The 56,496-nt window shown below is 62.6% G+C and carries 56 protein-coding genes and 1 tRNA gene (1 of these 57 only partly in view); 38 read left to right on the forward strand and 19 right to left on the reverse strand.

All coding sequences use genetic code 11. The features are described 5' to 3' along the window. Window positions 1-90 precede the first annotated feature (90 nt). The 3 genes from dnaA (at window position 91) to ybaK (ending at window position 2,487) form a co-directional block, all read left to right on the forward strand. A complete protein-coding gene (gene dnaA, locus Mame_RS00005) occupies window positions 91-1,551 on the forward strand; it encodes a chromosomal replication initiator protein DnaA (protein ID WP_235726795.1) in 1,461 nt (486 codons plus the stop codon). A gap of 105 nt (window positions 1,552-1,656) precedes the next feature. After that, window positions 1,657-2,010, forward strand: a complete 354-nt coding sequence (locus Mame_RS00010) for an ArsC family reductase (RefSeq protein ID WP_018063564.1) — start codon at window positions 1,657-1,659, stop codon at window positions 2,008-2,010. A gap of 3 nt (window positions 2,011-2,013) precedes the next feature. Beyond that, window positions 2,014-2,487, forward strand: coding sequence for a Cys-tRNA(Pro) deacylase (gene ybaK, locus Mame_RS00015; protein ID WP_018063563.1), 474 nt, complete (start codon window positions 2,014-2,016; stop codon window positions 2,485-2,487). A gap of 3 nt (window positions 2,488-2,490) precedes the next feature. Here ybaK and Mame_RS00020 read toward each other — a convergent pair whose 3' ends face one another. After that, window positions 2,491-3,267: a hypothetical protein gene (locus Mame_RS00020; protein WP_018063562.1), complete on the reverse strand. Its 777-nt coding sequence runs from the start codon at window positions 3,265-3,267 to the stop codon at window positions 2,491-2,493. A 76-nt stretch (window positions 3,268-3,343) separates the two neighbouring features. Between Mame_RS00020 and Mame_RS00025 the strand changes: the two genes are divergently transcribed. Beyond that, the gene (locus tag Mame_RS00025) at window positions 3,344-3,766 is read left to right on the forward strand and encodes a hypothetical protein (protein WP_018063561.1); all 423 of its coding nucleotides are present in this window, start codon (window positions 3,344-3,346) and stop codon (window positions 3,764-3,766) included. An 88-nt stretch (window positions 3,767-3,854) separates the two neighbouring features. Next, window positions 3,855-5,111, forward strand: coding sequence for an aminopeptidase (locus Mame_RS00030; RefSeq protein ID WP_018063560.1), 1,257 nt, complete (start codon window positions 3,855-3,857; stop codon window positions 5,109-5,111). Between the two features lie 313 nt (window positions 5,112-5,424). On the opposite strand, the gene xseA is transcribed toward Mame_RS00030, so the two are convergent. After that, entirely contained in the window at window positions 5,425-6,879 is a 1,455-nt protein-coding gene (gene xseA, locus Mame_RS00035; RefSeq protein WP_018063559.1) for an exodeoxyribonuclease VII large subunit, read from the reverse strand. A 124-nt stretch (window positions 6,880-7,003) separates the two neighbouring features. On the opposite strand from xseA, the gene Mame_RS00040 reads away from it, so the two are divergent. Both Mame_RS00040 and Mame_RS00045 read left to right on the forward strand, forming a co-directional pair. Beyond that, complete coding sequence (locus Mame_RS00040; RefSeq protein WP_018063558.1) at window positions 7,004-7,267, forward strand: spike base protein, RCAP_Rcc01079 family; 264 nt, start codon at window positions 7,004-7,006, stop codon at window positions 7,265-7,267. Beyond that, the gene (locus Mame_RS00045) at window positions 7,264-8,547 is read left to right on the forward strand and encodes a phage head spike fiber domain-containing protein (protein WP_018063557.1); all 1,284 of its coding nucleotides are present in this window, start codon (window positions 7,264-7,266) and stop codon (window positions 8,545-8,547) included. The genes Mame_RS00040 and Mame_RS00045 overlap by 4 nt, the downstream gene beginning before the upstream one ends. Window positions 8,548-8,686: 139 nt before the next feature. On the opposite strand, the gene Mame_RS00050 is transcribed toward Mame_RS00045, so the two are convergent. Continuing rightward, window positions 8,687-9,676, reverse strand: coding sequence for a Gfo/Idh/MocA family protein (locus Mame_RS00050; RefSeq protein WP_018063556.1), 990 nt, complete (start codon window positions 9,674-9,676; stop codon window positions 8,687-8,689). A gap of 138 nt (window positions 9,677-9,814) precedes the next feature. Here Mame_RS00050 and Mame_RS00055 point away from each other — a divergent pair, with 138 nt between their 5' ends. Next, window positions 9,815-10,765 carry an aldo/keto reductase gene (locus tag Mame_RS00055; protein WP_018063555.1) on the forward strand — a complete coding sequence of 317 codons (951 nt, stop codon included), beginning with the start codon at window positions 9,815-9,817 and terminating at the stop codon, window positions 10,763-10,765. Then, entirely contained in the window at window positions 10,762-11,214 is a 453-nt protein-coding gene (locus Mame_RS00060) for a GNAT family N-acetyltransferase (RefSeq protein ID WP_018063554.1), read from the forward strand. The genes Mame_RS00055 and Mame_RS00060 overlap by 4 nt, the downstream gene beginning before the upstream one ends. Before the next feature lie 3 nt (window positions 11,215-11,217). Here Mame_RS00060 and upp read toward each other — a convergent pair whose 3' ends face one another. The 3 genes from upp to Mame_RS00075 form a co-directional block, all read right to left on the reverse strand. Continuing rightward, complete coding sequence (gene upp, locus Mame_RS00065; protein ID WP_018063553.1) at window positions 11,218-11,847, reverse strand: uracil phosphoribosyltransferase; 630 nt, start codon at window positions 11,845-11,847, stop codon at window positions 11,218-11,220. A 98-nt stretch (window positions 11,848-11,945) separates the two neighbouring features. Next, window positions 11,946-12,908, reverse strand: coding sequence for an adenosine deaminase (locus tag Mame_RS00070; RefSeq protein WP_018063552.1), 963 nt, complete (start codon window positions 12,906-12,908; stop codon window positions 11,946-11,948). Next, window positions 12,905-14,125: a phosphopentomutase gene (locus Mame_RS00075; RefSeq protein ID WP_026173257.1), complete on the reverse strand. Its 1,221-nt coding sequence runs from the start codon at window positions 14,123-14,125 to the stop codon at window positions 12,905-12,907. Before Mame_RS00075 ends, Mame_RS00070 begins: the two co-directional genes overlap by 4 nt. Before the next feature lie 180 nt (window positions 14,126-14,305). Here Mame_RS00075 and Mame_RS26465 point away from each other — a divergent pair, with 180 nt between their 5' ends. Further along, on the forward strand, window positions 14,306-14,476 hold the full coding sequence (locus Mame_RS26465) for a hypothetical protein (protein ID WP_155121991.1): 171 nt from the start codon (window positions 14,306-14,308) through the stop codon (window positions 14,474-14,476). Here the strand turns inward: Mame_RS26465 and Mame_RS00080 are convergent. From Mame_RS00080 to Mame_RS00090, 3 genes are all read right to left on the reverse strand, one after another. Next, on the reverse strand, window positions 14,461-15,222 hold the full coding sequence (locus Mame_RS00080) for a Stf0 family sulfotransferase (RefSeq protein WP_018063549.1): 762 nt from the start codon (window positions 15,220-15,222) through the stop codon (window positions 14,461-14,463). The two genes, Mame_RS26465 and Mame_RS00080, sit on opposite strands and share 16 nt — an antisense overlap. 115 nt (window positions 15,223-15,337) lie before the next feature. Further along, complete coding sequence (locus tag Mame_RS00085) at window positions 15,338-16,570, reverse strand: Zn-dependent hydrolase (RefSeq protein ID WP_033409628.1); 1,233 nt, start codon at window positions 16,568-16,570, stop codon at window positions 15,338-15,340. A gap of 182 nt (window positions 16,571-16,752) precedes the next feature. After that, window positions 16,753-17,289 carry a DUF4142 domain-containing protein gene (locus tag Mame_RS00090; protein WP_018063547.1) on the reverse strand — a complete coding sequence of 179 codons (537 nt, stop codon included), beginning with the start codon at window positions 17,287-17,289 and terminating at the stop codon, window positions 16,753-16,755. Window positions 17,290-17,572: 283 nt separating this feature from the next. On the opposite strand from Mame_RS00090, the gene Mame_RS00095 reads away from it, so the two are divergent. The 6 genes from Mame_RS00095 to Mame_RS00120 all read left to right on the forward strand — a co-directional run bounded on the left by Mame_RS00095 (window position 17,573) and on the right by Mame_RS00120 (window position 25,543). Then, window positions 17,573-19,132: an ABC transporter substrate-binding protein gene (locus Mame_RS00095; RefSeq protein ID WP_018063546.1), complete on the forward strand. Its 1,560-nt coding sequence runs from the start codon at window positions 17,573-17,575 to the stop codon at window positions 19,130-19,132. 491 nt (window positions 19,133-19,623) lie between these two features. Beyond that, entirely contained in the window at window positions 19,624-20,568 is a 945-nt protein-coding gene (locus tag Mame_RS00100; RefSeq protein ID WP_018063545.1) for an ABC transporter permease, read from the forward strand. Next, on the forward strand, window positions 20,568-22,502 hold the full coding sequence (locus Mame_RS00105) for a dipeptide/oligopeptide/nickel ABC transporter permease/ATP-binding protein (RefSeq protein WP_018063544.1): 1,935 nt from the start codon (window positions 20,568-20,570) through the stop codon (window positions 22,500-22,502). Before Mame_RS00100 ends, Mame_RS00105 begins: the two co-directional genes overlap by 1 nt. Further along, entirely contained in the window at window positions 22,495-23,490 is a 996-nt protein-coding gene (locus Mame_RS00110) for an ABC transporter ATP-binding protein (RefSeq protein ID WP_018063543.1), read from the forward strand. Before Mame_RS00105 ends, Mame_RS00110 begins: the two co-directional genes overlap by 8 nt. Next, the gene (locus tag Mame_RS00115; RefSeq protein WP_018063542.1) at window positions 23,487-24,287 is read left to right on the forward strand and encodes a FadR/GntR family transcriptional regulator; all 801 of its coding nucleotides are present in this window, start codon (window positions 23,487-23,489) and stop codon (window positions 24,285-24,287) included. Before Mame_RS00110 ends, Mame_RS00115 begins: the two co-directional genes overlap by 4 nt. 323 nt (window positions 24,288-24,610) lie before the next feature. Continuing rightward, a complete protein-coding gene (locus Mame_RS00120) occupies window positions 24,611-25,543 on the forward strand; it encodes an acetamidase/formamidase family protein (protein ID WP_018063541.1) in 933 nt (310 codons plus the stop codon). A 17-nt stretch (window positions 25,544-25,560) separates the two neighbouring features. On the opposite strand, the gene Mame_RS00125 is transcribed toward Mame_RS00120, so the two are convergent. From Mame_RS00125 to Mame_RS00135, 3 genes are read right to left on the reverse strand one after another with little or no spacing between them, the layout of a single operon-like run. Further along, a complete protein-coding gene (locus Mame_RS00125; protein ID WP_018063540.1) occupies window positions 25,561-26,754 on the reverse strand; it encodes an osmoprotectant NAGGN system M42 family peptidase in 1,194 nt (397 codons plus the stop codon). A 3-nt stretch (window positions 26,755-26,757) separates the two neighbouring features. Continuing rightward, entirely contained in the window at window positions 26,758-28,572 is a 1,815-nt protein-coding gene (ngg, locus tag Mame_RS00130) for an N-acetylglutaminylglutamine synthetase (RefSeq protein ID WP_018063539.1), read from the reverse strand. A 10-nt stretch (window positions 28,573-28,582) separates the two neighbouring features. Then, a complete protein-coding gene (locus Mame_RS00135) occupies window positions 28,583-30,358 on the reverse strand; it encodes an N-acetylglutaminylglutamine amidotransferase (RefSeq protein ID WP_026173256.1) in 1,776 nt (591 codons plus the stop codon). Between the two features lie 192 nt (window positions 30,359-30,550). Here Mame_RS00135 and Mame_RS00140 point away from each other — a divergent pair, with 192 nt between their 5' ends. Next, window positions 30,551-31,033: a MarR family winged helix-turn-helix transcriptional regulator gene (locus Mame_RS00140; protein ID WP_018063537.1), complete on the forward strand. Its 483-nt coding sequence runs from the start codon at window positions 30,551-30,553 to the stop codon at window positions 31,031-31,033. A 7-nt stretch (window positions 31,034-31,040) separates the two neighbouring features. Here Mame_RS00140 and Mame_RS00145 read toward each other — a convergent pair whose 3' ends face one another. After that, window positions 31,041-31,307: a DUF7218 family protein gene (locus Mame_RS00145; RefSeq protein WP_018063536.1), complete on the reverse strand. Its 267-nt coding sequence runs from the start codon at window positions 31,305-31,307 to the stop codon at window positions 31,041-31,043. Between the two features lie 62 nt (window positions 31,308-31,369). Further along, window positions 31,370-31,624, reverse strand: a complete 255-nt coding sequence (locus Mame_RS00150; protein WP_018063535.1) for a hypothetical protein — start codon at window positions 31,622-31,624, stop codon at window positions 31,370-31,372. Between the two features lie 137 nt (window positions 31,625-31,761). Between Mame_RS00150 and Mame_RS00155 the strand changes: the two genes are divergently transcribed. After that, complete coding sequence (locus Mame_RS00155; protein WP_018063534.1) at window positions 31,762-32,367, forward strand: exopolysaccharide biosynthesis protein; 606 nt, start codon at window positions 31,762-31,764, stop codon at window positions 32,365-32,367. A gap of 139 nt (window positions 32,368-32,506) precedes the next feature. After that, window positions 32,507-33,847, forward strand: a complete 1,341-nt coding sequence (locus Mame_RS00160; protein WP_018063533.1) for an MATE family efflux transporter — start codon at window positions 32,507-32,509, stop codon at window positions 33,845-33,847. A 24-nt stretch (window positions 33,848-33,871) separates the two neighbouring features. Here Mame_RS00160 and Mame_RS00165 read toward each other — a convergent pair whose 3' ends face one another. From Mame_RS00165 to Mame_RS00175, 3 genes are read right to left on the reverse strand one after another with little or no spacing between them, the layout of a single operon-like run. Beyond that, the gene (locus Mame_RS00165; RefSeq protein WP_018063532.1) at window positions 33,872-34,861 is read right to left on the reverse strand and encodes a membrane dipeptidase; all 990 of its coding nucleotides are present in this window, start codon (window positions 34,859-34,861) and stop codon (window positions 33,872-33,874) included. Window positions 34,862-34,878: 17 nt separating this feature from the next. Next, window positions 34,879-36,309 (reverse strand): NAD(P)-binding domain-containing protein, encoded by a 1,431-nt coding sequence (locus Mame_RS00170; RefSeq protein ID WP_018063531.1) that lies wholly within the window; start codon window positions 36,307-36,309, stop codon window positions 34,879-34,881. A gap of 19 nt (window positions 36,310-36,328) precedes the next feature. Then, a complete protein-coding gene (locus Mame_RS00175) occupies window positions 36,329-37,294 on the reverse strand; it encodes a LysR family transcriptional regulator (RefSeq protein ID WP_033409622.1) in 966 nt (321 codons plus the stop codon). A gap of 124 nt (window positions 37,295-37,418) precedes the next feature. Here Mame_RS00175 and Mame_RS00180 point away from each other — a divergent pair, with 124 nt between their 5' ends. The 7 genes from Mame_RS00180 to Mame_RS00210 are packed head-to-tail and all read left to right on the forward strand — an operon-like array spanning window position 37,419 to window position 42,798. Next, window positions 37,419-38,429, forward strand: a complete 1,011-nt coding sequence (locus Mame_RS00180; protein WP_018063529.1) for a TRAP transporter substrate-binding protein — start codon at window positions 37,419-37,421, stop codon at window positions 38,427-38,429. A gap of 6 nt (window positions 38,430-38,435) precedes the next feature. Continuing rightward, window positions 38,436-38,957, forward strand: coding sequence for a TRAP transporter small permease (locus Mame_RS00185; RefSeq protein ID WP_018063528.1), 522 nt, complete (start codon window positions 38,436-38,438; stop codon window positions 38,955-38,957). Beyond that, window positions 38,954-40,243, forward strand: a complete 1,290-nt coding sequence (locus Mame_RS00190; RefSeq protein ID WP_018063527.1) for a TRAP transporter large permease — start codon at window positions 38,954-38,956, stop codon at window positions 40,241-40,243. Before Mame_RS00185 ends, Mame_RS00190 begins: the two co-directional genes overlap by 4 nt. Then, complete coding sequence (locus Mame_RS00195; protein WP_018063526.1) at window positions 40,240-40,728, forward strand: hypothetical protein; 489 nt, start codon at window positions 40,240-40,242, stop codon at window positions 40,726-40,728. The genes Mame_RS00190 and Mame_RS00195 overlap by 4 nt, the downstream gene beginning before the upstream one ends. After that, window positions 40,725-41,312 (forward strand): peroxidase-related enzyme, encoded by a 588-nt coding sequence (locus Mame_RS00200; protein WP_018063525.1) that lies wholly within the window; start codon window positions 40,725-40,727, stop codon window positions 41,310-41,312. Before Mame_RS00195 ends, Mame_RS00200 begins: the two co-directional genes overlap by 4 nt. Further along, window positions 41,309-41,683, forward strand: coding sequence for a RidA family protein (locus tag Mame_RS00205; RefSeq protein ID WP_018063524.1), 375 nt, complete (start codon window positions 41,309-41,311; stop codon window positions 41,681-41,683). Before Mame_RS00200 ends, Mame_RS00205 begins: the two co-directional genes overlap by 4 nt. After that, complete coding sequence (locus tag Mame_RS00210; protein WP_018063523.1) at window positions 41,680-42,798, forward strand: PLP-dependent cysteine synthase family protein; 1,119 nt, start codon at window positions 41,680-41,682, stop codon at window positions 42,796-42,798. The genes Mame_RS00205 and Mame_RS00210 overlap by 4 nt, the downstream gene beginning before the upstream one ends. Window positions 42,799-42,933: 135 nt before the next feature. Here the strand turns inward: Mame_RS00210 and Mame_RS00215 are convergent, their stop codons facing one another. Beyond that, a complete protein-coding gene (locus Mame_RS00215) occupies window positions 42,934-43,392 on the reverse strand; it encodes a pyridoxamine 5'-phosphate oxidase family protein (protein ID WP_018063522.1) in 459 nt (152 codons plus the stop codon). A gap of 176 nt (window positions 43,393-43,568) precedes the next feature. Here Mame_RS00215 and Mame_RS00220 point away from each other — a divergent pair, with 176 nt between their 5' ends. The 7 genes from Mame_RS00220 (at window position 43,569) to Mame_RS00245 (ending at window position 49,736) form a co-directional block, all read left to right on the forward strand. Further along, window positions 43,569-44,441, forward strand: a complete 873-nt coding sequence (locus Mame_RS00220) for a LysR family transcriptional regulator (protein WP_018063521.1) — start codon at window positions 43,569-43,571, stop codon at window positions 44,439-44,441. A 294-nt stretch (window positions 44,442-44,735) separates the two neighbouring features. Continuing rightward, on the forward strand, window positions 44,736-45,713 hold the full coding sequence (locus Mame_RS00225) for a DUF1852 domain-containing protein (RefSeq protein ID WP_026173253.1): 978 nt from the start codon (window positions 44,736-44,738) through the stop codon (window positions 45,711-45,713). Window positions 45,714-45,742: 29 nt separating this feature from the next. After that, entirely contained in the window at window positions 45,743-46,771 is a 1,029-nt protein-coding gene (locus Mame_RS00230; RefSeq protein ID WP_026173252.1) for a methionine synthase, read from the forward strand. Between the two features lie 335 nt (window positions 46,772-47,106). After that, window positions 47,107-47,619, forward strand: coding sequence for a transposase domain-containing protein (locus tag Mame_RS27590; protein WP_051085071.1), 513 nt, complete (start codon window positions 47,107-47,109; stop codon window positions 47,617-47,619). A 6-nt stretch (window positions 47,620-47,625) separates the two neighbouring features. Next, window positions 47,626-48,153 carry a hypothetical protein gene (locus Mame_RS26475; RefSeq protein WP_051085070.1) on the forward strand — a complete coding sequence of 176 codons (528 nt, stop codon included), beginning with the start codon at window positions 47,626-47,628 and terminating at the stop codon, window positions 48,151-48,153. Window positions 48,154-48,180: 27 nt separating this feature from the next. Then, window positions 48,181-48,582, forward strand: coding sequence for a helix-hairpin-helix domain-containing protein (locus Mame_RS00240; protein WP_018063518.1), 402 nt, complete (start codon window positions 48,181-48,183; stop codon window positions 48,580-48,582). Window positions 48,583-48,947: 365 nt separating this feature from the next. Beyond that, on the forward strand, window positions 48,948-49,736 hold the full coding sequence (locus Mame_RS00245; protein ID WP_155121993.1) for a hypothetical protein: 789 nt from the start codon (window positions 48,948-48,950) through the stop codon (window positions 49,734-49,736). Window positions 49,737-50,769: 1,033 nt separating this feature from the next. Here the strand turns inward: Mame_RS00245 and Mame_RS00255 are convergent. After that, a tRNA-Ser gene (locus Mame_RS00255) sits at window positions 50,770-50,859 on the reverse strand. Between the two features lie 254 nt (window positions 50,860-51,113). Between Mame_RS00255 and msrA the strand changes: the two genes are divergently transcribed. The 5 genes from msrA to Mame_RS00280 all read left to right on the forward strand — a co-directional run. Next, entirely contained in the window at window positions 51,114-51,764 is a 651-nt protein-coding gene (gene msrA / locus Mame_RS00260; protein WP_018063515.1) for a peptide-methionine (S)-S-oxide reductase MsrA, read from the forward strand. A gap of 234 nt (window positions 51,765-51,998) precedes the next feature. Further along, window positions 51,999-52,991, forward strand: a complete 993-nt coding sequence (locus Mame_RS00265) for a BMP family lipoprotein (RefSeq protein WP_026173251.1) — start codon at window positions 51,999-52,001, stop codon at window positions 52,989-52,991. A 135-nt stretch (window positions 52,992-53,126) separates the two neighbouring features. Then, window positions 53,127-54,632 carry an ABC transporter ATP-binding protein gene (locus tag Mame_RS00270; protein WP_018063513.1) on the forward strand — a complete coding sequence of 502 codons (1,506 nt, stop codon included), beginning with the start codon at window positions 53,127-53,129 and terminating at the stop codon, window positions 54,630-54,632. A 7-nt stretch (window positions 54,633-54,639) separates the two neighbouring features. Beyond that, a complete protein-coding gene (locus tag Mame_RS00275) occupies window positions 54,640-55,752 on the forward strand; it encodes an ABC transporter permease (protein ID WP_018063512.1) in 1,113 nt (370 codons plus the stop codon). Between the two features lie 3 nt (window positions 55,753-55,755). Then, window positions 55,756-56,496, forward strand: the 5' portion of a protein-coding gene (locus Mame_RS00280) for an ABC transporter permease (protein ID WP_018063511.1). 231 nt of this gene lie beyond the right edge of the window; the window shows 741 of its 972 coding nt (coding positions 1-741); its start codon is at window positions 55,756-55,758; the stop codon falls past the right edge of the window.

Genomic DNA, 56,496 nt, shown 5'->3' on the forward strand with positions numbered 1-56,496 from the left:
ATGAGAATGAGAATGGTAGCCTCTCGCACCGAGGACAATGCGGGCGAAACCGAGGCCGGTGAAAATGATGCGAAACCGGCGACGGCTGCCATGAATTCCAACGGGGACGATATCTTCTTCGAACGGTTCTGCACCGCCCTGAAAGCCCATGTCGGCGGCGACGTCTATGCCAGCTGGTTCGGCCGGCTGAAGCTGCATTCCTGCGACAAGAGCGTGGTCCGTTTCTCGGTGCCCACCGCCTTTCTGAAATCCTGGATCAACAATCACTATCTCGATCTGCTGACCGAGATTGCCCGCGTCGAGCGCCCGCAGGTGATGAAGATCGAGGTTCTGGTCCGTTCCGCAACCCGCGCGCCGCGTCCCGCACTTGCGAGCGAGCAGCCGAAACCGGTCCCGGCCAGCCCGGCTCCGGTCGTGCGGCCGCTGAACCGCGCGCCTGCCGGCCAGCCGCTGATGCCCGACCCGGAAACGCCGCAGGCGCGCGGCGCCAGCGCTTCGGGCCAGACCGTGTTCGGCTCGCCGCTCGACCCCTTCTTCACCTTTGACAGCTTTGTCGAGGGCGCGTCCAACCGGGTTGCCTTTGCCGCGGCCAAGACCATCGCCGAATCCGGCATGGCGGCGGTGCGCTTCAACCCGCTGTTCATTCACTCCTCGGTCGGCCTCGGCAAGACCCATCTTCTGCAGGCGATCGCCAACGCCGCGCTTGCCGCGCCGGACAAGCAGCGCGTGGTCTATCTGACCGCCGAATATTTCATGTGGAAGTTCGCCACCGCGATCCGCGACAATGACGCTCTGACGCTGAAGGATTCGCTCCGCAATATCGATCTTCTGGTGATCGACGACATGCAGTTCCTGCAGGGCAAGATGATCCAGCACGAGTTCTGCCACCTGATCAACACGCTGCTCGACAGCGCCAAACAGGTGGTGGTCGCCGCCGACCGCGCGCCATGGGAGCTGGAATCGCTCGACCCGCGTGTGCGCTCGCGCCTCACCGGCGGCGTCTCGCTGGAAATGAACGGCCCCGACTACGCGATGCGGCTTGAAATGCTGAAGCGCCGGCTTGAACTGGCGCAGCAGGAAGACCCGTCGATCGATATCGCCCCCGACGTGCTCGAACATGTCGCCAGCAAGGTGACGGCGAGCGGGCGCGAGCTTGAAGGCGCGTTCAATCAGCTCCTGTTCCGCCGCTCCTTCGAGCCCGACCTTTCGATCGAGCGCGTCGATGAGCTTCTGGTTCATCTCGTCGGCACCGGCGAGCCGAAGCGGGTGCGCATCGAGGATATCCAGCGCGTCGTCGCCCGCCACTATTGCGTCACCCGGCAGGAGCTCGTCTCCAACCGCCGCACGCGCGTGATCGTCAAGCCGCGCCAGATCGCGATGTTTCTGGCCAAGACGATGACGCCGCGCTCCTTCCCGGAAATCGGCCGCCGTTTTGGCGGACGCGACCACACCACCGTGCTGCACGCCGTGCGCAAGATCGAGGACCTTCTGGAGAAGGACAACAAGCTGTCGCAGGAGGTTGAACTCCTGAAGCGGCTGATCAACGAATAGGCCCGTCCGGACCTGACAGCGACGTTTCCCGAAAAGCCCGGCCCCGCGCCGGGCTTTTCTCATGGGTGCTGGCTTGCTAAAGCAAAGGCAAACAGGAGAGACGCCGTGCCGGTCACGCTTTACGGAATTAAGAACTGCGACACGATGAAGAAGGCCTGGACCTGGCTCGACGCGCATTCCATCGCCTATGATTTTCACGACTACAAGAAGGCCGGAATCGACCGGGCGCATCTGGAGCGCTGGTGCGACGCGGCCGGCTGGGAGAAGGTCATAAACCGCGCCGGCATGACCTTCCGCAAGCTGCCCGACGCGGAAAAGGCCGACCTGACGCGGGAAAAGGCGATCGGGCTGATGCTGGTCCAGCCCTCGATGATCAAGCGGCCGGTGCTGGAAAAGGACGGCGCGACTACGCTGGGCTTCAAGCCCGACACCTACGAAGCCGTTTTCGGCAAGGGGTAGGCGATGGCGAAGACCACGCAAGCGACACGGTTTCTGGACAAGGCCGGCGTCAGCTACACGATCCAGCAATATGATTACGACCCGAACGCCTTCAAGGTGGGGCTGCAGGCCGCCGCTGCGATCGGCGAGGCCCCCGACCGGGTGCTGAAGACGCTGATGGCCAATGTCGACGGCAAGCCGGTCTGCGCGGTGGTGCCATCCAACGCCGAAGTCTCGATGAAGAAGCTCGCCGCCGCCTTTTCCGGCAAGCATGCCGAGATGCTGGACGCCAGGACCGCCGAGCGGCTTTCCGGCTACCATGTCGGCGGCATCTCGCCCTTCGGGCAACGAAAACGCGTGCCGACCGTGTTCGAGGAGAAGGCGCTTGCCGAGCCCTATGTGGTGATGAATGGCGGCCAGCGCGGCCTGCAGGTCAAGCTTGCGCCGGCCGATGCGGTGAAGGCGCTGGACGCGGCAACGGCAAACGTGATCGCGTAAACCTCAGATCGGGTCGCCGCGCGCCGCCTCCCGCTTCGCCGCGCGCGCCTCCGGCGTGAAGGCCGAACAATCCGGACTGGTTGCGATCACGTCGGCAAGATCGTTTCGGGCCATGGCGTCTTCCACGAAAGCGAGCCGCTCCTCACCCTGAAGAACGATTACGGTATCGCGCAGGATCGGCGCCGGTTCATTGCCATAGCGGCGCTCATGCCGGGCTTCGACATAATAGCGGATATCCGGATTAAGCCGAATATCGGACCAGTCTTCAACCTCGCTTAAGGCAGGGAGGGCGAAGGAGTTGCCGGTCGCGGCATAGCTGACGAGCCTGTCGAGAAGCGCCATAATCCGATCTTCGGCCGAGTTGCGGGGCTGGCGGCCAGGCTTGCCGCAAAACAAACCTTCGGTCGGTGTTGCAAACTCGTAGGAATAGAGTTCGCGCAGTTCTTCGGTGACCTCGATAACGATACAGAACGAAGAGGCGGCGCGGTTGGTCTCAAGCACATGGCGTTTCCACAGTTCAAGTCCTTCGTTGAAATCGTGGGTGAAAGCGAATTCGGGATAGCGCCGGTTGTAGATCAGGTACTCGAACGTAATTCGGGCTGCGCAGTTTCTGAAGCCGCTCCCCACGGCCTCCAGATCGGAGAAGATAGCATCCTCCTCCGCGCTGTATTCATCGGTAAAGTCCGGGTGAGGGTGGTCGGCGAAAGACCAGGTTTCTGCTGCCTGGGCCGGCAAAAACGCCGCGAGCAGAAACAGACAAGCGGCAGACAATGAACGCATCGGTCTTCTCCCCGTAAATCCCCGCACCAGTAATAGGCTCTACGATAGGTTTTTACAACCTAACGGAGCAGTCAGCATGCGTGAACCGGAAAAAATTCCCCTCCTGTGTCGTCAACGGCGCCAAACGGAGGTGGAGATCAACGATAGAATTAAAGAGACAGCAGATGCTTACAATCTCGCTGCTCAACGCTTCGAACAAACCAAGGCCGATCGCGCCAGAATCCAGAACGAGATCTATAAACTGCAGGCAGCACAAGCGGCCGCGACGGCAGCTGGACAGGCTCCAAATCCGATCGTTCGAGGTGGGGCCGGCATCGCCGGAGTGGGCCTGGAAATCGCGCTGACGCGCGCCGAGGAGAAACTTCGGGCCATTGATGGCGACAGCATGAAGATCAAGCGTGATATGGAAGACGCCAAGGAAAAGCAGCGCTTCTGGAACGACAAGCTTGCAGAGAATGCAGCGATCATGCGCGGCCTGAACTGCGTATTTTCATACTAGAGGGGTTCGGCAAGGCCGGGGCGCTTCAATTTCGCCAGAAAACGAACTAGATAGTGTCACGACACATCAATCAGTTTGCGAGGCGCCCATGAACGCTCAACCCCGGCTTCCCCATCCCATCGATCTGGAAAAACTCGAGAAGCTTGCCGAGGTCGCCGTCAAGGTCGGGCTCAACCTTGCCGAGGGGCAGGATCTGGTCATGACCGCGCCGATCGAGGCTCAGCCGCTGACGCGGCTGATCAGCCGCTATGCCTATCAGGCCGGCGCCGGCGTGGTGACCACGCTGTTCAACGATCCCCAGGCAACGCTGGAACGCTTCGAGCACGGCCATGACGCAAGCTTCGACAAGGCCGCGAACTGGCTTTACGAAGGCATGGGCCAGGCCTTTGCCAATGGCGCGGCACGGCTTGCGATCGCCGGCGACGACCCGATGCTGCTGGCCGCTCAGGACGCCGACAAGGTGGCCCGCGCCAACCGCGCCATGTCGACCGCCTACAAGCCGGCGCTGGAAAAGATCGCCGGTTTCGACATCAACTGGAACATCGTCTCCTACCCGACGCTTGCCTGGGCGAGGACGGTGTTTCCCGGCGACCCGGACGGCATGGCCGTCGCCAAGCTGGCCAAGGCGATCTTCGCGGCATCGCGCGTCGACCAGCCCGATCCGGTGGGGGCGTGGCGCGAGCATAACGACAATCTCCATGCCCGCTCGGCATGGCTGAACGCGAAGCGGTTCTCCGCCCTGCGCTATACCGGCCCAGGCACCGATCTGACGATCGGGCTTGCCGATGAGCACGAATGGAGCGGCGGCGCGTCGATGGCCAAGAACGGCATTATCTGCAACCCGAACATTCCGACCGAGGAAGTGTTCACCACGCCGCACCGGCTGAGAGTCGAGGGCCATGTCTCCTCCACCAAGCCGCTGTCGCATCAGGGCACGCTGATCGATGACATCCGGGTGGAATTCAGCGAGGGCCGGGTCGTCAAGGCGTCGGCCGCCAAGGGCGAATCCGTGCTGAACAAGGTGCTCGACACCGACGAGGGCGCGCGCCGGCTGGGCGAGGTGGCGCTGGTGCCGCATTCCTCGCCGATTTCGGCCAGCGGCATCCTGTTCTACAACACGCTGTTCGACGAAAACGCCTCGTGCCACATCGCGCTCGGCCAGTGCTATTCGAAATGCTTCCTCAACGGCGACAAGCTTTCGCCCGACGAGATCGCCGCGCGCGGCGGCAATGCATCGCTGATCCATATCGACTGGATGATCGGCTCCGACAAGATCGACATCGACGGCATCGATGCCGCCGGCAACGCCACGCCCGTGATGCGCGGCGGCGAATGGGCTGAATAGGCGGGACGGTCTTGTTGCGGGGGTGAGGTCGCGAAGAGGCGGCTCTTGAAAAGCCCCGCGCTCCAGCAGGGCCAACCGGAATGCCTTGTTTGTTCGGCTTTGCTGAAGTTTCAGGCTATCGATGGCTCCCCGCCCTCTCAGCCACAATCTCCCCCCTTGAGGGGGAGATGTCGCGAGAGCGACAGAGAGGGGTAAAGGGCGTCAGCCCTAAAAGCCGCAGACTCCGCATTTTTGGAGAGGGTTCACCCCTCTCTGCCCCTGTCGGGGCATCTCTCCCTCAAGGGGAGAGATTAGGGTTGCGAGGCTGCGCTTGTTAAAACAGGCTGCCCTGCGTGGGTGGTTTGGCGGGGGCTTTTGGCTTTTTCTTTGGCGCAGGCGGAGCCTCCGGGGGCGTTGCCCCCTCGCCCGTCACCGCCTTGACCCTGCCATCGGAAAACTCGATCTCGATCGGCGCGCCATGCGCGAGCCCGGCGGCGCGGGAGACGGGGCGGTTGTCCTGATCGCGGATCACCGCAAAACCGCGCGCCAGCACATTGCGATAGGACAGCGAGTTCAGTACCCGCTGCTGGCCGGCGATGGCGGCGCGGTGGGTCTTCAGGCCGGCATCGATCGCGGTTGCCGCGCGGCGCGAAAGCACCGCCACCTTTTCGCGGTCGCGGGCGATCATCATTGAAAGGCGCTGGGGCGTTGCCGACAGGCCGGAGGCGCTGCGCTCGAACGTCCGGCGCTTGTTGATGGTGTTGAGTTCCAGCGCGCGGGTGTTTCTCAGCGCCGCCTCATCGAAGCGCCGCCGCGGCAGCGCCAGCAACTGATCGAGCGACGGAAGGCCGCGTGAAAGCCCGGTCAGCGTCTGGCGGCGGAAATCCATCAGCCGGGTCGCAGCACTTGCAAGCCGTGCCGCAAGCCGCGCCTGATCGGCGACGAGTTCGGCTTTCACCGGCACGGCCCGTTCGGCCGCCCCCGTCGGCGTCGGCGCGCGGTAGTCGGCGGCGTGGTCGATCAGCGTCCAGTCGGTCTCGTGGCCCACGGCGGAGATCAGCGGGATCTCGCTTTCATAGGCCGCCCGCACCACCGCCTCGTCATTGAAGCTCCAGAGGTCCTCAAGCGAGCCGCCGCCGCGCGCGACGATCAGGATATCGGGACGGCGAACCGAGGCACCGGGGCCGAGCGCGTTGAAGCCCCTGATGGCAGCGGCAACCGCATCGCCCGAACCCTCTCCCTGGACCTTGACCGGCCAGACCACGACATGGACCGGAAAGCGGTCGGCGATCCGGTGAAGGATATCGCGGATCACCGCGCCCGTGGGCGAGGTCACGACGCCGACCACGCGCGGCATGAACGGCAGCTTCTTCTTGGCCGTCTCGTCGAACAGGCCTTCGGCCGCCAGCTTCTTGCGGCGTTCTTCCAGAAGCGCCATCAGCGCGCCGGCGCCGGCGGGCTCCAGCGCCTCCACCACGATCTGGTATTTGGAAGCGCCCGGGAAAGTGGTGACCTTGCCGGTGGCGATCACCTCCATACCCTCTTCCGGCTTGATCTTCAGCCCGGAAAACACGCCTCGCCAGATGACGGCATCAATCCGGGCGCGCTCATCCTTGATCGAAAAATAGGCATGTCCCGAGGAATGTGGTCCGCGGTAGCCGGAGATTTCGCCGCGCAGGCGGATCCGGTCGAACCGGTCCTCGACCGTGCGCTTGATCGATCCGGAAAGCTCCGAAACCGTAAATTCCGTCAGGTTTGTGGCCGATTCGGCGTCGAAGAGATTGCTCATGGGCTCAGTTTAACCGATCCGCGTTTACCTTGCACAATCGATCCTGTTTTCTCCCCGCAAATCCCCGCCCTCCGCGCAGCCCCCAGAATTGAAGTCGGTCAACGCAAACCCAAGGAGACGCGTCATGACAGACAGATTTGCATCCCGCCACGCAACGCTCACCAGCCCGGCCTATGACGGGTTTCCGATCACCACCAGCGACGCCGCGCCGGTGCTGGAGGTCACACGCGCGATCTATGTCGGCGTCGCCGGCGACCTGACAACAACCTTCGCCTCTGGCGAGACCGTGACATTTCAGAACGTGGCGGCGGGGACCATCCTGCCCATCCGCATCAGCCATGTGCTGGCCACCGGCACCACCGCCGATGCGCTGGTGGGGTTGATATGAGGCTGGGCATCTCCATTGCCGAAAGCATCCGTAGACAGCCTGAGCGCTTCTGGACCGCACCGGCCTATCGCGCGGAAAGCGCGGGCGGCGGCGCATACGGCCCGGCTGCGATCCTCGATCTGCGACATGGCCGCCATGCCTTAACGACTGTGCCGACTGCCGATATCCCCTCCGCCTCGTTGGCGGCGCTCACGGCTCTGGCGGCAAGGCCGCTCACGGATATCCTCGCTTTCACCCGTTCCGGAACGGCCACTTATATCGATGCCGATGGCCTGATCCGGGTGGCCGCGGCCGACCAGCCGCGTTTCGATTACACCCATGGAAAACGGCGGTTGCTGCTGGAGGGGCCTGCAACGAATCTATGCATCACCAGAAACCTCCCCCAGCTGACGCTGGGGGAAAACACGATCGTCACGCATATGCCGGACGAAACAGGGCCGGATGGCGTGCTGGGAAACGTCTACCGGGTGCAGATGCCCGCAGCCCCCAGCACCTTTGTACGGTTTGCCAACAATGTCGGCGGCGGCGGCCCCGTGGTCATGTCGGTTTATGTCAGGCAGTTTGACGCCGCCAAGCGACAGTTCTCGATTGCGGTCGATGGCAAAGTCGACAGCGTGCTTGAAGCGACCGAAGAATGGCAGCGTTATGAAAGCGCCTATTCGCAGAGCTATGGCACTGCGGCTCTCGGCAATAACGCCCCGTCGGGCGCATCGGATGTTTATGCTTCCGATATCCTCGTCGCCTTTCCGCAGGTCGAACTGGGGCTGGTCGCAACCTCCTACATCCCCACCAACGGAACGACCGTCACCCGGCCGGCCGACAAGGCGCAGTTGAGCCCAGCGGTGGCGGCGCTGCTGAAGCGTGATCAGGTGAGTGTGATGGTGCAGGCCCGTCTCGCTTCCGCCGCTGACAACGGGCGGATTCTCGGGCTCGACATGGCGAACTGGCTCATCGGCCAGGCCGGCGCATCGGGCGCCGGCTTCAGTGCATGGAACGGGTCGTCCGCGACAACGCGCCTGTTGCCGGCCGGCGTCACGTCCCTCGATGATTTCGGCGTCGCGGTCAACCTCGATGAGGCCGGCACGGCTCTGGCAGCGGGCGAAGCCATTTCCGGCGCCAACGCATCAGCGCCGAAATCGTCATATGCCCCGTTTTCCGACGCATATCTGGGACGTTCCTCAACCGGAGCATATTCAAGAGGCTGGTACGACCAGCTCGTGATCTGGCCATTCCAGATGACGGATGCCGATCTTCAGGCAAAGGCGGTGGTCTATGAATGACGTCTCTCTCAAATTAGGCGACCACCGGGAGGCGCTTGCCGCTTTCGCGGTAACGCCGATGCCGGAGACGCCGGCGGAGACATTTTCATGAGAAATCGCTGGCCGCGAAACTGCGGCCAGCGAGCGCATACTCGGAAATTCAGACCGTCGTCCAGCCGCCATCGGCGTTGCCGGCCCGGTAGACGGCATCGATGAAGCGCTGGTTGCGCACCGAATCCTCGACCGTGAAGACCTCTTGCTCAGCACCCATTGCCGCCCTCGCGAAAGCCTCGACCTCGCGCACATATTGCCGGCTGTCCTGAAAGCGGAAGGCCTGGGTTTCGCTGTGGTTGCGGTTGGAGAGCAGCACGGTTTCCTCGCCCCAGCGATCGGCATTGAAGGGGGAGACCACCTCGATCAGCCCATCCGTGCCGTGGAAAGCCATGAACTGGCGGCTGGCAAGCTGGGTGGAGACATAGAAACTCAGTTCGAAGCCTGGAAATTCCGCCCGCACCGAGGCGTAGATATCCGTTCCGAAGTTTTCGTCATAGCGCACCGTGGCCTGAACGCGCTCCGGCTCCTTGCCCGTGGCAAAGCGCGTGGTGACGGTCGGATAGACGCCGATATCGGGCAGGCCGCCGCCGCCGAGCTCGGGGATGTTGCGCATATTGGTCTCGTCGCGCAGGAAATAGGTGAACGCGCCCTGGACGTGGACGAGATCGCCGATCGCGCCTTCCGCAAGCAGCGACCGGACCTTGCGCCAGACCGGCGTGTAGGTGACCATATAGGCCTCGCTGACCAACACATTGTTGCGGTCGCGCGCGGCAATCACGGGCGCGATGTCATCCGCTTTCAGCGCCAGCGGCTTTTCCACCAGCACGTGTTTGCCCGCATCCGCCGCCTTGATCGCCCATTCGACATGCTGTGAGGTCGGCAGCGGGATATAGACGGCATCGATCTCGTCGCTTGCCAACATTTCCTCGTAGGAGCCGAAGGCCTGGGGGGCGCCGAAACGCTCGGCCATCGCCCGCGCGCGGCCGATATCGCGGCTCGCGACCGCCGCCAATATGCAGTTTTCCGCATCGACGATTGCCGGCACGACCAGCTCGCGGCCAATCTTGGCCGTCGACATAATTCCAAAACGCAGCATCGGATCTCCTCACCTTTTCGGCGGCCACCATAAAAACCGCGGCGCGCAAGCGCAAGCATTGCCTCGCACCGTTTGCATTGCATACACTGGACGCTATCTAAAACGCGAAATCGCGTTCTCAAACCGCCGGAGGAAATCATGCATAGAAGAATTCTGGGCCGCACCGACATCGCCATCGCGCCGGTCGTGTTCGGCGGCAACGTCTTCGGATGGACGGCGGACGAGAAGACCTCATTCGCCCTGCTCGACCGCTTTGTCGATGCCGGCTTCAACGCGATCGACACCGCCGACGTCTATTCGAAATGGGTGGATGGCAATCAGGGTGGAGAGTCCGAGACCATTATCGGTAACTGGCTGAAGCGCGGCGGCGTCCGGCGCGAGGATGTGGTGATCGTCACCAAGGTCGGCTCCGAAATGGCGCCGGACAAGAAGGGCCTCGGCGAGGCCTGGATCACTGAGGCCGTGGAAGACTCGCTGAAGCGGCTGCAGACGGATTATATCGACGTCTATCTTGCCCACTGGCCGGATGAAAACACCTCCTATGACGAGACGATCGGCGCATTCAGCCGCCTGCGCGAACAGGGCAAGGTGCGCGCCATCGGCGCGTCCAATCTCGATGCCGAACAGCTTGGCGAGGCGCTCAAGGTGGCCGAGCATACCGGACGGGCACGCTATGACGTGCTGCAGCCGGAATATAATCTCTACGAACGCTCGTCTTTCGAGGGCGCGCTGGCCGACCTCTGCGTCGAGCACGATATCGGCGTCATCACCTATTTCAGCCTCGCCTCCGGCTTTCTCACCGGAAAATACAAATCCGCCGATGACACCGCGGGAAGCGCGCGCGGCGGCGGGATCGCCAAATATTTCGATGAGCGCGGCCGCCGGATCCTGAAGGCGCTGGAACAGGTGAGCGCGGAGACGGGCGAACATCCGGCGGCAATCGCCCTTGCCTGGCTGATGACCCGACGCGGCGTCACCGCGCCGATCGCCAGCGCCTCGAAACTGGAGCAGATGGACAGCCTGATCCGCGCGCCGCAAATCGAACTTTCGGGCGAGCATCTGCAGATCCTTCAGGAGGCCGGCGAGTGACCGCCCCGGTGATCCGCGATGCCGGGCCCGCCGATCGGGACGACTGGCTGAGGCTCTGGCAGGGCTATCTGGAGTTTTACGGCACCGCGCTGGATGACGCGGTGACCGCGATGACCTGGAACCGGATCATCGATCCGGTGAGCGCCGTCTTCACCCGGCTTGCGTTGGTCGACGACACGGTCGCCGGCTTTGCGACCTGCATCCTGCACCCGCGCACCTGGGCGGTGGAGCCGGCCTGCTATCTGGAAGACCTGTTCGTGGACCCCGCGAGACGCGGCAGCGGCATCGGACGCGCGCTGATCGATGATCTGATCGCGATCGGCCGCCGCGATGGCTGGACCAATCTCTACTGGCACACCAATGCCGACAACGCCCAGGCCCGCAGGCTCTATGACAGCTACAACAAGGCCGACGGTTTTGTCCGCTACCGGCTGCCGCTTCAAAAATAGCGGCTATTTCGTGCCGTACATCCGGTCGCCGGCGTCACCCAGGCCGGGCACGATATAGCCCTTCTCGTTGAGATGGCTGTCGATCGCGGCGGTGTAGACCGGAACGTCGGGATGGGCCTTGCGGAAATTCTCGATGCCCTCGGGTGCCGCCAGCAGGCAGAGGAAGCGGATATTGGTAACGCCGCGCTCCTTCAGCCGGTCGATGGCGGCGATCGAGGAATTACCGGTCGCCAGCATCGGATCAACGACGATCACCAGACGCTCGCCGATATCCTCCGGCGCCTTGAAGAAATATTCGATCGCCTCCAGCGTATCGTGATCGCGATAGACGCCGATATGGGAAACGCGGGCGGACGGAACGAGGTCGAGCATGCCTTCGAGCAACCCGTTGCCGGCGCGCAGGATCGAGGCGAATACCAGCTTCTTGCCTTCCAGCACCGGCGCTTCCATGGTCGTCATCGGCGTTTCGATGGTTTCCATGGTCAGTTCGAGATCGCGGGTCACCTCGTAGCAGAGCAGCGTCGAAATCTCCCTGAGCAGCCGCCGGAATCCCGCCGTCGAGGTTTCCTTCTGCCGCATCTTGGTCAGCTTGTGCTGAACCAGAGGGTGATTGATGACCGTTACGCCGTCCATGGTGTTTTCCCGTCTTTTACGCACTCAAGCTGTTTATGGCGCAAAAGCCTTACATCCGGCAAGCATCGCGCTCGCGAAAGCGCCTAGTTTGCACCGTTTCAGCCGGCAAACCGCGAAAGCAGCCGCTCGCGCGTCGGCTCATCGACGAAGGCGGCCTCGATCGCGGTGCGCGTCATCATGTCGATCTCGTCTGTCGAAAAACCCATCTCGTCGCGGGCCGCCTCGTATTCGCGGGCAAGCGAGGTGTGGAAGAATGGCGGATCGTCGGAATTGAGCGTGACCTTTACCCCGGCATCGAACAGGCGGCGCAGCGGATGGGCGGCGAAATCCGGATAGACCGACAGCGCGATATTGGAGCCGGGACAGACTTCCAGCACCACGCCCTCATCGGCAAGCCGGCGCACCAGATCCGGCTCCTCCACTGCTCTCACGCCATGCCCGATCCTGTCGGGCCTGACGCGATCGAGCGCGTCGCGCACCGAGAAAGCGCCGCAGACCTCGCCCGCGTGAATGGTGATGCCAAGCCCGCCATCGCGCGCGATGTCGAAGGCGCGGCCGAAATCGTCAACCCGGCCCATGCGCTCGTCACCGGCCATGTTGAAGCCGGTCAATAGCGGGAAGTCACAGGAAACGGCATAGCGCGCCGCCCCTTCCACCTGTTCCGGCCCCATATGGCGCTCGCCGATCATCACCATGCGCGCCTCGATGCCGGTCTTGTCGCGCGCGGCCTCGATGCCGGCGGTGATCGCCCGCATGTAACCGTCCTTGGAGAGGCCGGCGGCCAGACCCTGCTCCGGCGAGACGAACAGCTCGGCATAGATGGTGTTTTCTGCGGCCAGTTCGATCAGATAAGCTTCGGCAAGGGCTGCGAAATCCTCCTCGGAGCGGAACACATTCGCAATCGCCGCATAGCAGGCGATGAAGCTCGAAAAATCGTGCCAGAGATAGCGACCGTCGGCGAGGTAGCGGGACAGATCGATGCCGTATTTCGCGGCAAGGCGCGCCGCCAGGGCCGGCGGCGTGGCGCCTTCGATATGGCAGTGAAGCTCGGCCTTGATCACAGAAACGACCTCCCGTGCTTGCCCGCCGCAAGACCCAGATGCGCGGCGATGCTCTCCCCGATATCGGCATAGCTGTCGCGCACGCCGAACGATCCCGGCCGCAGCCCGGGGCCGAACACCAGCACCGGCACGCGCTCGCGGGTATGGTCGGAGCCGCGCCAGGTGGGATCGCAACCGTGATCGGCGGTCAGCACCACGATATCGCCGGGCTTCAGCTTTTCGGCGATATCGGGAATCCGGGCGTCGAAGGCCTCGAGGGCTGCCGCATAGCCCGGCACGTCGCGGCGATGGCCGTAGAGCATGTCGAAGTCGACGAGATTGGTGAACACGAGATCACCATCGCCCGCTTGCGCGATCGCCTTGAGGCTGGCATCGACCAGCGCCTCGTTGCCATCGGCCTTGAAGAGTTGCGTTACGCCCTTGCCGGCGAAGATATCGGAAATCTTGCCGACGGCGAGCACGTTTCGCCCGGCCTCGTTCACCCGGTCGAGCAGTGTCCTTTCCGGCGGCGCGATCGAGAAATCGCGGCGATTGCCGGTGCGCTTGAAGGTCTCGGCGGTCTCGCCCGTAAACGGGCGGGCGATCACCCGGCCGATATTGTAGTCATAGGTCAGTTCGCGCACGACCACGCAGAGCTTCATCAGCCGGTCGAGCCCGAAATGATATTCATGGGCCGCGATCTGGAACACGCTGTCGGTGGAGGTGTAGAAGATCGGCCGCCTTGTCCAGACATGTTCCTGGCCGAACCGCTTGATGATCTCGGTACCCGACGCGTGGCAATTGCCGAGACTGCCGGAAATGCCGGCCCTGTCATAGATCGCCTCCAGCAGTTCCCGGGGGAAACAATCGGGGCCCTCCGGAAAATAACCCCAGTCGAACATCACCGGCGTGCCGGCAATCTCCCAGTGGCCCGACGGCGTGTCCTTGCCGCGCGAAACCTCGCTTGCCGCCCCATAGCGGCCGAGAAACCGCTCCGGCCGCGCCATGGCCGCCGGATAATTGCCGCTTGCAAGCTTGGCCGCCTCGACAAGGCCAAGCGTCGCCATATTGGGAAGTTCCAACGGCCCCGCGCGCAGCCCTGCGCGATCTCCGAGCCCGGCCGCGCAGAATTCGGCGATATGGCCGAGCGTATCGGCGCCGAGATCGCCATAGGCCTTGGCATCCGGCGCGCCGCCGATGCCGAAGGAATCAAGAACGTAGATAAAGGCGCGGGCCATGCGGTCCATTCCGTGAGATTCGATCAGGCATATCTAGCGCCTGTCTTCCGGCTTGGCAAACGGTCGATCGGGCCGCTTGGCGCACGACGACGGTGGACGCGAGGGGAACAGATCTCGGCCGAATTGCGTTTAATCAACCAGTAACCATGTCTTTTAACGTCGCGGGAAGGCAAGCGCGCCATGATGACAGTCACCGAAGCAGCCAGAGCCAGACCTGTCATGCCGCAAAGATCTGAACGCCGGACCAACGCCATCGGCCACAGCGCGGAATTCGCCCTGATCGCCGGCGTCGTGCTGGCGGCGATCATCGCCGTCGGCTTCGCGGCTTTCCAGTTTTACTTGGCGATCTGAAGCCGCAACCTTTCCGCCCATTCGTCATTGACCCGATCGGCGATTTTCCTCACGCCGGGCGAAACCGCATCCGCCGCCTTTCCATCAAGACCGAGCGCCAGCAGCACCGTGCGCAGCGTTTCGCGCGGGGATCGTGACAATGCGTCGTAATCGAGCCTCAGCGGCGCGATGCCCTCGCGCGAAAACCAGGCTTCCCATTCGCGCTCAAAGCCCGTCATCGTCTCATGCCACTTCATCAGCGCGGGTGCATCATAAACCGGCTCGCGAGGCGGCGCGAGGCGTTCCAGTTCGGAGCCATCGGACGCCACATGCCACAGCCCCGTCTGCTCCGCCTTCACGCAGGAAACCGCCTGGGCGACCTTGTCGGCGCGAGACAGGTAGACGAACAGCGTCCGGCCGAACGCCGCCTCGATGCGCGCCCTGTCTGAACCGGGGCCGGGATGGAGGACGGCGAGTTTTTCCATGAAATAGTCGGCGCTGCCGCGCTGCATGCGGAGGCCGAACATGCCTGTGTCACCGCTGCCCTTGGCGATTGCAGCGGCAAACACGCGGGCCAGCGTAGAACGCTCATCCTCGCCATCGATTTCCCCCACGCCATGACTTTTCCGCCATGCGGCGAGCGACGGGCGGTGAAAATGGGAATCGGGATTGCCGCTGATGCCGGTGGCGGCGAGCAGCTTGCAAAGCAGCGTACTGCCGCTGCGCGGCGAGGTGCAGATGATGTAACTATCGTATCGGGCGGTCATGGCGGCTGTTTCTCGACGCGTTTAAAACCTCGTCCGGGGCAACCGAAAACGCCCGGTTTCCAGTCCACATACCACGCCTGAGCCGTGCAACAAACGCCTCATCGGTGACGGCTGTTCAGCCTGCGCTGAGCCGTATCAATGCCGCCAGCATCAATTGCGCGCCCTTTTCAATATCCGCCCAGTCGGAATGTTCGTCCGGCGCGTGGGATATGCCGTTGCGGCTCGGCACGAAGATCATCGCGGAGGGGCAGAGCGCCGTCATGGTCTGCGCGTCGTGGCCGGCGCCGGAGATCATCCGCCGCGCCGGCAGGTTGAGGCGGCGCGCCTCGGCCTCCAGCATGTCGATCAGTCCGGCATCGAAGGCAACCGGTGCGATGAAGCTGTTTTCCTCGATCGAGAGCGAAAGTCCGTGTTTGCGTGCCGCCGCGCCGGCCACTTCCCCAAAGCGGGCCTGAAGGCCGCGCATGACCTCCTCCCGGGCATCGCGGATGATCACGGTGAAGACCGCCTCCCCCGGTATCGTATGCGGATGGTTGGGGACAAGCTCGACCTTGCCGATGGTGATCCGGGCGTCTTTTGAACCTGAGGCGGCGATCATGTCGGGTATCTGGACGGCGATTTCGGCAAGACCAGCGAAGGCATCGGCGCGCATATCCATCGGCGTGGTGCCGGAGTGGTTGGCGATGCCGGTAAGCCGGACATGCAGGTTGACGATGCCGGTCGCGCCCTCCGGCAGTCCGATGGCAATCGCTTCCCGCTCCAGCACCGGACCCTGCTCGATATGCAGTTCCAGAAACGCCCTGACCGAGCCTTTCGGCCGCGCCGATGAGAGGATCGCCTTCGGCTCCAGCCCCTGGGCACGCATGGCATCGGTCAGCAACACGCCATCGGCATCGGCAGCGCTTTCAAGCCAGTCCCGCGTCACCAGTCCGGCGATCGTCTGCGAGCCGAGCATGCCGCCGAAACGCCCCTCCTCCTCCGAGGTGGCCGCCACCTCGATGGGGTGGGCCGGGGCAAAACCCGCCTCCTTCATGGCGCGCACGCATTCGAGCGCCACGGCAACGCCGAGCGAACCGTCGAAAGCGCCGCCGCTCGCCACGGTATCGAGATGGGAGCCGACCATGATCGCGGGCGCATCCGCCGCGCCATAGCGTCCGAACACCGAATTTGCGCCGTCGCGGCTGACGATCAGGCCATCCGCCTCCATCTCGCGGGCGAACCAGTCGCGCACCGCCATATCGGCATCGCTGAAGCCGGTCCGGTTGAAGCCGCCGTCCTTGACACGGCCGAAGGCATTGATGCCGTCGAGCAGGGTTTTCAGCCGCTCGCTGTTGATCTCGGGTTCCATACCGCCTCCCTTGCTGATCAATTCATTATGATAAATATAGCTATATCGCAAATTTTTCATAATAAATAAGATCGCATGACCGCGATGGCCTCGGAAGCGGTTTTCAGAGACCGACCATCCGGCCCGGCCTCTTGAGCTCCGCCCCTGCCGGGCATTGTCCGACGGGGCGAAGCCTCAGCAATCTAGAATGCGAGATCGGTGTGGGCGGTATGGAGCATATCGAGATGGGAGGCGATCAGCGGCACGAGAACGGTGGCAACCGTCTTCTGAACGCCCTGAGGCGATGCGTCATCCACCTCGCGTTTCTGTACCTTGAGAAGCGACTTGTGATTGTCGATCTGGTGCTCGATATAGGCAAGGTCGAAGGCGGGCCCCGGATCCATCCTCTTCAGCGTTTCGACCGTCTTCGACAACGTATCCGGGCGCTCCGGCGTGGAAGCGCCGGTCTTCAGAAGCACGCCCGCAATCGCCTGGGCCTCCTCCGATTCCAGTTCGGCGAACTTGTAGACCACCGGATGGACCGCCTTCTTGGCGGCCAGCTCGCTGATATCGCAGGAAAACAGATCGAGTTTCAGCGTCTGTTCGGCGTAATCTTCCGGCGGCTCATCCGCCAATGCCGAAGTCGGGGCAGAAACCGAGGCCAGTGCGGTCATCGCCGCCGTCACGGCTCCGCCGATGAAAATACTGCGGCGGCACAACACGATCGAAGTCATGTTCATTGCCTTTCATCATCGTCCATCAGCTTTCATGTGAGATCCGCTCACAGGCACGATCAGAGTGGTTCCGTAGTTGGCAATTTGAAGGCGCAATGCCTTTGTCATGGAATTCCGGATGGGCGCCACCGCCTGTCAGCCCCGCTGGGCCACCCATTTAAGGTATTGAAAAATATGGGCTTAGCTTGAACGCAACGCTACCACCGCAGGAATTATCATAATAAATCCTTGTCAATTACCAATTTTTCATAATTAATTAAGAAAACCACCAACAGAGGAGAACCGATCGATGAAACGCCTTCTCGCAGCCGCGCTGGCTGCCGCGTCGCTCGCCTTCGGCGCGCCGGCGATCGCCCAAACCCCGCCGAACGTTCTGATCGTCGGCCAGATCGCCGAGCCGAAATCGCTCGACCCCGCCACCGATACCGCCGTCAACGACTTCCGCATCCTCGTCAACATGTATGACGGGCTGGTGCGCTACAAGGACGGCACGCTCGAGGTCGAGCCTGCGCTTGCGACAGACTGGGACATTTCGGAAGACGGCAAGACCTACACCTTCAAGCTGCGCGAGGGCGTGAAGTTCCATGACGGTTCCGATTTCAACGCCGAGGCGGTGAAATTCAACTTCGACCGCATGCTGAACGAGGACAACGAATATTACGACACCGGCCCGTTCCCGCTCGCCTTCTTCTTCTCCTCGATCGACACCGTCGAGGTGGTCGACGACATGACGGTGAAGTTCACGCTGACCGAACCCTATGCGCCGTTCCTCTCCAATCTTGCCTATCCGACCGGCCTGATCGTTTCGCCGGCGGCGGTGAAGGAATATGGCAAGGATTTCGGTCGGCACCCGTCCGGCACCGGCGCGTTCAAGTTCGAGGAATGGGACCCGAACGCCAAGGTGGTCGTCTCCCGGAACGAAGATTACTGGGATGGCGCCCCGCCGCTTGAGGCCGTGGTGTTCCGCCCGGTCACCGATGCCAATACCCGCGTCGCCGAGATGCTTTCGGGCGGTCTCGACGTGATGGTCGAGGTGCCGCCGGACGCGCTGCAGCAGTTCTCCGGCAACGACAATTACAAGGTATACGAGCAGGCCGGTCCGCATCTCTGGTTCCTGATCCTGAACATGAAGGACGGCGTGTTCGCCGACAAGAAGGTCCGTCAGGCCGTCAACTATGCGATCAACAAGGAAGCGATCGTCAACGACATCCTGCAGGGCACGGCCGATGTTGCCGCCGGCCCCACGCCGCCGGCCTTCGCCTGGGCCTATGACGACAGCCTGTCGCCCTACCCCTACGATCCGGAAAAGGCCAAATCGCTTCTGGAAGAAGCCGGCTATGACGGTTCGGAACTGACCTTCTACGTGACCGAAGGCGGTTCGGGCATGCTGGAGCCGCAGGCGATGGCGACCCAGATCCAGGCCGATCTCGAAGCCGTCGGCATGCCGGTCGCAATCGAGACCTATGAGTGGAATACCTTCCTCGGCAAGGTGAACCCCGGTCTGGAAGGCGAGGCCGACATGGCCGAAATGGCATGGATGACCAACGACCCTGATACGCTCCCCTATCTGGCGCTGCGCTCGGAAGCCTTCCCCGATCAGGGCGGTTTCAACTCCGGCTATTATTCCAACCCGGAGGTCGACACGCTGCTGGAACAGGCACGCACCTCGACCGATCAGGCCGAACGCGCCGAGCTCTACAAAAAGATGCAGGCGATTGTGCAGGATGATGCCCCCTGGGCCTTCATCGCCAACTGGAAGCAGAACGCGGTGACCAAGGCGAGCGTGGAAAACTTCAAGCTCCAACCGTCCTTCTTCCTGCTGCTGCAGAAGGTGGCGAAGCCGAACTGATCGGTCGATTGCCCAAGCGCCCGGATTGGCGACAACCCTGTCCGATGTTCGGGCGCAAACCTGTCCTCTTGACGGGCGTCATCCTCGGGCTTGTCCCGAGGATCTAATCCCCTCTCCACGCGAGCGGAGTCGATGGTGAGAGAGCAAGGCCGATCTTGTGATCTTTTCTGACCCGAAACGCCAATCGTGTTGGTGCGTGCTTAGACCCTCGGGACAAGCCCGAGGGTGACGACAGAGGACGGACTGGGCCCGGTGGCAGGGCCGCACCGCTTGCTCCCAATACTCTCTCCCGCTGGCGGGAGAGATGCCCCGAAAGGGGCAGTGAGGGTGGCGCAGCGTATCCAATTGTGAGGGCGTTCGAGGGGATATTCTCCCCCCTCACTGTCGCTGTCGCGACATCTCTCCCCTCCGGGGCGAGAAGATTGGGGGGCTATGCGGTAATGCCGCCAGCCCGTCATAGCAGGTTTCATGGCCATCACGGAGAGCACGCTATGGCACACTATATCCTCAGGCGGCTTCTGGCTGTCATTCCGGTGCTTCTCGGTCTCACCGTGATCGTGTTCGCGATCATGGCGATGATCCCCGGCGATCCGGCAACCGCTATTCTCGGCTCCTACGCGACGCCGGAAAATGTCGACCGCATCAACCGCGCGCTCGGGCTCGACAAGCCGCTGGTGCAGCAATATTTCATCTGGCTCGGCAATATTCTCCAGGGCGATTTCGGCCGCTCCTACACCCAGAACCGCCCGGTAATCGACATCATCACCGAGCGCTTCGGCAACACGCTGATCCTTGCCGGCACCTCGCTGGTGCTCTGTTCCATCCTCGGCCTTCTGGCCGGCATCGTCTCGGCGGTGCGCCAGTATGGCTTTACCGACAAGCTGGTGACGCTGTTCGTGCTGATCGGCATTTCCGTGCCTTCGTTCTGGCTCGGCCTGCTGCTGATCCTGGTCTTCGCCGTCAAGCTGCAATGGCTGCCGGCAAGCGGCATGTATGCGATCTATGGCGGCGGCGGACCTATGGATCTCATCAGACACCTGATCCTGCCCGCCTTCACCCTTTCGGTGGTGGCCACCGGCGTGGTGGCGCGGCTGACGCGCACCTCGATGCTGGAAGTGCTGCGCCAGGACTATATCCGCACCGCCCGCGCCAAGGGGCTGAAGGAGCGCCGGGTGATCATGCGCCACGCCTTCAAGGCCGCGCTCGTCTCCGTCATCCCGGTACTCGGTATCCAGGCCGGCTTCGTGCTCGGCGGCGCGGTCTATATCGAGACCGTGTTCCAGTGGCCGGGCATCGGCTCGATGCTGGTGACCGCGATTTCCACCCGCGACCTTTTGACCGTCCAGGGCGGCGTGCTGGTGGTGGCGGCAGCCTATGTGCTGTTCAACCTCGCCGCCGATGTCGTCCAGACCATGCTTGACCCGAGGTTGCGCTGATGACCGACGCCGCGATTTCCACACCCGTGAAGAAGAAGAAGGGCGGCCGCCCGAGCGCGGTCAAACTGCTGCTCAACAACACGCTCGCCACCACCGGGCTGATCGTGCTGATGCTGATCGTGCTGGTGGCGCTGGCCGCGCCCATCCTGCCCTTGCAGCCGCCGAATGTCACCGATCCATCGGTGCGCCTGCTGCCGCCGCTCTCCGAAGGCCATCTTCTCGGCACCGACGCGCTCGGCCGTGATCTGCTGTCGCGGCTGATCTGGGGCACGCGGGTGAGCCTCGCCGTCGGCGTCTCCGCCACGCTGATCGCCGCCTTCTTCGGCTCGCTGATCGGCCTCGTCGCCGGCTATGCGGGTGGGCGGACCGACAATATCCTGATGCGCGGCATCGATATGGTCATGGCCTTTCCCTATATCCTGCTGGCGCTGGCGATCGTCGCCGTGCTCGGCCCGGGCCTCCTGAACGCGCTCTATGCCATCGCCGTGGTCAATATCCCGTTCTTCGCCCGTAATATTCGCGGCATGACGCTCGGCCTGTCGCGGCGCGAATTCGTCGATGCGGCCCGGCTTTCGGGCAAGTCGCATTTTGCGATCCTGTTTGGTGAGGTTCTGCCCAATGTGCTGCCGGTGATCATCATCACCATGTCGACCACGATCGGCTGGATGATCCTCGAGACGGCCGGGCTTTCCTTCCTCGGTCTCGGCGCCCAGCCGCCGCAGGCCGATCTCGGCTCGATGCTGGGCGATGGCCGCAAGGTGCTGTTCACCGATGCCCATGTCTCGATGGTGCCGGGCCTGATGATCTTCGCGCTGGTCATGAGCATCAACCTTTTCGGCGACGGCATCCGCGACGTGCTCGACCCGCGGCTGAAATCCGGCGCGCTGGCAAGGCCCGGCGCCCGCACCGCCGTCAAGCGCGAGGCCGCGCCCGACGAGAAGCCGCGCGAAAACGCCGTGCTCGACGTCCAGCAGATGCGCACCGAATTCCATGTCGGCGGCAGCATCTACAAGGCCGTCGGCGGCGTCGATCTGCATATCCGCGAAGGCGAATGTCTCGGGCTGGTGGGCGAGTCGGGCTCCGGCAAATCGGTGACCGCGATGTCGCTGATGGGCCTTGTGCCGACCCCGCCGGGCCGCATTGCCGGGGGCGCCGCATGGTTTTCCGGCGAGGACCTGTTTGCCGCAAGCGACGAACGCATCCGCCAGTTGCGCGGCGGCGCTGTGTCTCACGTGTTCCAGGACCCGCTGTCGACGCTGCATCCGCTGTTTACCGTTGGCGATCAGTTGATAGAGGCGATTCAGGCGCACCAGCCGCTGTCGAAATCCGAGGCGCGCAAGAAGGCCACCGACCTGTTGCAATCGGTGCGCATCCCCAATGCGGCCGAACGGCTGAACGCCTTTCCGCACGAGCTTTCCGGCGGCATGCGCCAGCGCATCTCGATCGCGATGGCGCTCGCCAATGACGCACAGCTTATCATCGCGGATGAGCCCACCACCGCACTCGATGTCACCGTGCAGGCGCAAATCCTCGAGCTGATGAATGGGCTGCGCAAGGAGCGCAACACCGCGATCCTGTTCATCACCCATGATTTCGGCGTGGTGTCGGCGATCTGCGACCGGGTGGCGGTGATGTATGCCGGGCGGATCGTCGAAACCGGCACAACGGAAGAAATCCTCGCCAACCCGGCCCATCCCTACACCGCCAAGCTGATCGACTGCGTGCCGGTGCTGGGCGAGCCCGAGCGGCGGCTCGACGCGATCCAGGGCCGCCCGCCAGTGGTCAACGACCTGCCGGATGGCTGCGCCTTCGCCGACCGCTGTCCCTATGCGCAAGAGGATTGCCGCAAGGGCGACATCCCGATGCTCTCCTTCGGCGAGGAGCGCGGGGCGCGCTGCATCCATCCGCTCAACCGGGAGACCGCCGATGCCTGAGGCCAATGAAACGCTGATCGCGATCGATCGGGCCGAACGCATCTTCGGCGGCGGCAAGACGCTGTTCGGCAAGGCGCTTCCCGCCGTCCACGCCGTGCAGGACGTCACCCTCGATGTGAAAAAGGGCGAGACGCTCGGCATTGTCGGCGAGAGCGGCTGCGGCAAGTCGACGCTTGCGCGCCTGCTTTCCGGCCTCGATCTGCCGACCGGCGGCAAGATCACCTTCGAGGGGCGCGATCTGGCGCATGAGGCGAAGAAGAACCCGCGCGCGCTGGCCCGCCAGGTACAGTATGTATTTCAGGACCCGGTCTCCTCGCTCAATCCACGCAAGAAAATCCGCACCATTCTGGAAGCCCCGCTCATCCATCTGCTGAAGATGAACAAGGCGGAGCGCGCAAAGCGGCTGGAAGAACTGATGGATGCGGTCAATCTCGCGCCCGAATTCCTCGAGCGCTATCCGCATGAGTTTTCCGGCGGACAGGCCCAGCGGATCGGCATCGCCCGCGCGCTTGCCGCCGATCCGGAGGTGATCGTGCTCGACGAGCCGGTCTCCGCGCTCGATGTCTCGGTGCAGGCGCAGGTGCTCAACATTCTCGACGACCTGAAAAGCCGCTTCGGGCTCACCTACCTGTTCATCAGCCATGATCTGTCGGTGGTGGAATCGATCTCGGATCGGGTGGCGGTGATGTATTTCGGCCGGATTGTGGAACTGGGAAGCCGCGACGCGGTGTTTGCCGAGCCGCTGCATCCCTATACCCATCTCCTGCTCAATTCCGCGCCCGCGCCGGGCCGCAGGGCGGTCTCCGGCGGCGATAGCGAGGCGGAGCTGCCGGATCCCTACAACCCGCCGAAGGGCTGCGCCTTTTTCGCCCGATGTCCCAACGGTACGGAGCATTGCCAGACGCATGTTCCGCCGATAGATGAAGCGCAAGGGGGGCCCGGCCACGAAGCCGCCTGCTTCCATCCGATGGTGAAAAGGACGGCATGACCAGACCCAGCCTTGAAAGCCGCCAGGCCTTTGCCCCGCCATTTGCGGAAAAGAAGCGCAAGCGGCCGGATATCATCGCCGATATGCTGCGCGAGCGGATGATCGAGGCCGGGCTTCAACCCGGCGACCGGCTGCCGGCGGAATGGCTTGATCCCGAACAGCTTTCCGCCTCGCGCGGCACGGTGCGCGAAGCGCTGAAAATCCTCGAATTCCAGGGCATGATCGCCAGCAAGACCGGCCCCGGCGGGGGCATCTTCGCCCGCGCGGTCGCGCCCGGCGAGGCGATCCAGACCGTGACCAACCTGTTCCTGCGCGCGCCGCCCTCGATCTCCGATATCTACGCGCTGCGCAAGCAGCTGGAGCCGGAACTGGCGGCAGATGCAGCGCTTCATCTGCCCGACAAAGCGATTGATGATCTGCAGGCCACGATCCGGCTCTACGAGGCCGAGCCGAAATCCGCCGACGAGGAATATGTCCAGCGCCTCGCCGAACTCGACTTCCACGCCGAGCTTTCGCGCCATGCGAAAAACCCCGTCCTCGGCTTTGCCTGCGGCCTGCTCTTGAACCTGCTGCGCGACCTGCCTGAATGCCGGGAAATCTACCAGACGCCCAATCCGGGCCTGCGCGAGACCGGCGTCTTCTATCAGATCGAGCTGATCAAGGCGATCCGCAGCCGCAACCCGGACCGGGCCCGCAAGATCATGGCGGAACATATGGCCGAGGCCGAGGCTTATATGCTCGAGCGAGCGCGGCTGAACCGGGAGGCCGCAGCTGTGACGCAACGTTACGAACCGTAGAAGCGCGACGCGTCGGGCAATCTCAAGTTCACTGAACGACGAAAGGCACCGCAATTGATTGACTGTGTATGCCGTTCAACCGAAGTCTATGCTTTTGCTATTTCTCCCGCTTATCGGGAGCACCGATCCCTCCTTCTCCCGGGGTCACCCTCGGGCTTGACCCGAGGGTCCATGCTCCGTTCTCCGTATGGCCTGGATGCTCGGGTCAAGCCCGAGCATGACGCGAGTGGAGAGAACGGTCGTCGGTCGATAACCTCTGATCTGCGAAAAGCACCTCTGAAGTCCACCTGTTTGACCACCATCACCGCCGCGGAGAGCACATTATGATCCGCACCATCCATTCCCACGAAGGCCACCTCGGATGGGATCGGGCGCTCGAGCCGGTTCACTTCGCAAAGTCCGGCGAGACCATCGCGTTTTGCTGCCAGGATGCCGGACACGGGCACTATCACCACGACAGCACCGCCGCCGATATCCTCACCGCCGATCCGGCCAAGGCGAATCCGCTGACCGGGCCGGTCTATGTTGATGGCGCCGCGCCGGGCGACGCGCTGAAGGTGACGATTCATGAATTCACGCCATCGGGCTTCGGCTGGAGCGCGATCATACCGGGTTTCGGCCTGCTCGCCGATCAGTTCAGGGAGCCGAGGCTGAAGCTCTGGGACTATGATACGGCGGCGCAAAGACCCGCCGTTTTCAACGATATCGCTTCCGTGCCGCTGCGCCCGTTCATCGGTACGATCGGGGTCGCCATGGCGGAGCCAGGCAATCATTCGGTGATCCCGCCGCGCCGCGTCGGCGGCAATATGGATATCCGCGATATCGCCGCCGGCACGACGCTCTATTTGCCGGTCGAGGTTGAGGGCGTGCTGCTGTCGCTCGGCGACACCCACGCTGCCCAGGGCGATGGCGAGGTGTGCGGCACGGCAATTGAAAGCGCGATGGATGTCTCCATTACGGTCGAGGTGGTAAAGGACGCCGCCCCGAAGACCCCGCATTTTTCCACGCCCGGCCCGATCGCCCGCCATCTCGATGCAGCCGGCTACGAGGTGACCACCGGCATCGGCCCCGACCTGATGCTTGCTGCCCGCGACGCCGTCTCGGCGATGATCGACCACCTGTCGCGCACCCGCAAGCTTGCGCCCGAGGATGCCTACATGCTGTGCTCGGTCGCCGGCGACCTGAAGATCAGCGAGATCGTCGACGCGCCGAACTGGGTGGTGTCGTTTTATTTTCCTAGGATCGTGTTCGGGTAGCGCATCCGCCCTGCCCCTCAGGCATGCCCCGCGTGATGCGGGTGCGCCGGGTCGTCGATGGTTTCGCTTTCGACGTCGGCGGAAAGTTCCTGCTTGGCCCTGCCGGTCGGCTGGCGGGTGAAGCCGGTCATCGGGCCGGACTGCTGGAAGTCGCGCTTGATCTCGACATCGGAGGTCAGATAGGCGGTGATCATTTCCGCGATCGAGCGCAGCGCATGCATGTGAATACGCTCATAGCCGTGCGAGGCATCGACGCCGAAGGCGACCAGCGCGGTGCGCACATCAGCGCCCGCTTCGACCGCGCTTGCCGAATCCGAACGGTAGTAGCGGAACACGTCCTTCTGGTAGCGGATATCGTTGGCCTTGCAGACATCGACAAGCTTCTTGGTCAGGTGCCAGTCGAACGGGCCGGTCTGGTCGGCCATCGCGATGGTGACGCCGAATTCCGAGGAGTTCTGGCCCGGCGCCGAGGTGCCGTTGTCAATCGAAACCAGCGATGCGACTTCCGGCGAGACGATCGAGGACGCGCCGACGCCGACTTCCTCGGCAATCGTGAACAGCCAGTGGCTGGCGACCGGGGTTTCGACATTCTCGTCCTGCATCGCCTTCAGCGCGGCCAGCATCAGCGCCACGCCGGCCTTGTTGTCAAGATGGCGCGAGACGATGAAGCCGTTGTCCAGAAATTCCGGAAGGGGATCGATCGCGACGATATCGCCGATCTCGATGCCGAGCCGGTCGAGATCGGCTTCGTCGCGGGTCAGGGCATCGACGCGCAGCTCGACATATTGCCAGCCGACCGGCAGCTCGTCGATTTCATTGTTGAAGGTGTGCCCGGACGCCTTCAGCGGCAGGATGGTGCCGCGATAGGAGCCCTTTTCGGTGAAGATCGTGGCGCGCGCGCCCTCGGCAAACCGCGCCGACCATGTACCGATCGGCACCAGTTCCAGCCTTCCGTTCGATTTCAGATATTTCACCTGCGCGCCGAGCGTATCGACATGCGAAACCACGGCGCGCGCGCCGCGGCTGTCGACGCCGCGCCGGACGGCGCGGATCGCGCCGCGACGGGTCAGCTCCACCGAAAGGCCGAGCTTTTCCAGCTCTCCGGTCACGAAACGGACGATGGGGTCGGTGTAGCCTGTCGGCGAGGGAATCGCGAGGAGCGATTTGAGAATGTCGGACAGGTAATCGGCGTCAATCGTCAGTCGTTTCATCTGCTACTCGTTCTTGTGGGCCTCGCGCACCGAATGGCGTACGCCGGCCGGCATTGAAAGCGGGAACAGCAGGTCGACAAACCGTTCGGCCGTCGGCTGCGGCTCGTGATTGGCTAGCCCCGGCCGCTCATTGGCCTCGATAAAGGCATAGTCCGGGTTTTGCGGGGACTTGATCATCAGGTCAATCCCCACCACCGGAATATTGATCGCGCGCGCCGCCGAAATCGCCGCATCCACCAGCTTCGGGTGGACGATATCGGTGACATCGTGAATGGTGCCGCCGGTATGCAGATTGGCTGTTCGGCGCACCCTGATTTCGGTGCCCGCCTCCGGCACATCGGCGAAGGTGTATCCGGCATCGCGCACCGTGCGTTCGGTCTCGGCATCGAGCGGGATCGAGGATTCGCCGCCGGTTGCCGCGCTGCGCCGCTCGCTCTGGCTCGCGATCAACTGCTCGATCGAGGATTTGCCGTCGGCCACGATATGGGCCGGGCGGCGCACGGCGGCGGCGACAAGCCGATAGTTGATCACGATCAGGCGCAGATCCTCGCCCTGCACCATCTCCTCGATCAGCACCGTGTCGCAATAGGCTTTCGCTGCCTTCACGGCTTCCTCGAGATCCTCATAGGTCGTGATCCCGACGGATATGCCCCTGCCCTGCTCGCCGCGCGCGGGCTTGACCACGAGGTGGCCGGCATCCTCCAGGAAGCCGCGGATCGCATCCTCGCCGGCATCCGAGGTCATCTGGCGCGGCACCTTCACGCCCGCCTCCTCGACGAAACGGCGGGTCACGGATTTATCGTCGCAGATCGACATCGCGACCGAGGTGGTCAGCTCCGACAGGCTTTCCCGGCAATGGATCGAGCGCCCGCCATACGAGAGCCGGAAGAAGCCGCCTCTTGCATCGGTGATCTCGGCTGAAATCCCCCTGCGCCGCGCCTCCGTCACGATCAGCCGGGCATAGGGGTTCAGTTCCTCATAGTCATCCGCCTCCGGTCCGGTGAACAGCTTCTCGTTGATCTGGTTCTTGCGCTTGACCGTGAAGAACGGCACCCGCCTGAAGCCGAGCTTCTCGTAGAGCCGGATCGCCGGATCATTGTCGTGCAGCACCGAGAGATCGAGATAGGACGCGCCGCGCGCCAGGAAATGCTCGGCGAGCCTGCGCACCAGCGCCTCGCCGATGCCGCGCTGGCGGGCCTGCGGGTCGCTTGCCAGGCACCACAGCGACGATCCCTTTTCCGGATCGTTGAACACCCGCGAATGGTCGATGCCGGTCACCGTGCCGAGAATATTGCCGCTGTGCTCCTCCTCGGCGACGAAATAGGAGATCGAACGGGCATCGCGCTGGCGCCAGAAGAAATCCGGCCTGACCACGACCATGCCGCGCGCGGCATAAATCCGGTTGATCGCCTGGGCATCGATCTCCGATGTCAGCCGGCGGATGAAGAAGCCCTGCGGCGGCTTGGAGGCCGGGCGGTAAGTGGAAAGCTCCAGCCGGAAGGTATGCGAGGGATCGAGAAACACCTCCTGCGGCGCGTTCGCCAGCACCACATGCGGATCGCGGACATAGATCGCGATATCGCGGTGGTCCGGCACCTCGGCGCGCAGCGTCTCGATCAGCAGTTTGGCATCGGAAAACGTCTGGCCGAAGACCACCCGCCCCCAGCCGCAATCGATCGAGGCGTCCGGCGTCATGTCGCCGTGCTCCTCGCCGCCGGGGATCGGCGGCTTCATCCCGTGCGAGCGCATCCGTTTCAGGCGATGGGCATAGGCCTCGCGCCCGCGATGATCGTCCCTGGAGCCTTTGTCCGAACTCATCGGCTTTTCCTCAGATGTCGTGCGACTGCAGCCACATTTCCAGAAGCGCGACCTGCCACAGTTCCGAACCGCGCAGCGGCGTGATGTGGCCGATCGGGTCGATGAACAGGTCATCGAGATAGCTCTTCCTGAACAGCCCGCGCTCGCTGGAGACCTGGCTGGTCAGCACGTCGCGCACCATGTCCAGATACTCGCCCGAGATGTATTTGAGCTGGGGCACGGGGAAATAACCCTTCTTGCGGTCGATCACCTCGTGAGGAACCACCAGCCTTGCCGCATCCTTCAGCACGCCCTTGCCGCCGTCATTGAGCTTGAACTCCGGCGGGATCGTGGCCGCGAGCTCGGCGAGCTCATGGTCGAGGAACGGCACGCGCGCCTCCAGACCCCAGGCCATCGTCATATTGTCCACCCGCTTGACCGGGTCGTCAACCAGCATGACCTGGCTGTCGAGGCGCAGCGCCCGGTCGACCGGACCTTCGGCGCCCGCCGCCATCAGATGGCTTTCGACGAAGGCGCGGCTGACATCCTCCTCGGCCAGCCATTCGTCCGAGAGATGGCGCGAAAGCTTGGCGTGGTCGCGGTCGAAGAAGCCCTTGGCGTAATCGCCGACGACATCGTTGGAATTTTCCAGCGGCGGATACCAGTGATAACCGGCGAAGATCTCGTCCGCGCCCTGGCCGGATTGCACCACCTTGATATGCTTGGAGACCTCGCGCGACAGCAGGAAGAAGCCGATATTGTCGTAGGAGACCATCGGTTCCGACATCGCGTTGATCGTGTCCGGCAGCGCGCTCATCAGTTCGGAGGACGGCACGAAGATCTTGTGGTGATCGGTCCCGAAGCGTTCGGCAATCAGGTCGGAATAGGTGAATTCGTCGCCCTTTTCGCCATTGGCCTCCTCGAAACCGATCGAAAAGGTCATCAGGTCCTTCTGGCCTTCCTCAGCCAGAAGCCCGGTGATGATCGAGGAATCGACGCCGCCCGACAGCAGCACGCCGACGGGAACGTCGGACACCATGCGGCGCCTGACGGCGGTGCGCAGCGCGTCGAGCACCCGATCGCGCCATTCCTCGCGCGTGAGTTTGGCGGTCGCGGCATCGCGCTCGTGTTTCGGCGACCAGTAGCGGATATCCTCGAATGAGCCATCCGGCTCGAAGCAGCGGGTGGTGGCCGGCGGCAGCTTGCGCACGCCCTTGACGATGGTGTGCGGCGGCGGAACCACGGCGTGGAACGACATGTAATGATGCAGCGCCACCGGATCGACCGACTTATCGATGCCGCCGCCCTTCAACAGCGCCGGCAGCGTCGAGGCAAAGCGGATATTGCGTCCGCTCATGGCATAATAGAACGGCTTAATGCCGAAACGGTCGCGCGCGATCATCGCCTTGCCGCTGTCGCGCTCGACAATGGCGAAGGCGAACATGCCGTGGAACCGCTTCACGCAATCGCGGCCCCAGGCGTGATAGGCCTTCATGATCACTTCGGTATCGCCGGTGGAGAAGAACCGGTAGCCCTTGTCCTCCAGTTCGCGACGGAGTTCGGGATAATTATAGATGCAGCCGTTGAAGACGATGGTGAGCCCGAGCTCGGGATCGGTCATCGGCTGGGCGGCCTTTTCGGAAAGGTCGATGATCTTCAGGCGCCGGTGACCGAAGGCGAAACGGCCCTGGGCGAAGATGCCGCTGCCGTCCGGCCCGCGTGGCGCGAGCGCCGCGGTAATCCGGGCAACGGCCTCGGAATCTGCAAGGGTTCCATCGAATCTGATCTCTCCGGCAATACCACACATGGTCTGGTCGGTCGCTCCTGTGGACTGGCTGCCCGGTTCAGCCGGGCGCATAAGGCAAAACGCCGGCGCGGACACCGCGCGGCGCAGACTGTTTTTCATGGCGCGGGCGCAAAGCCCGCATCTCGGGTTCGGTTTTAGTTACAACAGAAATCATTTGAGTTCAAATGATTTCTGTTGTAACTAGTTTCCACGATGATGGACAACAAACCTGATACAGCGATCAACAATGCCGATGCGGTGATGAAGGCGATCCGCCGGATCGCCCATGCGATCGACATCCGCTCGAAGCGGATCGGCCGCGAAACGGGGCTGACGATCCCGCAGATCGTGGTGCTGAAGGCCGTGAGCGACCAGGGCGCGCTGACGACGGCGGCGATTTCAAAGCAGGCGGACCTCAGCCCCGCCACCACCGTCACCATTCTCGACAAGCTCGAGGCCAAGGGGCTGATCACCCGCATCCGCTCCACAAGCGACCGGCGCACCGTGCAGGCAGCACTGACAGAGACGGGCGCGCGCACGCTGGAAGGAGCGCCGTCGCTTTTTGCGGATGGCTTCGCCTCCGACTTCGCCACCTTTACGGGAGAAGAACAGCGCGACATCGTCGCAGCCTTCAAGATGGTAGCCGACCTGCTTGATCGCGACGACGCGGGAAGCCCTGAAAGCATGGCGCGCTGACCCCGTCTCAGTGGTTTCGGAGCGCCTTGATCAGGTCTTTCTTGCTCATCTTCGACCGGCCCTCGATGCCGATCTCGCGGGCGCGATCATAGAGATCGTCGCGCGTCCACTCCTCATAGGGCTGCGCCTCGCCGCCCTTCCTGGAGGGCTTCATGCGGTCATTGGCCTTTGCATTGGCAATGCGCGCGGCCTTTTCCTTCGAGGCTCCGTCGCGACGCAGAGCCTGATAGGTATCCTCGTCCTTGATCCGGGCTTCGTCTTTCGCGGTGGGCATAACATCCATCTCCATCGAATTTACCTGAAAAACGATGGAGACGGGCTTTTGGTTCCGGGCCGTTACCGGTTGGCGCGCGCCTCCGCGCCGTCGACGATCGTGCGGATCGTTTCGGCGACCCGGTACTGGAAGGCGAAGGCCTCGTCCGGCTCGAAGCCCGGATCCTCCTCCTGGCCCTTAACGGTCAGCAGTCCGTCGAGCGCGCGGCGGAAGACCGAATAATCCTTGCCCTCGGCAAGGGCCGCGGCAAGCGCGATCAGCACCTCCTGATGCGCCGCCATCTGCGCCTCCAACCGTTCCAGACGATGTTCCGACATAATATCCTCGCTTTCCCCTGTTGCATGGAAGAGGTACACAGCGCGCGACGAAATGCAATCCCGTTCGCCGCATGCCGGAACCAAGCGCGGTGTGCGGCGTTTCGAAGTCATCACATCAATGTTTGCAGGAGTCTTGCTTGTCGCCCGCCACCGCGCCCGAACGCGAGTTTCACTCGCTGACGGAAATCGTTCAGCAGACCATGGAGGAGGCAGGCGACGGCCACGTTTCGGTGGACCACCTCATGGCCTCGTTCGGCCACGCCTCGTTCGTGCCGCTGCTGATCCTGCCGGCGCTGGTGCTAATCACGCCGCTGAGCGGCGTACCGGGGCTTTCGACATTATGCGGATTGATCATCATGATGATCGCGGCCCAGCAGCTCGTCGGCCATACCCGGATATGGCTCCCCGGCTGGATTCGCCACAGGCAGATCGCCAGCGCCAGGTTGCAGCCCGCCATGGCGAAGGTTCTGCCGCTGACGCGCTTTATCGACAGGACCGCGCGCGAACGCCTGACCTTTCTGTTCAAGCGTCCCTTCAAGTGGCTGCTGCCGCTTGCCTGCGTGATTTTCGGCGCGATCATGCCGCTGATGGAGTTCATCCCGTTCTCCTCGTCCCTCATCGGCGTCGCCGTGACCCTGATCGCCTTCTCGATCCTCACCCGCGACGGCATCTTCGCCCTGCTAGCCCTTGTGCCGCTGGGAGCCGTGGCCTGGGGCGTGACGAGCGTTCTGTCGTCGCTTTGACGATACCCCAACGGCGCGGCTGCCTGACGCCGCTGTGCAGAGGCCCGCGCTCTTGACGCGCTCAACTGTCTCGCCCTAATCCAGGGACACATCTTTCGCGCCGGGCCAGCCGGCAAATCATGTTTCAGGAAAGCTTATCGTGGAGAATACCGCCGGTCGGGTTTCGCGCCCCTTTCAGGTCACCAACCGGCAGGTTTTCACGATCGCGCTGCCGATGATGATCGCGCATTTCTCGACGCCGCTGGTCAGCCTTGCCGCGACCGGCGTGGTCGGCCAGTTGCGAAACGAGGTGCTGATCGGCGGCGTCGCGCTGGCCGCCGTCATCTTCGATGTGCTGTTCACCACATTCAACTTCCTGCGCGGCGCGACGACCGGCTTCACCGCGCAGGCCGTCGGCGCGGGCGACCGTCGCCAGGAACAGCGCATGCTGCTGGGCGGCATCTTGATCGCGCTTTCCGCGGGCCTTCTCATACTCCTGCTGCACGTGCCGATCGGCCATCTGGGCCTGGCGGCGCTCGATGCCGACGGTCCGGTGGGCGATGCGGCCTGGACCTACTACGCCTGGCGGGTGTGGTCGGCGCCGTTCGCGCTTTTCAATTTCGTGGTCTTCGGCTGGGTGATCGGCCGTGGCGAGGCGATGACGGCGCTGCTGCTGCAGGTGGTGCTGAACGCGCTGAACCTGTTTCTGGCCTTTGCCGGCGTATTATGGCTCGGTTACGGGCTCGCGGGCGCGGGAGCCGCGAGCCTGATTGCCGAGGGTATGACGGCCGTGATCGGCGCGGTCCTGATCCTCAGACGCACCGACCGAGAGCTTTGGGAATGGCCGGACCTTTCCGCGCTCAAGCGCATGTTCTCGGTCAACCGCGACATGATGATCCGCTCCTTCGCGCTTCTGATCGGGCTTTCCTTCTTCACCCGCCAGTCGGGCGTGCTCGGCACCGATATCCTGGCCGCCAATACCGTGCTGCTGCGCTATTATTTCCTCGGCGTCGCCTTCCTGGACGGTTTCGCCACCGCCGCGGAACAGCTCGCGGGCCGCGCGGTCGGCGCGTTCTACCGCCCGGCCTTCGAGCGCGTCATCAAGCTCACCACGCTCTGGGGCGTGGCGATGGCGCTGGCGGTATCGGCAGTGTTCTTCCTCACCGGCCCCATGGTCGTGGCCCTGATCGCGCCTATCCCCGAGACGCAAGCGCTCGCCCACACCTACCTGCCCTACGCTGCGATCATGCCGCTCATCGGCGTGATCGCATTCCAGATGGACGGCGTGTTCATCGGCGCGACATGGTCGCGCGAGATGCGCACGCTGATGCTGGCGTCGCTGGCCTTCTACTTCGCGGCCTGGGCGGTGCTCCAGCCGCTGTTCGGCAATCACGGCCTCTGGATCGCAATGCTGCTGTTCCAGGGCGCGCGCTCGGTCTTCTTCCGACTGACGTTGCCGAAGCTGGCGGACCGGACCTTTTCGCCTGCGGCTTCGCCATAATTCCGAAACCAGGCGATCCGACGATCACCCCCAGACCGTGCCGAAGAGCCGCATCCAGTTGCCGCCAAGGATTTTCTCGATCCGGGTTTGCGACCAGCCGCGGCGTTGCATTTCCGCCGTCAGGTTCGGGAATTCGTCGTTGCGGCGGATGCCTTCCGGCTTGGTGATCCTCGCCGAGCCGAACTCGGTCAGCGTGCGGCCGGTGCCCTTGTCCTTGTTGGCCCAGAGCAGCCACGGTCCCGGACGCGGCCGGTTATGGTTGAAATCGGTTCCGATCGCGACATGGTCTTCGCCGACGAGATCCATCGTGTATTCCATGGCGTCGATCACATCGGCAACCGTCGCGTCATTGCCCTTGGCAAGACCGGGCGCAAACAGCGAGGTGCCGATGACGCCGCCCTTTTCGGCGCAGGCCTTGAACACCTCGTCCGGCTTGTTGCGCGGCACATCCTTCAGCCCGCGCGGCAGGCAGTGGGTAATGGCGACCGGTTTTTCGGAATAGGCGATCGTATCGAGCGAGGTCTGGATGCCAACATGCGACAGATCGATCAGAATGCCGCATCTTCCCATCTCGTCCACGGCCTCGCGACCGAAGCCGGTCAGGCCGCTGTCCTTTTCCTCCAGATAGCCCGCGCCGAACAGGTTCTGGGTATTGTAGGTCAACTGCATGATGTTGACGCCGAGGTCCTTGAAGATGCCGAAATAATCCAGCCGGTCCTCGACCGGCGAGGTGTTCTGCCAGCCGAAGATGATGCCGACCTTGCCCGCCGCCTTGGCGCGGCGGATATCGTCCAGCGTTTTAACCGGCATGGCGATATCGGCGTTTTCGGCCAGCTTCTGTTTCCACATGATCACATATTCGATCCCGCCGCGAAAATTCTCCCACAGCACGGAGGACGCGCTGATCGCGGTCACGCCGCCGGCCTGGGCTTCCAGCAGGATGTCGCGACTGAAATCCGAGCATTGCAGGGCGTCGATGACGATCGAAGAGGAGTGGATGTAAGTTTCGTTCATGGCAGTTGTCCTAAAATTCAGGCGGTCATGGCGAGATCGCTTGGAAGCCATTCCTCGCCGGTCATGTCGGGGCGATCGTAGTCGCGGAAGCGGGCGAGATGGATTTCGGCATCCTCGGCCATGAAGGAGCGCACCAGGCCCGAGGCGAGCCTTCGCGCGCCCTCGCTGGAGGACGGGATGCCGGAGGTCACCTTGCCGTGGCTGGGGACTGAAGGGTAGGCAAAGCAGGTGAGTTTCGAGAGCGCGGGGCATGCGCCTTCACGCTTTTCGAGAAATGCGAAGTCGGGGCCAAGATAGGGATGGGCGGCGAGGCCGGGGTTTTCCACCGCCTTCTCCGCGCCCATCACATCGCCCCATGTGCGGATATGCGGCGCAAAGGCGGCAAGCTCAGGCCGCTCGGCAAGATCGATGCCGAAGCCAGTGGCGAAGATTGCGACATCGGCCGCAAGCGCGCCCTTTGGCGTGACGATGCGGATGCCGTCCGCGGTTTCCTCAACCCCGGTGACGGGCGCGCCGACGTGGAGAAAGGCATTGTCGTGACGGGCGACGCGCTCGACCGAATGCTTCGGCGGCGGCACGGGAAAGCGGTCGCCCTCGTTCATGATTTCCCACTTGACCCGGTCGGGCAGGCCGAGATAGCCCGATGTCATGCCGCGCGAACCGGTTCCGGTAAACTTGTCGATGACGGGAATGGCGGGACGGCGCACCAGAAGATCGAGCCGGGCGCAGCCCTCTTCCAGCGCGGTCGCCGCGTTGTCCATGGCGGAAGCACCGGCGCCGACCACAACGACGCGTTTGCCCTTCAGAGTCTTCGTGTCGAACACGTCGGCGGAATGATAGACCTTGCCCTTCGGGATGTGCCGCGCGACGGCGGGAAGGCGCGGCGCGCCCATAGCATCAAGACCGGTGGCGATCACCACCCGGCGGGCCAGCACCGTTCCTTGCGTTGTCGTAAGTCGCAGCAGGTTGCCTTCAGGCGCAATCCCTTCGACATCGCAGTCATTGACGATATCGGCCTCGGTCACCCGCGCAAACCAGTTCATGTAATCCATCCACATGGTGCGCGGCGCAAGCTCCATGCGGACCCACGCGTCTTCGCCCCATTGCGCCTCGAACCAGGCGCGGAAGGTGAGCGCGGGAATGCCCATGGCAGGGCCGGCCGCTTCCTTGACGGTGCGCAGCGTTTCCATGCGCGCATAGGTGACCCAAGGACCCTCGCGTCCCTTCGCAGCGCGGTCGAACAGACGAACCTTGAAAATCCCCTCCATCCGCAAGGCGAGATTGGCGGCAAGGCCGCAAAGACCCGCGCCGATGACCGCCACATCCAGAACGTCGCCCCCGTCCGGGCCGTCGGTCGCCGGCATCCATGCCTTCGGCGGCAGGTTCAGCAAAGTGCGTTGGCGTTCAAGTTCGGCTTCCAGGGCCGCAAGGCCAGAAGTGTGCGTCATGAGGTTTCAGTTCCTTGCATTACAGACTGGACCGTTCCAGTGTCCGCACGTCCGCGGGATCGTGGAACACGCAGTCCGGGATGGTCGCCTTGCAGGCAGCCTCGAAGCCTGCCGCGAAAGACAGAAGCTCGCCGGGAAGCACCCGGCCGGCGGCGCTGAACAGCCCCCAGATATAGGGCAGGCTGACGGAAAGCGGCCGGATCGCAACGCCCTCGACGGGAATGCCGAACGCCGTGACCGGATCGATGATGGCGATGCCAAGCCCGGCCCGCGCGGCCATCATAGCGTTGAGCGAGGAATTGGTGACGATCTCGCCTGAGGGGGTGATGTCTTCGCGCTTGAGCGCGCCGTTGATTTTGCCGCGAATACGATAGGCATTGCCGACGGTCAAAAGCCGCGCGGCGGAAAGCGCTTCGAGAGCAAGCGGCCCGTCCACATCAAAGGGGCCGCCTTCGGCAATGGCGGCCACCAGCCGGGATTCGCAGATCACCTTGGCTTCGAGCGTGGCATGTTCCAGCGGCAGGGCCGAAATGCCGAAATCCGCCGCGCGGCTGGTCACGGCGCGGGCCACATGCTCGGCATTCATGGTCTCGATATTGACCACGCCCGGCAAATCCTCGCCCATGAGTGCCAGCGTCGGGCTTAGAAGCCCCCCGGCCATGGTGGGAGTCGCCGCGATATCGATCGCGGCGATCTGACCGTCGCGAATGGCGGCGGCGCGTTCGCGGATCTGATGCAGGCCCGACATCAGCCGCTGCACCTCTCCATAGAACTGAAGCCCGCGTTCTGTCGGCGATATGCGCGGCCCGTTGCGGTGAAACAGCGGGAAACCCACCGAATCCTCCAGTTCCTTGATCTGGCGGGTCACGGCCGGCTGGCCGATACCCAATTGCTTGGCAGCCGCCGTCATCGAGCCGCAGGCCATGGCGGCCTGGAAGGCTTCGAGCGCTTTCACATCGGAAATTTTATCATTCGATATTGACATATTGAACGCATCATTATCCATATACGTGATATTGGCAAGTGCAGATTAAGCCATTCACGCGTCACGGGCGGCAAGCCGCGATGGCGAGACCGGAAACGGAACGATAAAACAGAGGAATAGCAGCATGTCTTTGATAGCACGCATCGCAGGCGTCGCGACGATCGCGATCACAACGGCCACAATGGCGCAGACAGCCTCGGCAGCCGACGTCTGGCGCCTGAGCTCGATGATGACCCCCGACAGTTTCGAGGGGAAGGCCTACCAGAAGTTCGCCGATCTGGTGTCGGAATACACCGATGGCGAGATCGAGGTGAAAATCTATCCCAACGAGCAGATCGGCTCGATGGATTCCGTCATCGAGCAGCTCAGCCAGGGGATCATCCAGCTCGCGCCTTCGAGCCTGTCCTTCATGTCGCGCTGGGAGGACAGCATTCGCTATGCCTCCGCGCCCTTCCTGTTCGACAATTACGACCAGTGGTCGAATTTCATCGATGGCGAGCTGTTCCAGTCCTGGCTCGGCGAAGTCGAGGACAAGGCCAATATCACCGTTCTCGGCAGCATTCCGGAGATGCCGCGCGGCACGTTCCGCACGCTATTGTCCAACAAACCGGTCGAGACGGTTGACGATATCAAGGGCCTGAAGCTGCGTCAGTTTCAGGACCAACTCGTGATCGATGCCTGGACCTATCTCGGCGCGGAAGTGCGCGTCCTGCCCTGGGGCGAGGTCTATGACGGCATCAATCGCGGCATCGTCGATGCCGTGACCTCTCCGGCGGAACTGATCGAATCCACCCGTTTCTACGAGGTAGCGCCCAACATCATCCGCACCGACGAATATCCGCAGGCGGTTGCCTGGATGATGAACGCCAAGGCCTGGGACAAGCTGACGCCGGAACAGCAGGACGCCCTGGAGCGCGCCCACAGCGAAGCATCCGCCTATGCCCGCGAACTGCTGGAAGAACAGGCAGCGACGCTGGAAAGCGACCTGGAGGCCAAGGATGGCGTCACCGTGAACCTTGACTTCGACACCACGCAGTTCAGCGACAGGATGGCGGCCTTCTATCAGCAGCGCGCCGACAACGGCGAGTTGCCCGAGGGCCTGCTGGACGCCGTTCAGGCCGCGAAGCAAGAGTAAGGCACGATGCGTGCGCTTGACGGATTTCTTGACGCCATTGCCAGCCTCTTCAAGGGGCTGGCGACCCTCTGTCTCGCCGTCATGGTGGCGCTGAACCTCTTCAACGTCGCCTTCCGGGCGGTGTTCGATCATGCCTTCGGCTGGATATTCTCGTGGACGCTGCTGTTGTTCATCTGGATGCTGCTGCTCGGCTTCTTCGTCTATATGCGCAACCGCCGCGACGTGGTTGTCGATATCTTCATGTCTCGCCTGCCGCCCGTCGGACGGCGGATCGGCGGCATGTTCGCCTGCCTCGTCGGCATGGCCGTGATGGCGGCGATCCTGCGCGGCGCGCCGGCGCTGATCTCGCTGCAGCGCGCGCCGATGGACGGCACCGGCCTGCCGATCTGGACCCAGTCGCTACCGCTGTTCGTCTCCGCCGCGCTGGTGTTCGCGCATTTCCTGCTGTCCTTCATCGAGATCGCCACCGGCCGGGCCGAAGCGTTCCCGCGCGATATCGAACCGGTCGAAAAAGGAGCCGTCGAATGATCCTCGGTCTGATCGTCATCGGCGGTTTCGTGCTGCTGATGCTTATCGGCGTGCCGGTAACCGTCGCCATCGGCGCCGGCGCCATTATCGGCCTCTACTGGGCCGGTTTCGGCGATATGGGCATCGTCGTCCCGCAACAGATTCTCGATGGCGCGGCAAAGCCGGCGCTGCTCGCAATCCCGTTCTTCGTGCTGGCCGGCAATCTGATGAACACCATTGGGCTAACCGATCGCATCTTCAATTTCTGTCTGGCGCTGATCGGCCATTTCCGCGCCGGACTTGCCTATGTCAACGTCGTCGCCTCGCTGCTGTTTGCGGGCGTTTCGGGCGCGGCTACCGCCGATATCGCCGGCCTCGGCCAGCTTGAGGTGAAGGCGATGCGCGAGCGCGGCTATTCGCCTCAATTCTCGGCTGCCCTCACGGTCGCGACATCGCTTGTCGGACCGATCGTTCCGCCCTCGATCAGCCTGATCGTCTATGCCTGGCTTGCCAACCAGTCGGTGGCCCGGCTGTTTCTGGCCGGCATCATTCCCGGCATTCTCGTCGCGATTTCCTTCATCCTCTATATCCGCGTCGTTTCGATCTGGACGCCGATGCCGCGGGAGAAACGCGCCAGCATCAGCGACATCCGCCGCGCCACGCTCGAGGGACTTCCGGCGTTGATCGCGCCCGCCATCATTCTGAGCGCCATTATCTTCGGCTTTGCCACGGCCACCGAAGCCGGCGTGATCGCCTGCGGCTATTCGCTGCTGATCGGCCTGTTCTATCGCACGGTGACATGGAAGGGCGTGCGCGACGCGCTCACCGAAAGCGCGGTGCTTTCCTCCCTGATCATGATGATCATCGGTGTCTCACAGATCATGGGCTGGCTGTTTGCCTTCGAGCAGGTGCCGCAGGCCTTTGCCTCCGGCATTCTGGAGGCGATCAGCAAGCCGTGGGTTTTCATGGCCTTCACCATCGTGCTGCTGGTCATCATCGGCTGCTTCATGGAGGCGACGCCGGCCAAGATCATTCTCCTGCCGCTGCTTCTGCCGGCCGCCGACGCCTTCGGCATCGACCGGGTGCAGTTCGGCATGGTGATCACCCTTGCCCTGCTTTTAGGAATTGCCACGCCGCCGCTCGGCGTCGGGCTTTACCTGATGTCGGCCGTTTCGGGCGTACGCTTCGAAAAGCTGGCGATATCGATCCTGCCACTGCTGATCCCGCCGATCGTCGTGCTGATCCTGCTGGCGACCGTGCCGGAGATTACGCTCTGGCTCCCCAATCTCATCATGGGACCGCAATGACCATACACCATGCCCGGCCCGACGCGCTGGACCGCGCCGGCGGCCTTGCCGAAGACGGCGAAGTCTACGCCCTGCGCGCACTTCGCCCCGAATTCCTGAACGGTGCTGAGGATTGCCGCGTGGCCGTTCTCACCCCTCACAACGATCTCGGCCTGTCGCCGGCGCTGCGCGCTGCAATCGCCCGCCGGGTGGCGCTGACGGCCGACAATGAAAAGCTGCTTGCCGAATATCCCGTGCCGGAAGATGAGAGCCTAGCCACGCTTTCTCGCGGGGAGATGCCGGGAGACGGCCGCCTTGCGGCGATCGCCGCCCATGCCGACATGATCGCCGCCAATCCGGGCGCAAGCACCCGCGAAAGCCTCGATGCGCTGCTTGCGGCCGGACTGAGCGTGCCGCAGGTGATCGCGCTGTCCGAGCTTCTGGCCTTTGCCTGCTTTCAGATCAGGGTCGCCCACGGACTTTCGCTGCTGGAGGAAGGTGCATGAGCGCTCTGGGTTCCATCCGCATCAAGCCTCTCACCTGGCATCCGCATCTGCCGCCGGTCGAGATCGAGGACGCCACGCCGGAACAACTGGAAGCGATGAAGGTTACGCCGTCGGCGAAGAAGGTTTCGCCCTATGTGCGCACCCTTGCCCATGATCCCGAAAGCTATGTCGCGCGCACCACGCTGTTCAATGCGATCATGTATGCCGAGGGTGGTCTGCCGCGCGCCGAGCGCGAACTCGGGGCGCTGGCCGCATCGCAGGTCAATGGCTGCCGCTACTGCGCCAATGTCCACGCCCGCCAGCATATCCGCCTCTCTGGCTCCTCTGACGTGATTGCGGCGCTCTGGACCGAAGACCGCGCTGCGTTGTCGGCCCGCGATGCCGCGATCGTCGCGTTCGCCGAGGCGCTGACGGCGACTCCGCCCAGCGCCGACAAAAGCCATATTGCGGCGCTGAAGGCCGCAGGTATTGAGCCGTTCGAGATCATCGACCTCATTCATGCTATTGCTATATTCGGTTGGGCCAACCGCCTGATGCACCCGCTCGGCCATTCGGACAATGAAGACAGAAGGACCGCGCCATGAAAGCCATTAACACCGACAAGGCCCCTGCCGCAATCGGCCCCTACAGCCAGGCCGTTCGCCATGGCGATCTGCTGTTCGTGTCGGGTCAGCTTCCGATCGATCCGGCAACCGGCGGGTTCGTGGAAGGCGGCGTGGTGGAGCAGATGCGGCAATGCCTGAAGAATATCGCGGCGATTGCCGCGGAAGCCGGAACCGACCTGACGAAGACGATCAAGACCACCGTGCTTCTGACCGACCTTTCCGGCTTCGCCGACGTCAATGAAGAATACGGCAAGGCCTTTGCCGAGCCGTTCCCGGCGCGCGCCTGCTATGAAGTCTCGGCCCTTCCCAAGGGGGCGCTGGTCGAGGTCGAGGCGGTGATCGCGCTATGAGCGGCGACAGCCTCCTGACCGACGATCTGGACATCGCGCTGCCGGCCTGCGCGGAGCGCGCCTGGGCGCGCCGCGCCATCGGGCTGTTGCAGGGCGACGCCCGCCGCTCCGCCGACACCCATCTCATCAAGCCAGTCTTTCCCGGCCTCACCGGTCTTTCGGTCTATCTGAAGGATGAAAGCACGCATCCGACGGGCAGCCTGAAACACCGCCTCGCCCGTTCGCTGGTGCTTTACGGCATCTGCAACGGGCATATCCGCGAGGGGACCACGCTGGTCGAGGCGTCCTCGGGCTCGACGGCGGTTTCGGAGGCCTATTTCGCCCGCATCCTGCATCTGCCCTTCATCGCCGTGATGCCGCGTACCACGTCGCGCCAGAAGATCGAGGCGATCGAACGCTTCGGCGGCCAGTGCCATCTGGTCGAACGCTCCGGTGAGGTCTACGAGGCCGCGCAACGGATCGCCGCCGAGACCGGCGGCCATTATCTCGACCAGTTCACCTTCGCCGAGCGCGCCACCGACTGGCGCGGCAACAACAATATCGCCGAGAGCATTTTCGCGCAGATGGAGAACGAGGAGCACCCCACCCCCGAATGGGTGGTGATGAGCGCAGGCACCGGCGGCACCTCGGCCACGATCGGCCGCTATATCCGCTACCGCAACCTGCCGACGCGGCTCTGCGTCGTCGATGTCGAGAACTCGGTGTTTTACGACAGCTATGTCAGCGGCGACCGCACCGTCAGCCGCGATGACGGGTCCAGGATCGAGGGCATCGGCAGGCCGCGCGTCGAACCCTCCTTCCTGCCGACGGTCATCGACCACATGATCCGGGTCCCCGACGCCGCATCCCTTGCAGCCATGCATGTTCTCTCGAAACGCATCTTCCGCCAGGTCGGCGGCTCGACCGGCACCAATTTCTTCGGCCTCTGCCGGATCGCGGCGCAGATGATGCACGAGAAGCGCGAAGGCGCGCTCGTCACCCTGATCTGCGACAGCGGCGCGCGGTATGCCGATACCTATTACAACCCCGACTGGCTGAAGGAAAACGGCCTCGACATCGCGCCCTATGTCGACCAGCTCGAGCGCTTCCTCGACACGGGCCGGCTGCAGGCCTGACCGGCCTTCGGCGATCAGGCTTATTGCGCTGCAAGGTTATCGCTGCAGCAGTGATATCCGTGGCTTGCTCCAAACGTTACCGCCGGGTACCTGAAAGGACACCCGACGGATAAAAATAACGCCAGGTACGAAGCGTCAGAACCGGACCTCGAAGTGATCGCCCATATCGGGCTGCTCGTCAGTGACCTTGGCCTTGGCGATCTGGATCGCAAAACCGATCGAACCCTTTGTGGCCCAGACTTCGGCGAAATCCGGGTCAAACCTGATCAACCGGATATCGGGGTCATCGATTCCCTCAAACCAGCTGGAGGCGACCGGATTCCAGAGCTCCTCGAGCTTCTTTCGATCCTGGACCAGCTCGGACTTGCCTTCCACGCGGGCGTGCATCTCGCCATTGCCCGTGACGATAAGCGAACTTTCGGTCTCGCCGGCCTCGATCGCCTTCACCAGATCAGTGCCCTTCGCGGTGATAAACCAGATCACCCCTTCCTTCTCATTGGGGTAAGGCGACATCGGCACATGGCGGGCGGAACCAATGCCCAGCATCGCCGCGCGAACATCGTCCATTTCTTTCCAGAATTCCGATTTTGACATTGTTTTCTCCTTTGCAGGGATAAACGCCTTCCGCCTGAAAAGGTTGCCTGCCGATTTTGGGAAAGAGGCTCGCGCGCGACCACTTTAAGCGCGGACCGTTTTTCGGCGATCAACAGCGCTTCCATTTCCACCCGAACGGCTTTAGACCATGGAAACATGACAGGGATTCATGCTCCATGATCGATATCCAGCCTCTGGCCATCCTGCGTGAAATAGACCGGACGGGCAGTCTGACCCAGGCGGCCGAGCAGTTGAACCTGACCCAATCGGCCGTCAGCCACGCCATCCGCCGCTTCGAGGACCGCTATGGCGTCAAGCTCTGGGAGCGCGAGGGGCACAAGCTGCGCCTGACGCTTGCCGGAGATTATCTTCTCGGCCTTGCGCAGCGAGTGCTGCCGCAACTCGAACATGGCGCGACGGTCATCGAGGATTATGCGCGCGGGCGGCGCGGCGCGATCCGGGTGGGGATGGAATGCCACCCTTGCCAGGACTGGCTGATGCGCGTGGTCGATCCGTTCCTGGCGGAATGGCCGGATGTCGAACTGGACGTGACCACGGCCTTTCAGTTCGGCGGGCTGGCAGCGCTTTTGAGCCACGAGATCGACATTCTCGTCACCCCCGATCCGATCGAGCGCGCAGGGCTCGAATACAGGCCTGTCTTCGATTACGAACTGGTTCTGGCGGTTGCCGAGAGCCACCCTCTGGCGCGGAGCCAACGGGTCGAGCCGGAGGATCTGGCGGGCGAAACCCTGATCACCTATCCGGTCTCGCGCGAAAGGCTCGATATCTTTACCCGCTTCCTCGTGCCCGCCCACGCCCTGCCGCGTCGCCACCGCACGGTGGAGACGACCGATCTGATGCTGCGGCTGGTGGCATCCGGCCGCGCCGTCAGCGCCACGCCCGACTGGCTTCTGCGCGGAGCCAAGGGGGTGAAGGGCGTGCGAATTGGCGAGGGCATCGCCAAATCGATCCATCTCGGATACCGCAAGGGCAACCGGGCCGCCTACCTGGATGGCTTCATGCATCTGGCCGAGGCCGTTCATATCTGAACCATCGCTGGATGGCCGGCCGGGCTTACTGGGGCGTCTAGCGCCAAATGCAGGCAGCGAACGGGTATCGTCGCGCGGCGGCTCCGATACGGCCCCCTCATAACATGACTACGTGTCATGTTTTTCTGATAAATAATCATTTTTTATCATGTGAAAACTCGGGCATACAACACCCAGCGCCTGAGCCGTCGGTTCATGAAGACTGCTGATGACGCAGGCTTGGGAACAAGCTCGACAGGCCTCGAAACCGCAATCAATGCCCGCGCGCGCTTTCTCGGAAGCCAGGATACCACGATGACCAATGACCTCACCTTCACGATCAAGAGCATTCGTTTCGACGAAAATTACAAGCCGTCCGATGCCACGCGGACGACTACCAATTTCGCGAACCTGGCGCGCGGTGAGCGCCGGCAGGAGAACCTGCGAAACGCGTTGCGCATGATCGATAACCGTTGCAACGATCTCGCGCATTGGGACAATCCGGAGAGCGACCGTTACGCGGTCGAGCTCGACATCATTTCCGCCGAACTGGATATTGACGGCACTGGCCAGGCTTTCCCGGCCATCGAGGTGCTGAAGACGACGATCCTCGATCGCAGGACCGGCGCGCGGATCGAAGGCATCGTGGGAAATAACTTCTCCTCCTATGTGCGCGACTATGATTTCAGCATCCGGCTACCCGAGCATAACAGGGAACGGGCGGGTTTCAGCGTGCCGGAGGATTTTGGCGAACTGCACGGAAAGCTCTTCCAGTGCTTCGTGAATTCGAAGGCGTACAAGGCGCATTTCCGCAAGCCCCCGGTCATCTGCCTCAGCGTTTCGGAAAACAAGATCTATCGCCGCACCGCAAACCGGCACCCCGTCCTGGGTGTTGAATACGAGGCCAACGAGCCGTCCCTGACCGAGCAGTATTTCCGCAAGATGGGTTTGCAGGTACGCTATTTCATGCCGCCTGAATGCGCGGCGCCGCTGGCCTTCTATTTCTTCGGAGACCTGCTCAACGACTACACCAATCTGGAACTGATCGGCACCATCAGCACCATGGAGACGTTCCAGCGGATCTACCGACCCGAGATCTACAACGCGAACTCGGTCGCGGGCCAATGCTACAAACCGAACCTGAAGCAGAGCGACCATTCGCTCACCCGCATCGTCTATGACCGGGAGGAGCGGACCCGGCTCGCCATCGAGCAAGGCAGGTTCGCGGAGGAGCATTTCATCAAGCCCCACGCATCCCTTCTGGGCCGATTGTCGGCGCAACACGCCCTTTGACCCATTCAAGAATCTACAAGGTCGCGATCATGAACAAACTGCTTCCCACATCGACCGCCGGCAGCCTGCCCAAGCCCGCCTGGATCGCAGAGCCCGAAAAGCTCTGGTCCCCCTGGAAGCTCGAGGGTGATGAACTTGCCGAGGGCAAACAGGATGCGCTGCGGCTGACGCTGGCCGAGCAACAGCGCGCGGGCATCGATATCGTCAGCGATGGCGAACAGACCCGCCAGCACTTCGTCACGACCTTCATCGAGCATCTCGATGGCGTCGATTTCGAGAAGCGCGAGACGGTGAGGATCCGCAATCGCTATGATGCCAGCGTTCCGACCGTTGTCGGCGCCGTGTCGCGCGAAAGGCCGGTCTTCGTCGAAGATGCGAAATTTCTGCGCAGCCTGACCGACGGTCCGATCAAGTGGGCGCTGCCCGGTCCGATGACGATGATCGACACGCTTTATGACGCCCATTACCAGAGCCGAGAGAAGCTTGCCTGGGAGTTCGCCAAAATCCTCAATCAGGAAGCGCGCGAGCTGGAAGCGGCCGGCGTGGACATCATCCAGTTCGACGAACCCGCCTTCAACGTGTTCTTCGACGAGGTGAACGACTGGGGCATCGCCACGCTCGAAAGGGCGATCGAAGGGCTGAAATGCGAGACCGCGGTCCATATCTGCTATGGCTACGGCATCAAGGCCAATACCGACTGGAAGAAGACGCTGGGCTCCGAATGGCGGCAATATGAAGAAACCTTCCCGAAGCTTCAGGCCTCCAATATCGATCTGGTTTCGCTGGAGTGCCACAACTCGCATGTGCCGATGGAGCTGATCGAACTGATCCGCGGCAAGAAGGTGATGGTCGGCGCCATCGACGTGGCGACCATCACCATCGAAACGCCGGAGGAGGTCGCCGCGACTCTCCGCAAGGCGCTCCAGTTCGTCGACGCGGACAAGCTCTACCCCTGCACCAATTGCGGCATGACGCCGCTTGCGCGCAGCGTCGCCCGGGGCAAACTGCAAGCCCTCTCGGCAGGCGCGGCAATCGTGCGACGGGAAATCTCTGCCTAGAGCCGCTCCCGGTTGGCGCGGGATACCGCAGTATTGTTGTTGATGATTGAATACAGATAGAAGACGGCCAGCCCCGAGCGCCGCGTAGGGAGCCGAAGGCGAGTGCGGTTGTCCAATGCGTGGACGAGATCCATGATATCGGGATCACGGTCAAACCTTTGTCTCCACCAAACTAGAAGCCCGGGCTTGCGGCCATGCCAAACTTGCTTTCATCGCGGTATTCATGCACCGTCACAACTCGCGATTTATGATTTTCGGCAGGCAGGGGAGGTTCGCGGTGGTGGATTGGCTGGCCAGGCGTTGGGTTTCTTCGGCGCTTTTCATGGCATGCGGCTTTGTGGCGCTGGCGCCGGCAATCGCCCTCGCCTTTTCCGGCTTCGTGGTGCTGCTCTATTCCGGAGCGCATCTATCTCGACAACGGCCGGGCCTTCGCCTCCAAGATGATCTCAGGCGGCGCGAGAACGCGCTATCGTTGGAAGATCGACGAGGATGAAGTGGCGGGCCTGCTGGTTACGCTAGGCATCGAGCCACGTTTTGTGACGCCGTTTCACGGTCAGGCCAAGCCGATCGAGCGTGCCTGGAACGATCTGGCCGAGGAAGTCAGCAAACATCCGGCAATGTCCGGTTGCTACACCGGTCCTGGCGTCCACGCCAAGGATTACGGCTATGACACGCCGATCCCGCAGTCTGACATTGACGAGGCCGCCCGCCAGCGCCAGATGAAGCGTTCGCGCTACGATCCGCGTGCCGCCGCTGTCGAAGGCATCACCGACCAGCTCGACAATGACCGCGAAGTCCGCGCCGCTTCCATCGTCCAGGACCCGAACAATTACGACGCCGGCCGCTAGGTCACATTGGTCGGGACCGACAAGTTCTCCAACTTCGAAAGCTCCGATCCCTACGGCGTTATCGACGAGGGCTTTTCCGCCACGCTGATCTACCGCCCCAACATGATGACCATGGGCCGCCCCGTCTGGGACAGGCTGAAGCGACACCCCCGCCTGATCAAGGCCATCAAGGGCGGTCTCACCGAAGACGGCGCCATCACCAAACAGCAGTTTGCCGACCTGTTCGAAATCAGCCTGGAAAACCTGCTGATCGGCGAAGCCTGGATCAACACCGCCCGGAAAGGCCAGCAGGTCAATCTTCAGCGCGTCTGGGGCAACGCGATTTCGCTGCGTTATGTCGACGTCTCCAAGCAGGCCGCCGTCGACAGCGTCATGACATGGGGCTTCACCGCAGAGCTCGGCACCCGCATCTCCGGTTCCATTGAGGACCCCGATATCGGCCTTGAAGGCGGCGAGCGCGTCCGCGTCGGCGAGCGCGTCCGCGAACTCGTGGTCGCCAAGTCGCTCGGCTACCTGATCCGCAACCCGATCTGATCGAAACCCAAGACAAGGACGTTCGACATGGAAGAACTGACGAAGATTTCCGGCATCGGTCAGGCAACCGCAAAGAAACTGGTCGAGGCCGGCATTGCCGATCTCGCCGCCCTTGCCGCCGCCGATCCCGAAAAAGCCCCTGAAGGCTTTGCGCCGGAAGACTGGCAAAAGTGGATCGCGGCTGCCGTTGCCGCAGCTGCCACGGCTGAAGCCAGCAAAGCCAATGCCGGTGCAGACGGTCAGCAAAAAGCCGTTCAGCCGGAGACACCGGCCATCCCCGATACGAAGCCGGCCGCGCCGGCCAAAGGCCCGGTCTGCCGCGTCCGCGTTCGCTATGGCGGCCGCTACTACGACCCCGGCAAGCCTTTGCCCGGCAATATCTCCGCCGACGACGTCAACGAACTGAAGGCGCTCGACGCGATCGGCTGAGTGGTTCTGTCCTCCTTCGGCGGCGGGCAGACCAGCGAGGCCATCACGGAAGCAGCCCGAACCTTGCCGGTTTTCCCGCGTGAGGTCTGGTGCGCCGCAGGCAGCGGCACCCTCGCGCGGTCTTTGCGCAATGCCTGGCCGAAAGCCGAACTGCATGTGGTCCAGGTCGGCCGATCATTGCCAACCATCTCAGGAGCACATACCCACGCCGCTGGCTGCACCTTCGAAACCCCCATCCGCCCCAGTGCCCCATTCCCCACCCATCGCCACTACGAGGCGAAAGCGTGGCATCTGTTGACCGCCGAACGTCGCCGGGACAATGTCCTATTCTGGAATGTACACGGCTGACAAAACGGGGAATGCGAGTGAAAAGAGGCAGCGACGAAAGAGACGACGGCACAGATAATTCGCGAATAGCGTTTTTGGCCGTTGTCGGAACTGTCATTTGGGCGGGTGTTGCAGGTATCATCCTTTGGAAGGCGGGGTTGCCGACGAATTCGCCTGGATGGGGAGATTTCTTCGCGGGCGCATTTGCCCCTGTTGCGTTCATTTGGTTGGTTGTTGCTGTCTTCATTCAATCCAATGAACTGAAAGAGCAACGGAAAGAGCTCGCTCTTACGCGGGAAGAATTCGAATTGAACCGCGAGGTTCTGAAGGAACAGGCGAAGGAAGCGAAAAAGCAAGCCGAGTTTATCGGCCAACAGACAAAGGCCATGTTTGATCAGAAGAGGCTGCAGGAATTTGAAACAGCCTTAAGCACTTTTGCTATCCGGCTTGAGACGTATAGGGAAGCACTGCGTTTTAGTACCGAAAAGCACATATATGGGGCGCCAGTGTACACGGGAGAGGCAGGTCGCTACAAAGGTGAGGACCTCATACTGCATATTTTCAAAACTCTGCAGGAGTACGATAAGCTAACAGAAGGCAAGAGATGGACTGTCGAAAGATGGACGTCATTTCATCCGGAAGGGCTTGGCCGAATTGTTGAAGCGGCCAAAGCCTGCCTCATAGCTGCAAGCAAATTGTCTGAGGGCGATAGGCCAAGAGCGAAGGCTTTGGAGCTTGAGACACTCTGCGAGGACCTCAGCACTCTTTACGATCTCTCCACACAACAGAGTGGTGGCGCAGAAGGATCCGGTTACTCAAAGCTGTAGGAGTAAAAATTCGATCGCGCTGCAACCGTCGACATTGAAAACCGAGCGAGTAATCAAGGCACAGTTGGTTATTGCATGGTATTGCTAGTTTCGACGGCCAGCAATTTGCAAACGTCAGCTAGGCTACCCTCGATCCTGCGGTATCCCGCATTGCCGTCTTGGTACCACATTTCACCTTCGTATCGGTATACGCGAGTAGCGTTTGAGGTTGGCCCCGATGCGTAGCGTGGGTCTCTTGCACAAGTTTTGACAAGGACGGAGCTCGTTTGAAAGTCCTTGGCGAAATCGGACAGCTCCGGCGTGCTCGGTGAACCTCTGGGGACGACGAAGTTTAGCATCGCGATGACTGCCGAGATCGCGATAAAAGCCACCGAAGATCGTGTCCATTTGGCAGTGACCTTCGCTGCTTCGGCAGCTTCCTGGGAGGCCTTTGCCGCAAGCCGTGTCTGATCAGCTGACGCTACTTGCGCCGCCAAGGCGCGGCGACGAAACTCACTCTCAACTGCATAGCATAGCAACGAACCAGGCTGCGCGCCCCCCATTCGTTCCAAGAGCTCTTTGTCGGACAGTTCATAAAGCTCGTCAGGCCTAATGCTCATACTTTCTTCCTCGTTTGCTTTTTGTGGGCAATTTCGCTTCGAAAGCAAAAATCAAAGCGAACACAGACGGGCAAGCCCAAGCAAGTGCGAGGCCAGTATCCACGAAATCTCTATCTTTTGCATCAAGGGAACCGCGACTTCCCCAATACCCTGCGGCCTTGCGGAAGTTAGCAATAAAATGACAATACTTTACGGTTTGTACAAGCACTGATCACTGCGAAAATGCGCGTTACGCCAATGCTGCTCTATCGAGCTTTTCAAGCTCAGACCTTCGCGGCCAGCATCTCCAAAAAAATTCCGGATCGTCGTGTCAAAATTCCGGAATCGCGCGTCACGCTACAGTGGCCCTGCCGCGAAAACCGCTCAGCGACCGTCGGAACAGCATCGATAAGCCAACCGCTGGTCGCAGATAAATATCTGAATTTAAAAAAGCCTGGCGGACAGAGAGGGATTCGAACCCTCGATACGGTTTCCCGTATACACGCGTTCCAGGCGTGCGCCTTCAACCACTCGGCCACCTGTCCGTTCGATGCCTGCTTCGGCGAAACCGAGCGGCGGGAACGGCGCGATATATACCGATGAAGGCGCGATGATCAACCCGAATTTGTCAGTTTCCTGAAATGATTGCGCGCGGTCGCCAATTGCGCGGCCCCGTCGCCCGGCCGCGGAACCGGAACTTGTGTCCGTCCGTTTCCATGCTTATCTATTGCGCATTGATTGCCGGGCCCGCGCAGGCAAGGAATTGCGCCCCCGGCCCACCCGCTCAAAGGAGAACCAGATGTTTCTCTCGACCCTGAAAAAGGAAAAGACCACGCTGCCGACGGCGGAGACCGCGCTGCCCGGGCGCGCCGAGCCGATCCCCACGGCGCGCGAGCACTTCGTCAATGGCCGCCCGCTCGCGCCGCCCTATCCCGATCACCTCAAGGAAGTGATGCTCGGCATGGGGTGTTTCTGGGGCGCGGAACGGCTGTTGTGGCAGACGCCGGGCGTCTATGTGACCGTGGCCGGCTATTCCGGCGGCATCACCCCCAACCCGACCTATGAGGAAACCTGCACGGGGCTGACCGGCCACACCGAGGTGGTGCGCGTGGTCTACGATCCGCAGCAGGTGAGCCTTGAACAATTGCTCGCGATCTTCTTCGAGGCCCACGACCCGACCCAGGGCATGCGACAGGGCAATGATATCGGCACGACCTATCGCTCCGCGATCTACCTTGAGGACGAGGACGATCTGAAGCTTGCGGAACGCGTGCGCGACCGCTTCCAGTCCGCCCTGAAGCAAAGCGGGCGCGGCGGTGCGATCACCACCGAAATCGCGAAGGCCGGCGCTTTCTACCCGGCCGAGGATTATCACCAGCAATATCTGGCGAAGAACCCGGCCGGCTATTGCGGGCTCAGGGGCACCGGCGTCTCCTGCCCGATCGGCTGACCTTACCGGGCTGCCGCCAAACGATGTCGCTGGAGGGAGCGTTCGCGCTCCCTTTTCCGTTGTCCTGCCCTGTTGATAACCCCGCGCCGTTTTTTACCCTTCGGGCAAATTTTGTGATGAAATTTTGTCTGAGCCGTGCAACGATGATGGCAGGGTCGGCCATTGCGCGCCGGCAACCTTCCCGGATATGGGCCGGGATCTCAGGGTTTCACGCACAGGGAACAGAGCTGCGATATGAAGAAGACCATTTTGAGCCTTATGGCTGTAGCCGCCATGTCGACCACCGCGCTGGCCGCCGATTTCAAACCGGCGCTGGTCTACGGCACGGGCGGCAAGTTCGACAAATCCTTCAATGAATCAGCCTATAACGGCGCCGAGAAGTTCAAAGCCGACACCGGCGTCGAATACCGCGATTTCGAACCCACCGGCGACGCACAGGGCGAGCAGGCGATCCTGAATTTCGCCTCGATGGGCTTCAACCCGGTCGTGGCGCTGTCGTTTGCGTGGAAGTCGGCTGTCGAAAAGATCGCGCCGCAGTTCCCCGATACCGAGTTCTACATCGTCGATGACGTGATCGAGGCGCCGAACGTCCAGTCCGTCGTCTTCAAGGAAGAGCAGGGCTCCTATCTGGTCGGCCTTCTCGGCGCGATGAAATCGGAAACCGGCACGGTCGGCTTTGTCGGCGGCATGGATATCCCGCTGATCCACAAATTCGGCTGCGGCTATGCCCAGGGCGCCCATGCGGCCAATGAAAACGTCAAGGTGCTGCGCAATTTCGTCGGCACCACGGGCGCTGCCTGGAACGACCCGGTCAAGGCCGGCGAGCTCACCAAGAACCAGATGGACCAGGGCGCCGACGTGATCTACGCGGCAGCCGGCGCCTCCGGTCTCGGCGTGCTGCAGGCCGCGGCTGACGCCGAGAAATATTCGATCGGCGTCGATTCCAACCAGAACTACGTTCATCCCGGCTCGGTTCTGACCTCGATGGTCAAGCGCGTCGACAATGCCGTTTATGACGCTTTCAAGGGCAGCCAGGATGGCACCTTCGAGGCCGGCGTCAACAGCCTCGGCGTGGCCGAGGACGGCGTGGGCTGGGCCTATGACGAAAACAACAAGGCGCTGATCACCGAAGAGATGATGGCCGCCGTCGAAAAGGCCAAGGAAGGCATCATCTCCGGCGAGATCGAGGTCCACGACTACGCCGTCGACAATACCTGCCCCTATTGATGTGAACCATGGCGGGCGTCTGCGCGTGTCGCAGACGCCCGCCTTTTGACTTTCGCCCCGCGCTTTTTACATCGGCGGGCGGCGCCAGCCTGCCTTTCAATGGCCATGGCAAGACCTGTTGGAGAGTAACAGCATTTGAGCCCCGCGATCGAACTCATCGGCATCGACAAAAGCTTTGGCCCGGTCCATGCCAACAAGGACATCAATCTCACGGTTGAGAAGGGCACGATCCACGGCATCATCGGTGAAAACGGGGCGGGCAAGTCTACGCTGATGTCGATCCTCTATGGCTTCTATCAGGCCGATAACGGCGAGATCCGGGTGAATGGCGAAAAGCTGGTGATCGCCGACACCGATGTCGCGATCGATGCCGGCATCGGCATGGTGCATCAGCACTTCATGCTGGTGGAGGATTTCACCGTTCTGGAAAACATCATGCTCGGCGCGGAAGGCGGCGCGCTGCTCGCCAAGGGCGCGAGCGCTGCCCGCAAGGAACTGAAGCGGCTTGAGGAGGAATACGGCCTGGAGGTCGACCCCGACGCCGTGATCGAGGAACTGCCGGTCGGCCTGCAGCAGCGCGTCGAAATCCTGAAGGCGATGTTTCGCGGCGCCGAAATCCTGATCCTGGACGAGCCGACCGGCGTGCTGACGCCGTCGGAAGCCGATCACCTGTTCCGCATTCTCGGCATGCTGCGCGATCAGGGCAAGACCATCATCCTGATCACCCACAAGCTGCGTGAGATCATGGCGATCACCGACAAGGTCTCCGTCATGCGCCGCGGCGAGATGGTGGCTACCCGCGACACCGCCGAAACGACGGTGGAGGAGCTTGCCGAACTCATGGTCGGCCGCCGCGTGCTGCTGCGCGTGGAAAAGGGCGAGGCCAATCCGGGCGATGTCGCGCTTTCGGTGCGCAATCTCACCGTTCATGACGGGCGCGGCGTGCCGATGGTCAAGAACGTCTCCTTCGATGTGCGAAAGGGCGAGATCGTCGGTATTGCAGGCGTCGCCGGCAATGGCCAGTCGGAGTTGCTGGAGGCGCTTTCGGGCATCCGCAAGCCGCATTCCGGCGAAATCTGGATCGATGGCAAGAAGGTGGTTCATGCCGATCCGGCCCGGATCCGGCACGCGGGCGTTGCTCATATTCCCGAGGACCGTCACCATATGGGGCTGATCCTGCCGTTCGAGGAGCGCGAGAACAATATTCTCGGCTATCATCATCTTGAGAAATATGGCCGCGCGGGGGTGCTTGATCGTCAGGCGATCCTTGAGGACGCCCGCGAGAAGATCGAGAAATACGATATCCGTCCGCCAAATCCGATGCTGAAGACCGCCAATTTCTCCGGCGGCAACCAGCAGAAGATCGTGGTCGCCCGCGAGATCGAGCGCGACCCGGACATCCTGCTTGTCGGCCAGCCGACCCGTGGCGTCGATATCGGCGCGATCGAGTTCATCCACCGCCGCATCATCGATATGCGCGACAGCGGCAAGGCGGTGCTGCTTGTATCCGTTGAGCTGGACGAAATCCGCGGTCTTGCCGACCGCATACTGGTGATGTTCGCCGGCGAGGTGGTCGGCGAAACCACGCCGGCGGCGGACGAACAGAAACTCGGCCTGATGATGGCCGGGATAGCATCTTGAGGTCGACATGAGCGCCGCCAACACGCCCCTGCCCTCCTGGGTCACCTTTCTGCTGATGCCGCTGCTCAACCTCGTCACGGCGCTGGTGATTTCCGGCTTCGTGATCTGGATGATCGGCCAGAGCCCGTTCGAGGCGCTCGGCATCCTCATCAACGGCGCGCTTGGCAGCGGGATGGGCATCGGCTTCACGCTGTTTTACGCGACCAATTTCATCTTCACCGGTCTGTCGGTGGCGATGGCCTATCACGCCGGGCTGTTCAATATCGGCTCGGAGGGCCAGGCCTATGTCGGCGGGCTCGGCTGCGCGCTGGTGGCGCTGTCGCTCGGCAATTACGTGCCCTGGTATGTGACCATGCCCTTCGCCGTTCTGGGCGCGGGAATATTCGGCGCGGCCTGGGCCTTCATTCCGGCCTGGCTGCAGGCCAAGCGCGGCAGCCATATCGTGATCACCACGATCATGTTCAATTTCATCGGCGCCGCGCTGATGGTCTATCTGCTGGTGCATGTGCTGAAGCCCGCCGGCGCGATGTCGCCGGAAACGCGCGGCTTTGCCCCGGGCGGCCAGCTTCCGAACCTCGACTGGCTGATGGCGATGTTCGGATCGCGGCTTGGCCCCGCCCCGCTCAACGTCTCCTTCATCATCGCGCTTGTCATGGGCGTTGCCGTCTGGTTCCTGATCTGGCGCACCAAATTCGGCTATTCGGTGCGCGCGCTCGGCATGAGCAAGTCGGCCGCCACCTATGCCGGCATTCCCTATGCCCGCACGGTCATCGTCACCATGCTGCTGTCCGGCGGGCTGGCCGGCATGATGGCGCTCAATGTGGTGATGGGCTCGGCCGACCGCCTGCAGGTGGAATTCGTCGGCGGCGCGGGCTTTGTCGGCATCGCCGTGTCGCTGATGGGCCGCAACCATCCGCTCGGCATCGTGATCGCGGCAATCCTGTTCGGCATTCTCTACCAGGGCGGCGCCCAGCTTTCCTTCATGATGCCGCAGATCACCCGCGACATGATCGTGATGATCCAGGGTCTGGTCATCCTGTTTGCCGGCGCGCTGGAATTCCTCTACCGGCCGGCGCTGGTCAGGGTGTTTTCCAGACGACAGATGATGGCGGAGGCCTGAGCCATGCAGAGCATCGACATCATCATCGGCATGCTGGGCTCGACCATTCGCCTTTCCATTCCTCTGATCTTTACAGCACTTGCGGGGCTGTTTTCGGAACGCTCCGGCATTTTCGACATCGGGCTCGAAGGCAAGATGCTGGCCTCGGCCTTTGCGGCCGCCGTCGTCGCCTATTACACCGGCTCGCCCTGGCTCGGGCTGCTCGGCGGCATTCTGATCTCGATCGTCTTCAGTCTTGTTCACGGCTACGCCTCGATCACCGCGCGCGGCAACCAGATAGTCTCGGGCGTCGCGCTCAATTTCGTGGCGGCCGGGCTGACCGTGGTGCTCGGCAATGCCTGGTTCCGGCAGGGCGGACGCACCCCGCAGCTTGAAAACAGCGCCCGCTTTACCGGCATCGATTTCCCGGGCGCGGAGGCCGCGAGCCAGATGGGCTTTTTCGGCAAGCTCTATGCCGACGTCCTCTCCGGCAACAATATCCTCGTCTATATCGCCTTCATCACCGTGCCGATCGTATGGTGGGTGGTCTACAAGACCCGCTTCGGCCTGCGCCTGCGCGCCGTTGGCGAGAACCCCGGCGCGGTCGATACCGCCGGCATTTCGGTGACCTGGCTGAGATACCGGGCGGTGATCCTGGCCGGCCTGCTCTGCGGGTTTTCCGGCACCTATCTCGCGATCGCGCAATCGGCCTCGTTCATCAACAACATGTCGGCCGGCAAGGGCTATATCGCGCTCGCGGCGCTG

Origin of the sequence: Martelella mediterranea DSM 17316 (assembly GCF_002043005.1) — a bacterium.
Lineage (GTDB): Bacteria > Pseudomonadota > Alphaproteobacteria > Rhizobiales > Rhizobiaceae > Martelella > Martelella mediterranea.

Coding starts and splice junctions, on each gene's coding strand:
- Mame_RS00150 (WP_018063535.1), bottom strand. CDS start 31,624: ATGTCGGAACATCGTCTGGAACGGTTGGAGGCGCAGATGGCGGCGCAT.
- Mame_RS00055 (WP_018063555.1), top strand. CDS start 9,815: ATGCATAGAAGAATTCTGGGCCGCACCGACATCGCCATCGCGCCGGTC.
- Mame_RS26465 (WP_155121991.1), top strand. CDS start 14,306: ATGATGACAGTCACCGAAGCAGCCAGAGCCAGACCTGTCATGCCGCAA.
- msrA (WP_018063515.1), top strand. CDS start 51,114: ATGTTTCTCTCGACCCTGAAAAAGGAAAAGACCACGCTGCCGACGGCG.
- Mame_RS00265 (WP_026173251.1), top strand. CDS start 51,999: ATGAAGAAGACCATTTTGAGCCTTATGGCTGTAGCCGCCATGTCGACC.
- Mame_RS00115 (WP_018063542.1), top strand. CDS start 23,487: ATGACCAGACCCAGCCTTGAAAGCCGCCAGGCCTTTGCCCCGCCATTT.
- Mame_RS00180 (WP_018063529.1), top strand. CDS start 37,419: ATGTCTTTGATAGCACGCATCGCAGGCGTCGCGACGATCGCGATCACA.
- Mame_RS00075 (WP_026173257.1), bottom strand. CDS start 14,125: ATGGCCCGCGCCTTTATCTACGTTCTTGATTCCTTCGGCATCGGCGGC.
- Mame_RS00020 (WP_018063562.1), bottom strand. CDS start 3,267: ATGCGTTCATTGTCTGCCGCTTGTCTGTTTCTGCTCGCGGCGTTTTTG.
- Mame_RS00165 (WP_018063532.1), bottom strand. CDS start 34,861: ATGAACGAAACTTACATCCACTCCTCTTCGATCGTCATCGACGCCCTG.
- Mame_RS00040 (WP_018063558.1), top strand. CDS start 7,004: ATGACAGACAGATTTGCATCCCGCCACGCAACGCTCACCAGCCCGGCC.
- Mame_RS00185 (WP_018063528.1), top strand. CDS start 38,436: ATGCGTGCGCTTGACGGATTTCTTGACGCCATTGCCAGCCTCTTCAAG.
- Mame_RS00210 (WP_018063523.1), top strand. CDS start 41,680: ATGAGCGGCGACAGCCTCCTGACCGACGATCTGGACATCGCGCTGCCG.
- Mame_RS00190 (WP_018063527.1), top strand. CDS start 38,954: ATGATCCTCGGTCTGATCGTCATCGGCGGTTTCGTGCTGCTGATGCTT.
- Mame_RS00145 (WP_018063536.1), bottom strand. CDS start 31,307: ATGCCCACCGCGAAAGACGAAGCCCGGATCAAGGACGAGGATACCTAT.
- Mame_RS00205 (WP_018063524.1), top strand. CDS start 41,309: ATGAAAGCCATTAACACCGACAAGGCCCCTGCCGCAATCGGCCCCTAC.
- Mame_RS00175 (WP_033409622.1), bottom strand. CDS start 37,294: ATGTCAATATCGAATGATAAAATTTCCGATGTGAAAGCGCTCGAAGCC.
- Mame_RS00085 (WP_033409628.1), bottom strand. CDS start 16,570: ATGGAACCCGAGATCAACAGCGAGCGGCTGAAAACCCTGCTCGACGGC.
- ybaK (WP_018063563.1), top strand. CDS start 2,014: ATGGCGAAGACCACGCAAGCGACACGGTTTCTGGACAAGGCCGGCGTC.
- xseA (WP_018063559.1), bottom strand. CDS start 6,879: ATGAGCAATCTCTTCGACGCCGAATCGGCCACAAACCTGACGGAATTT.
- Mame_RS00170 (WP_018063531.1), bottom strand. CDS start 36,309: ATGACGCACACTTCTGGCCTTGCGGCCCTGGAAGCCGAACTTGAACGC.
- Mame_RS00195 (WP_018063526.1), top strand. CDS start 40,240: ATGACCATACACCATGCCCGGCCCGACGCGCTGGACCGCGCCGGCGGC.
- Mame_RS00135 (WP_026173256.1), bottom strand. CDS start 30,358: ATGTGTGGTATTGCCGGAGAGATCAGATTCGATGGAACCCTTGCAGAT.
- ngg (WP_018063539.1), bottom strand. CDS start 28,572: ATGAGTTCGGACAAAGGCTCCAGGGACGATCATCGCGGGCGCGAGGCC.
- Mame_RS00240 (WP_018063518.1), top strand. CDS start 48,181: ATGGAAGAACTGACGAAGATTTCCGGCATCGGTCAGGCAACCGCAAAG.
- Mame_RS00215 (WP_018063522.1), bottom strand. CDS start 43,392: ATGTCAAAATCGGAATTCTGGAAAGAAATGGACGATGTTCGCGCGGCG.
- dnaA (WP_235726795.1), top strand. CDS start 91: ATGAATTCCAACGGGGACGATATCTTCTTCGAACGGTTCTGCACCGCC.
- Mame_RS00090 (WP_018063547.1), bottom strand. CDS start 17,289: ATGAACATGACTTCGATCGTGTTGTGCCGCCGCAGTATTTTCATCGGC.
- Mame_RS00080 (WP_018063549.1), bottom strand. CDS start 15,222: ATGACCGCCCGATACGATAGTTACATCATCTGCACCTCGCCGCGCAGC.
- upp (WP_018063553.1), bottom strand. CDS start 11,847: ATGGACGGCGTAACGGTCATCAATCACCCTCTGGTTCAGCACAAGCTG.
- Mame_RS00220 (WP_018063521.1), top strand. CDS start 43,569: ATGATCGATATCCAGCCTCTGGCCATCCTGCGTGAAATAGACCGGACG.
- Mame_RS00095 (WP_018063546.1), top strand. CDS start 17,573: ATGAAACGCCTTCTCGCAGCCGCGCTGGCTGCCGCGTCGCTCGCCTTC.
- Mame_RS00100 (WP_018063545.1), top strand. CDS start 19,624: ATGGCACACTATATCCTCAGGCGGCTTCTGGCTGTCATTCCGGTGCTT.
- Mame_RS00200 (WP_018063525.1), top strand. CDS start 40,725: ATGAGCGCTCTGGGTTCCATCCGCATCAAGCCTCTCACCTGGCATCCG.
- Mame_RS00125 (WP_018063540.1), bottom strand. CDS start 26,754: ATGAAACGACTGACGATTGACGCCGATTACCTGTCCGACATTCTCAAA.
- Mame_RS00225 (WP_026173253.1), top strand. CDS start 44,736: ATGACCAATGACCTCACCTTCACGATCAAGAGCATTCGTTTCGACGAA.
- Mame_RS00275 (WP_018063512.1), top strand. CDS start 54,640: ATGAGCGCCGCCAACACGCCCCTGCCCTCCTGGGTCACCTTTCTGCTG.
- Mame_RS00025 (WP_018063561.1), top strand. CDS start 3,344: ATGCGTGAACCGGAAAAAATTCCCCTCCTGTGTCGTCAACGGCGCCAA.
- Mame_RS00045 (WP_018063557.1), top strand. CDS start 7,264: ATGAGGCTGGGCATCTCCATTGCCGAAAGCATCCGTAGACAGCCTGAG.
- Mame_RS00110 (WP_018063543.1), top strand. CDS start 22,495: ATGCCTGAGGCCAATGAAACGCTGATCGCGATCGATCGGGCCGAACGC.
- Mame_RS00105 (WP_018063544.1), top strand. CDS start 20,568: ATGACCGACGCCGCGATTTCCACACCCGTGAAGAAGAAGAAGGGCGGC.
- Mame_RS00030 (WP_018063560.1), top strand. CDS start 3,855: ATGAACGCTCAACCCCGGCTTCCCCATCCCATCGATCTGGAAAAACTC.
- Mame_RS00050 (WP_018063556.1), bottom strand. CDS start 9,676: ATGCTGCGTTTTGGAATTATGTCGACGGCCAAGATTGGCCGCGAGCTG.
- Mame_RS00140 (WP_018063537.1), top strand. CDS start 30,551: ATGATGGACAACAAACCTGATACAGCGATCAACAATGCCGATGCGGTG.
- Mame_RS00230 (WP_026173252.1), top strand. CDS start 45,743: ATGAACAAACTGCTTCCCACATCGACCGCCGGCAGCCTGCCCAAGCCC.
- Mame_RS00120 (WP_018063541.1), top strand. CDS start 24,611: ATGATCCGCACCATCCATTCCCACGAAGGCCACCTCGGATGGGATCGG.